56 protein-coding genes and 1 tRNA gene (2 of these 57 running past the window's edge) are annotated in these 55,378 nt (G+C 66.0%); 18 read left to right on the top strand and 39 right to left on the bottom strand.

What is annotated here, in order from left to right; genetic code table 11:
- A protein-coding gene (locus CEY08_RS07345; RefSeq protein ID WP_076817099.1) for a sigma-54-dependent Fis family transcriptional regulator crosses the window boundary here: on the bottom strand, positions 1–463 show its start. It extends 1,400 nt beyond the left edge of the window; the window shows 463 of its 1,863 coding nt (coding positions 1–463); the start codon lies at positions 461–463; its stop codon lies beyond the left edge, outside the window.
- A gap of 270 nt (positions 464–733) precedes the next feature.
- On the opposite strand from CEY08_RS07345, the gene adh reads away from it, so the two are divergent.
- Positions 734–2,263 (top strand): aldehyde dehydrogenase, encoded by a 1,530-nt coding sequence (gene adh, locus CEY08_RS07340; RefSeq protein WP_063961399.1) that lies wholly within the window; start codon positions 734–736, stop codon positions 2,261–2,263.
- A gap of 57 nt (positions 2,264–2,320) precedes the next feature.
- Positions 2,321–2,698: a DUF779 domain-containing protein gene (locus CEY08_RS07335; RefSeq protein WP_042795603.1), complete on the top strand. Its 378-nt coding sequence runs from the start codon at positions 2,321–2,323 to the stop codon at positions 2,696–2,698.
- 246 nt (positions 2,699–2,944) lie between these two features.
- Here the strand turns inward: CEY08_RS07335 and CEY08_RS07330 are convergent, their stop codons facing one another.
- Complete coding sequence (locus CEY08_RS07330) at positions 2,945–3,598, bottom strand: 2-hydroxychromene-2-carboxylate isomerase (RefSeq protein WP_076817097.1); 654 nt, start codon at positions 3,596–3,598, stop codon at positions 2,945–2,947.
- A 36-nt stretch (positions 3,599–3,634) separates the two neighbouring features.
- Positions 3,635–3,844 (bottom strand): DUF2917 domain-containing protein, encoded by a 210-nt coding sequence (locus tag CEY08_RS07325; RefSeq protein WP_082884471.1) that lies wholly within the window; start codon positions 3,842–3,844, stop codon positions 3,635–3,637.
- Positions 3,845–4,014: 170 nt separating this feature from the next.
- On the opposite strand from CEY08_RS07325, the gene CEY08_RS07320 reads away from it, so the two are divergent.
- Complete coding sequence (locus tag CEY08_RS07320; RefSeq protein WP_042795606.1) at positions 4,015–4,932, top strand: LysR substrate-binding domain-containing protein; 918 nt, start codon at positions 4,015–4,017, stop codon at positions 4,930–4,932.
- A gap of 50 nt (positions 4,933–4,982) precedes the next feature.
- On the opposite strand, the gene selD is transcribed toward CEY08_RS07320, so the two are convergent.
- A complete protein-coding gene (selD, locus tag CEY08_RS07315; RefSeq protein ID WP_042795607.1) occupies positions 4,983–6,044 on the bottom strand; it encodes a selenide, water dikinase SelD in 1,062 nt (353 codons plus the stop codon).
- A gap of 139 nt (positions 6,045–6,183) precedes the next feature.
- Between selD and CEY08_RS07310 the strand changes: the two genes are divergently transcribed.
- Together CEY08_RS07310 and CEY08_RS07305 are read left to right on the top strand one after the other, a co-directional pair.
- Entirely contained in the window at positions 6,184–7,284 is a 1,101-nt protein-coding gene (locus CEY08_RS07310) for a transglutaminase-like domain-containing protein (RefSeq protein WP_076817095.1), read from the top strand.
- Between the two features lie 20 nt (positions 7,285–7,304).
- Positions 7,305–7,844: a TlpA family protein disulfide reductase gene (locus tag CEY08_RS07305; RefSeq protein WP_076817093.1), complete on the top strand. Its 540-nt coding sequence runs from the start codon at positions 7,305–7,307 to the stop codon at positions 7,842–7,844.
- 16 nt (positions 7,845–7,860) lie between these two features.
- Here the strand turns inward: CEY08_RS07305 and CEY08_RS07300 are convergent.
- From CEY08_RS07300 to fdnG, 7 genes are all read right to left on the bottom strand, one after another.
- Positions 7,861–7,956, bottom strand: a tRNA-Sec gene (locus tag CEY08_RS07300).
- Between the two features lie 23 nt (positions 7,957–7,979).
- Positions 7,980–9,917, bottom strand: coding sequence for a selenocysteine-specific translation elongation factor (gene selB, locus CEY08_RS07295; protein ID WP_076817091.1), 1,938 nt, complete (start codon positions 9,915–9,917; stop codon positions 7,980–7,982).
- A complete protein-coding gene (gene selA / locus CEY08_RS07290) occupies positions 9,914–11,350 on the bottom strand; it encodes an L-seryl-tRNA(Sec) selenium transferase (RefSeq protein WP_076817089.1) in 1,437 nt (478 codons plus the stop codon). Before selA ends, selB begins: the two co-directional genes overlap by 4 nt.
- Positions 11,350–12,282, bottom strand: a complete 933-nt coding sequence (gene fdhE / locus CEY08_RS07285; RefSeq protein WP_063961414.1) for a formate dehydrogenase accessory protein FdhE — start codon at positions 12,280–12,282, stop codon at positions 11,350–11,352. Before fdhE ends, selA begins: the two co-directional genes overlap by 1 nt.
- A 119-nt stretch (positions 12,283–12,401) precedes the next feature.
- Entirely contained in the window at positions 12,402–13,034 is a 633-nt protein-coding gene (locus CEY08_RS07280) for a formate dehydrogenase subunit gamma (RefSeq protein ID WP_042795612.1), read from the bottom strand.
- On the bottom strand, positions 13,027–13,926 hold the full coding sequence (gene fdxH / locus CEY08_RS07275) for a formate dehydrogenase subunit beta (protein WP_042795613.1): 900 nt from the start codon (positions 13,924–13,926) through the stop codon (positions 13,027–13,029). Before fdxH ends, CEY08_RS07280 begins: the two co-directional genes overlap by 8 nt.
- Positions 13,927–13,936: 10 nt before the next feature.
- On the bottom strand, positions 13,937–17,005 hold the full coding sequence (gene fdnG / locus CEY08_RS07270) for a formate dehydrogenase-N subunit alpha (RefSeq protein WP_141099891.1): 3,069 nt from the start codon (positions 17,003–17,005) through the stop codon (positions 13,937–13,939).
- A gap of 305 nt (positions 17,006–17,310) precedes the next feature.
- Between fdnG and CEY08_RS07260 the strand changes: the two genes are divergently transcribed.
- Together CEY08_RS07260 and CEY08_RS07255 are read left to right on the top strand one after the other, a co-directional pair.
- Positions 17,311–18,771: a DUF1254 domain-containing protein gene (locus CEY08_RS07260; protein ID WP_076817085.1), complete on the top strand. Its 1,461-nt coding sequence runs from the start codon at positions 17,311–17,313 to the stop codon at positions 18,769–18,771.
- A 50-nt stretch (positions 18,772–18,821) separates the two neighbouring features.
- Complete coding sequence (locus CEY08_RS07255) at positions 18,822–19,325, top strand: acyl-CoA thioesterase (RefSeq protein ID WP_042795616.1); 504 nt, start codon at positions 18,822–18,824, stop codon at positions 19,323–19,325.
- 71 nt (positions 19,326–19,396) lie between these two features.
- Here CEY08_RS07255 and CEY08_RS07250 read toward each other — a convergent pair whose 3' ends face one another.
- The 9 genes from CEY08_RS07250 to ssuE form a co-directional block, all read right to left on the bottom strand.
- Positions 19,397–20,404, bottom strand: a complete 1,008-nt coding sequence (locus tag CEY08_RS07250) for a sterol desaturase family protein (protein WP_042795617.1) — start codon at positions 20,402–20,404, stop codon at positions 19,397–19,399.
- Positions 20,405–20,406: 2 nt separating this feature from the next.
- Complete coding sequence (locus CEY08_RS07245) at positions 20,407–21,141, bottom strand: polysaccharide deacetylase family protein (protein ID WP_088607649.1); 735 nt, start codon at positions 21,139–21,141, stop codon at positions 20,407–20,409.
- Positions 21,142–21,322: 181 nt separating this feature from the next.
- Entirely contained in the window at positions 21,323–22,303 is a 981-nt protein-coding gene (locus CEY08_RS07240) for a YVTN family beta-propeller repeat protein (protein WP_042795618.1), read from the bottom strand.
- A gap of 173 nt (positions 22,304–22,476) precedes the next feature.
- Entirely contained in the window at positions 22,477–23,325 is an 849-nt protein-coding gene (locus CEY08_RS07235; protein WP_223306399.1) for a DUF2950 family protein, read from the bottom strand.
- 23 nt (positions 23,326–23,348) lie between these two features.
- Entirely contained in the window at positions 23,349–24,782 is a 1,434-nt protein-coding gene (locus CEY08_RS07230) for a DUF3300 domain-containing protein (protein ID WP_076817081.1), read from the bottom strand.
- Between the two features lie 123 nt (positions 24,783–24,905).
- Complete coding sequence (locus CEY08_RS07225; protein WP_006227327.1) at positions 24,906–25,121, bottom strand: TOBE domain-containing protein; 216 nt, start codon at positions 25,119–25,121, stop codon at positions 24,906–24,908.
- 63 nt (positions 25,122–25,184) lie between these two features.
- On the bottom strand, positions 25,185–26,081 hold the full coding sequence (locus tag CEY08_RS07220) for an ATP-binding cassette domain-containing protein (RefSeq protein WP_082900742.1): 897 nt from the start codon (positions 26,079–26,081) through the stop codon (positions 25,185–25,187).
- A complete protein-coding gene (locus tag CEY08_RS07215) occupies positions 26,078–26,563 on the bottom strand; it encodes an ABC transporter permease (protein WP_076817078.1) in 486 nt (161 codons plus the stop codon). Before CEY08_RS07215 ends, CEY08_RS07220 begins: the two co-directional genes overlap by 4 nt.
- Before the next feature lie 3 nt (positions 26,564–26,566).
- A complete protein-coding gene (gene ssuE / locus CEY08_RS07210) occupies positions 26,567–27,187 on the bottom strand; it encodes an NADPH-dependent FMN reductase (protein WP_076817076.1) in 621 nt (206 codons plus the stop codon).
- Between the two features lie 244 nt (positions 27,188–27,431).
- Here ssuE and CEY08_RS07205 point away from each other — a divergent pair, with 244 nt between their 5' ends.
- Positions 27,432–27,869: a universal stress protein gene (locus tag CEY08_RS07205; RefSeq protein WP_042795621.1), complete on the top strand. Its 438-nt coding sequence runs from the start codon at positions 27,432–27,434 to the stop codon at positions 27,867–27,869.
- A gap of 15 nt (positions 27,870–27,884) precedes the next feature.
- Here the strand turns inward: CEY08_RS07205 and CEY08_RS07200 are convergent, their stop codons facing one another.
- The 4 genes from CEY08_RS07200 to CEY08_RS07185 all read right to left on the bottom strand — a co-directional run bounded on the left by CEY08_RS07200 (position 27,885) and on the right by CEY08_RS07185 (position 32,590).
- Positions 27,885–28,892, bottom strand: a complete 1,008-nt coding sequence (locus CEY08_RS07200) for a 2Fe-2S iron-sulfur cluster-binding protein (RefSeq protein WP_042795622.1) — start codon at positions 28,890–28,892, stop codon at positions 27,885–27,887.
- Positions 28,893–28,904: 12 nt separating this feature from the next.
- The gene (locus CEY08_RS07195) at positions 28,905–29,384 is read right to left on the bottom strand and encodes a GlcG/HbpS family heme-binding protein (protein ID WP_042795623.1); all 480 of its coding nucleotides are present in this window, start codon (positions 29,382–29,384) and stop codon (positions 28,905–28,907) included.
- A gap of 42 nt (positions 29,385–29,426) precedes the next feature.
- The gene (locus CEY08_RS07190) at positions 29,427–30,887 is read right to left on the bottom strand and encodes an aldehyde dehydrogenase family protein (protein WP_042795624.1); all 1,461 of its coding nucleotides are present in this window, start codon (positions 30,885–30,887) and stop codon (positions 29,427–29,429) included.
- Positions 30,888–31,057: 170 nt separating this feature from the next.
- Positions 31,058–32,590: a hypothetical protein gene (locus CEY08_RS07185; protein WP_042795625.1), complete on the bottom strand. Its 1,533-nt coding sequence runs from the start codon at positions 32,588–32,590 to the stop codon at positions 31,058–31,060.
- 228 nt (positions 32,591–32,818) lie between these two features.
- On the opposite strand from CEY08_RS07185, the gene CEY08_RS07180 reads away from it, so the two are divergent.
- Positions 32,819–33,562, top strand: a complete 744-nt coding sequence (locus CEY08_RS07180; protein ID WP_082884469.1) for a sulfite exporter TauE/SafE family protein — start codon at positions 32,819–32,821, stop codon at positions 33,560–33,562.
- 79 nt (positions 33,563–33,641) lie between these two features.
- A complete protein-coding gene (locus tag CEY08_RS07175; protein WP_042795626.1) occupies positions 33,642–34,361 on the top strand; it encodes a GntR family transcriptional regulator in 720 nt (239 codons plus the stop codon).
- A 10-nt stretch (positions 34,362–34,371) separates the two neighbouring features.
- Here the strand turns inward: CEY08_RS07175 and CEY08_RS07170 are convergent, their stop codons facing one another.
- The 4 genes from CEY08_RS07170 to CEY08_RS07155 form a co-directional block, all read right to left on the bottom strand.
- The gene (locus CEY08_RS07170; RefSeq protein WP_063639267.1) at positions 34,372–34,722 is read right to left on the bottom strand and encodes a 2Fe-2S iron-sulfur cluster-binding protein; all 351 of its coding nucleotides are present in this window, start codon (positions 34,720–34,722) and stop codon (positions 34,372–34,374) included.
- Positions 34,719–35,048, bottom strand: coding sequence for a hypothetical protein (locus CEY08_RS07165; protein WP_042795628.1), 330 nt, complete (start codon positions 35,046–35,048; stop codon positions 34,719–34,721). The genes CEY08_RS07170 and CEY08_RS07165 overlap by 4 nt, the downstream gene beginning before the upstream one ends.
- Positions 35,049–35,053: 5 nt before the next feature.
- A complete protein-coding gene (locus CEY08_RS07160) occupies positions 35,054–35,353 on the bottom strand; it encodes a 2Fe-2S iron-sulfur cluster-binding protein (protein WP_042795629.1) in 300 nt (99 codons plus the stop codon).
- A 71-nt stretch (positions 35,354–35,424) separates the two neighbouring features.
- Positions 35,425–36,156, bottom strand: coding sequence for an iron-containing redox enzyme family protein (locus tag CEY08_RS07155; protein WP_042795630.1), 732 nt, complete (start codon positions 36,154–36,156; stop codon positions 35,425–35,427).
- 237 nt (positions 36,157–36,393) lie between these two features.
- Here CEY08_RS07155 and CEY08_RS07150 point away from each other — a divergent pair, with 237 nt between their 5' ends.
- Positions 36,394–36,609: a hypothetical protein gene (locus CEY08_RS07150; protein WP_063639264.1), complete on the top strand. Its 216-nt coding sequence runs from the start codon at positions 36,394–36,396 to the stop codon at positions 36,607–36,609.
- 51 nt (positions 36,610–36,660) lie between these two features.
- Here the strand turns inward: CEY08_RS07150 and CEY08_RS07145 are convergent, their stop codons facing one another.
- On the bottom strand, positions 36,661–37,053 hold the full coding sequence (locus CEY08_RS07145; RefSeq protein ID WP_076817073.1) for a ribosomal maturation YjgA family protein: 393 nt from the start codon (positions 37,051–37,053) through the stop codon (positions 36,661–36,663).
- 125 nt (positions 37,054–37,178) lie between these two features.
- Between CEY08_RS07145 and sorA the strand changes: the two genes are divergently transcribed.
- From sorA to CEY08_RS07130, 3 genes are all read left to right on the top strand, one after another.
- Positions 37,179–38,414 carry a SorA family sulfite dehydrogenase catalytic subunit gene (gene sorA, locus CEY08_RS07140; RefSeq protein ID WP_063961320.1) on the top strand — a complete coding sequence of 412 codons (1,236 nt, stop codon included), beginning with the start codon at positions 37,179–37,181 and terminating at the stop codon, positions 38,412–38,414.
- A gap of 10 nt (positions 38,415–38,424) precedes the next feature.
- Complete coding sequence (sorB, locus tag CEY08_RS07135; protein ID WP_042795634.1) at positions 38,425–38,769, top strand: SorB family sulfite dehydrogenase c-type cytochrome subunit; 345 nt, start codon at positions 38,425–38,427, stop codon at positions 38,767–38,769.
- Between the two features lie 138 nt (positions 38,770–38,907).
- Positions 38,908–40,593, top strand: a complete 1,686-nt coding sequence (locus tag CEY08_RS07130; protein WP_076817072.1) for an MFS transporter — start codon at positions 38,908–38,910, stop codon at positions 40,591–40,593.
- A gap of 34 nt (positions 40,594–40,627) precedes the next feature.
- Here the strand turns inward: CEY08_RS07130 and CEY08_RS07125 are convergent, their stop codons facing one another.
- The 3 genes from CEY08_RS07125 to CEY08_RS07115 are packed head-to-tail and all read right to left on the bottom strand — an operon-like array spanning position 40,628 to position 43,592.
- A complete protein-coding gene (locus CEY08_RS07125) occupies positions 40,628–41,365 on the bottom strand; it encodes a phosphoribosyltransferase (RefSeq protein ID WP_063961318.1) in 738 nt (245 codons plus the stop codon).
- Positions 41,366–41,391: 26 nt separating this feature from the next.
- On the bottom strand, positions 41,392–42,585 hold the full coding sequence (locus CEY08_RS07120) for a M20 aminoacylase family protein (protein WP_063639260.1): 1,194 nt from the start codon (positions 42,583–42,585) through the stop codon (positions 41,392–41,394).
- A 26-nt stretch (positions 42,586–42,611) separates the two neighbouring features.
- Complete coding sequence (locus CEY08_RS07115) at positions 42,612–43,592, bottom strand: Bug family tripartite tricarboxylate transporter substrate binding protein (protein WP_076817070.1); 981 nt, start codon at positions 43,590–43,592, stop codon at positions 42,612–42,614.
- Positions 43,593–43,720: 128 nt separating this feature from the next.
- Here CEY08_RS07115 and CEY08_RS07110 point away from each other — a divergent pair, with 128 nt between their 5' ends.
- Positions 43,721–44,671: a LysR family transcriptional regulator gene (locus tag CEY08_RS07110; RefSeq protein WP_076817068.1), complete on the top strand. Its 951-nt coding sequence runs from the start codon at positions 43,721–43,723 to the stop codon at positions 44,669–44,671.
- Here CEY08_RS07110 and CEY08_RS07105 read toward each other — a convergent pair.
- Positions 44,668–45,678, bottom strand: coding sequence for a tripartite tricarboxylate transporter substrate-binding protein (locus CEY08_RS07105; protein WP_076817065.1), 1,011 nt, complete (start codon positions 45,676–45,678; stop codon positions 44,668–44,670). The two genes, CEY08_RS07110 and CEY08_RS07105, sit on opposite strands and share 4 nt — an antisense overlap.
- A gap of 184 nt (positions 45,679–45,862) precedes the next feature.
- On the opposite strand from CEY08_RS07105, the gene CEY08_RS07100 reads away from it, so the two are divergent.
- On the top strand, positions 45,863–47,293 hold the full coding sequence (locus CEY08_RS07100; protein ID WP_063961330.1) for an MFS transporter: 1,431 nt from the start codon (positions 45,863–45,865) through the stop codon (positions 47,291–47,293).
- A 14-nt stretch (positions 47,294–47,307) separates the two neighbouring features.
- On the opposite strand, the gene hutI is transcribed toward CEY08_RS07100, so the two are convergent.
- The 6 genes from hutI to hutC all read right to left on the bottom strand — a co-directional run bounded on the left by hutI (position 47,308) and on the right by hutC (position 54,843).
- Entirely contained in the window at positions 47,308–48,531 is a 1,224-nt protein-coding gene (hutI, locus tag CEY08_RS07095) for an imidazolonepropionase (RefSeq protein WP_076817063.1), read from the bottom strand.
- A 31-nt stretch (positions 48,532–48,562) separates the two neighbouring features.
- On the bottom strand, positions 48,563–50,092 hold the full coding sequence (gene hutH, locus CEY08_RS07090; RefSeq protein ID WP_076817060.1) for a histidine ammonia-lyase: 1,530 nt from the start codon (positions 50,090–50,092) through the stop codon (positions 48,563–48,565).
- A 26-nt stretch (positions 50,093–50,118) separates the two neighbouring features.
- Entirely contained in the window at positions 50,119–51,546 is a 1,428-nt protein-coding gene (locus tag CEY08_RS07085) for a purine-cytosine permease family protein (RefSeq protein WP_063639255.1), read from the bottom strand.
- A gap of 72 nt (positions 51,547–51,618) precedes the next feature.
- Entirely contained in the window at positions 51,619–53,349 is a 1,731-nt protein-coding gene (gene hutU, locus CEY08_RS07080; RefSeq protein ID WP_372341480.1) for a urocanate hydratase, read from the bottom strand.
- 151 nt (positions 53,350–53,500) lie between these two features.
- On the bottom strand, positions 53,501–54,103 hold the full coding sequence (locus CEY08_RS07075; RefSeq protein WP_063639253.1) for a HutD/Ves family protein: 603 nt from the start codon (positions 54,101–54,103) through the stop codon (positions 53,501–53,503).
- Positions 54,100–54,843 carry a histidine utilization transcriptional repressor HutC gene (hutC, locus tag CEY08_RS07070; protein WP_170946313.1) on the bottom strand — a complete coding sequence of 248 codons (744 nt, stop codon included), beginning with the start codon at positions 54,841–54,843 and terminating at the stop codon, positions 54,100–54,102. The genes CEY08_RS07075 and hutC overlap by 4 nt, the downstream gene beginning before the upstream one ends.
- Before the next feature lie 148 nt (positions 54,844–54,991).
- On the opposite strand from hutC, the gene CEY08_RS07065 reads away from it, so the two are divergent.
- The gene (locus CEY08_RS07065; protein ID WP_076818082.1) at positions 54,992–55,282 is read left to right on the top strand and encodes a metal-sensing transcriptional repressor; all 291 of its coding nucleotides are present in this window, start codon (positions 54,992–54,994) and stop codon (positions 55,280–55,282) included.
- Positions 55,283–55,310: 28 nt separating this feature from the next.
- Positions 55,311–55,378, top strand: partial view of an S-(hydroxymethyl)glutathione dehydrogenase/class III alcohol dehydrogenase gene (locus CEY08_RS07060; RefSeq protein WP_042795643.1) — the 5' portion only. Its footprint extends 1,042 nt past the window's final position; 68 of the gene's 1,110 nt are visible here — the first part of the coding sequence; the start codon lies at positions 55,311–55,313; the stop codon falls past the right edge of the window.

Raw genomic sequence — 55,378 nt, 5'->3', positions numbered from 1 at the left:
CGAAATAGTGCTCCGCGCCATGCACCGCGATGGGCCGGCCCTCCACCAATGCGGTACCGATGGCATTGGTGCCTGCGGCGGCCTCGTCCCATGGCGCGCCGGGCATCAGCGCGACGCGGGACGCGCGTTGGGCGAATCCGGTGTCGCCGTCGGAGTCCAGCACCAAGCCCTGGGCGTCGGACAAGATGACCAAACCGCCATTGCCGCCGGCCTGGCGGCGCAGCAGAGACATGGCGGGTTCGGACAGCCGACGCAGCGCTTCGTTGCGCTGCTGGGCCTCGCGCAGTTCGCCCTGCGTCATGAGTTCAGCGCGGCGCACGCCGCGCATGTCAAAGCCCAGGTCGGCGCAACGCCGCCACGATCGCAGGATGGGCTCGGCAACCAAGCCGCCTGGCACCGCGCCTTGCTGGTTGAACAGCAGGCGCGCTTGCGTCAGCGCGTGCTGACGGGAATGAGTGGCCATGCATGTCTCCTGGATAGGCGTTCTGCGACACCTGTTCCCGACAATGTCGCAAAAAGCGACAAAAGTATGTTGCCCCCACGCTGCACCCGCTGCGCGGGCTTGCTGCCCCCCGAGGGGGCTTCTTTGCCTTGGGGCGGCCCGGCCCCTACTGAAACCTACTTTCGCATGCAAGCCGCGGGCTGTCCAGCGGGGAAGCCCCGACTGGCACGCTCCTTGCTTGATACAGGACAGGCAGCCGACTGCCGCAACCCCACAATACCGGAGACAAGCATGGACATCGCGACCCGCATCACCCCCGACTCGTACGGCACGCGCCTGGACCTGAAGACCCAGTACGACAACTTCATCGACGGCAAATGGCAAAAGCCCGCCGATGGCGAGTACTTCGACAACGTCACGCCGGTCACGGGCCAGGTGCTGACGCGCAACGCGCGCTCGAAAGAGCGCGACATCGAGTTGGCCCTGGACGCCGCGCATCGCGCCGCGCCCAAGTGGGGCGCCACGCCTGCCGCCCAGCGCGCCCGCATGCTGATGCAGATCGCCGACGTGATGGAGGCCAACCTGGAGCGCCTGGCCACGGCCGAGACCTGGGACAACGGCAAGCCCATCCGCGAAGCGCGCGCCGCGGACATTCCGCTGGCGATCGATCACTTCCGCTATTTCGCCTCTTGCATCCGCAGCCAGGAAGGCTCGCTATCCGAAATCGACCACGACACCGTGGCCTATCACTTCAATGAACCGCTGGGCGTGGTGGGCCAGATCATTCCGTGGAACTTCCCCATACTGATGGCCGCGTGGAAACTGGCACCGGCGCTCGCCGCGGGCAACTGCGTGGTGCTCAAGCCCGCCGAACAGACGCCGTTGGGCATCCTGCTGCTAATGGAATTGATCGGCGACATCCTGCCGCCGGGCGTGGTCAACGTGGTCACGGGCTTCGGCCTGGAAGCCGGCAAGCCGCTGGCCTCCAACAAGCGCATCGCCAAGATCGCCTTCACCGGCGAGACCACCACCGGCCGGCTTATCATGCAATATGCGTCGCAGAACATCATTCCTGTCACGCTGGAGCTGGGCGGCAAGTCGCCCAACATCTTCTTCGCGGACGTGGCGGCGCAGGACGACGATTTCCTCGACAAGGCGGTCGAGGGTTTCGTCATGTTCGCTTTGAACCAGGGCGAGGTCTGCACTTGCCCCAGCCGCGCGCTGATACAGGAATCCCTGTACGACAAATTCATGGAACGTGCGTTGAAGCGCGTGGCCGAGATCAAACAGGGCAATCCGCTGGATGCGGACACCATGCTGGGCGCGCAGGCATCCACCGAACAGCTCGAAAAGATCCTGTCGTACCTGGACATCGGCAAGCAGGAAGGCGCCGACGTGCTGGCTGGCGGCTCGCGTGCGCAGATGCAGGGCGCGTTGGAAGGCGGCTACTACGTGCAGCCCACCGTATTCAAGGGCCACAACAAGATGCGCGTGTTCCAGGAGGAAATCTTCGGACCGGTGGTGGCCGTGACGACCTTCAAGGACGCCGACGATGCGCTGGCCCTGGCCAACGATACGCTCTACGGCCTGGGCGCGGGCGTATGGTCGCGCGACGCCAACACGTGCTATCGCATGGGACGCTCCATCAAGGCAGGCCGCGTGTGGACCAACTGCTATCACGCGTATCCGGCGCATGCGGCATTTGGCGGCTATAAGCAATCCGGCATCGGGCGCGAGAACCACAAGATGATGCTCAACCACTACCAGCAGACGAAGAACCTGCTGGTGAGCTACTCGCCGAAGAAGCTGGGTTTCTTCTGACCCGACGGTGGCCGGGCTGGCAAATGCCACGCCCGGCCCGCCTCAAAGGAGTCTGACATGGCAGAGCAAACGCCGCGCGTGGTCGCCACCGACGAGGCGCGCAGCCTGATCGAGACCTTGCGGGCCAAGCACGGTCCGCTGATGTTCCACCAGTCTGGCGGCTGCTGCGACGGCAGTTCACCCATGTGCTACGCGCAGGGAGAATTCATGGTGGGCGGCTCGGACGTGCTGCTGGGCGAGCTGGAGGGATGCCCGTTCTACATGGGCGAGGACCAGTTCGCCTACTGGGAACATACCCAGCTCATCATCGACGCTGTTCCCGGACGGGGCGGCGCCTTCTCGCTGGACAGCGCGGAAGGCAAGCGCTTTCTTCTGCGTTCGCGGCTGTACTCCGACGAGGAATGGGCGCGGGTGGCGCCGGTCAGCAGGGGCTAGCCGCCGCCCCTGCCAAGGATTGCGCGCGGGGTCCTAGCGGTCCCGCGAGCTGCCTTGCGGGCTTTCTTTGTCCGGCATTCCGGACCCCGCGGCCTGCTTCCACTGGAACGACACGCGCCGGATGCGCGCAGCCCTGAATTGCGTGAACGAACGGCCGCCCGGCATGGGCGCGCCGCGATAGGCACTGCTGGCGTTTTTCATTGCTGAAGGTGGGTTGAGGAAAAAACTGACACGAGGCGGCGGCCATCAGGGACGCGCGGCGGACGAGGGCCAGGCGCTGGCGGGCGCCTCTCGGCGAGTCCATTCCAGCGCATCTTCCAGCCGGTCGTTGCCCCAGAACATCTCGCCGTCCACAAAGAACGTGGGCGCGCCGAACAGGCCCAGGTTGCGCGCGCGGTCGACTTGGCGGCGCAACGCCTCCTTGGCGGCTTCGGACTTGCCGCGAGCGATCAATGCGTCGGCGTCCAGGCCCAGGTCCGTCAACAGTTCATGCACGACGTCCTCGGACTGAATGTCCAGGTCGCGCTGGAAATTGGCCCGGAAGACCGCCACGCAGAAATCGCGGCCCCAGGGCTCATCCTGGCCCAGGAGCGCAATGCGCGCAGGCAATACGCTCATGCGAGGAAACAGGCGCGGGCGGTTGTAGACCAGGCCATACTTGTCGGCCAGGCGGACGATGTCGCGCATCATGTACGCCCCCTTGCCCGGGAACAGCCGGAAAGGCGAGTCGTTCCAGCCCTGGGCCTGGAAGATCGGACCCAGCAGGAAGGGACGCAGTTCGACGCGGACCCCCGCTTGCCGCGCCAGCGCGTCTATGCGCTCTATCGCCAGATAGCTGTACGGGCTGGCGAAATCGAACCACATTTCAATGCGGGGCGTATCGGGCAGGGGCGCTGTCATGACAAGGGCTCCGGGGCGGGCTGGGAACTGTCGGCACTAGGAAATTAGCGCGACCTGCGCATCCGGCAGGCCGCTGAGAACGACATCGCGATCGCTGCCGACGGTGATGGATTCACCGGCTTGAAGCACGCTGTCGTCGAAGCGCTGGTACTCGGACAACCACAAGGTGCCGGCGTGACACACGATGCGGACGCCCGAGGCGCGCTTGAGCAGCATAGTCGAGCCGCCGGCCAAACGAAATGACATTCCCGCAGTGCAACAAACCTGGATCATGGCGTACCCCTGGGCCGCGGCGGCGGCGATCGCGGCGGATCAGTGGGTTCTACACCCCTCACCCGTCGTCTGAATGCTATTGAACGCCCTGGAGGTACTATTGCTCAAGCGACATTTCCGTCCGACACGCATGAGTTTTGTGAATGTCATACCCGCTGGCCAAACTCCCCCCGCTTGATCTCGTCCGAGGCTTTGTCGCCGTGGGCCGCCGTATGAGCATCACGCTGGCCGCGCAGGACCTGCACGTGACGCAGTCGGCCGTAAGCCGCCAGATCCGGGCGCTGGAGGCCCACCTGGGCGTGCCCCTGCTGGTGCGAGGCTTCCGCAGCGTGTCATTCACCTCCGAAGGCGCGCAGCTGTTCCGCATGGCCGACGTATGGTTGAGCCAGTTGGGCGACCTGACCGAGCAATTGCGCGCGCCCGAGCGCCGCACACCCGTCACCGTCACCACGACCATAGGCGTGGCTTCGCTCTGGCTGCTGCCCCGGTTGGGAGACTTCCAGGCGGCGCATCCACATATCGACGTGCGCGTGGCCGCCGACAACAGGCTGATCGACATCGACCGCGAAAGCGTGGACATCGCCATACGCTACAGCCTGCGCGATGGCGTGCCGGACAACGCGGCCTGGCTGTTCGGAGAAGCAGTGGTGCCGGTGGCTCACCCGTCGCTCAAGGCCCGCCTGCTGGACGCCAAGGAACTGCAACGCCACGTGCTGCTGGAGTTCGACGACCCGACGCGCCCCTGGCTGCAATGGTCGGAATGGCTGAATGCGCGCGGGCTCGGGCGCGTGCCCGCCAAGGGCATGCTGCGCTTCAACCAGTATGACCAGATCGTGCACGCCGCGCTGGCCGGGCACGGTATCGCGCTGGGACGGCTGGCGCTGATCGCGCCCATGCTGGCGGACAAGCGCCTGGAGGCCGTCGGCGGCCAGGCTGCCAGCGCGACCGAACACGCCTACTGGCTGGTGCGCAACGCCCGCCGGGCTACGCCGGACGCGGAGGTCGTCGCGCGCTGGCTGATCGAACAGGCGCAAGCCACCGCGCGCGACCTGACGGCCTAGGGGCCTGCGGCAACAATACCGCCGTCCCCCTTTAACCGCGCCAGGAAGACTCAGTCGACCCGCACCTCCGGCTCGCCGGCGCGCATATCGCCGATGACGGCCGCCTGCTCGAAGCCATGTTGCCGGAACAGGTCCAGCACTGCCTGCGCCGCGTCCGGCGAGCAGGCCACCAGCAGTCCGCCCGCAGTCTGCGGATCGGTCAGCAAGGCACGCTCCGTGTCGCTCACGCCCTCGCCCAGGCGCACGGAAGCGCCATAAGACGCCCAATTGCGGCCAGACGCGCCGGTGATGACGCCATCCGCGGCAAATGCTTGCACCCCCGGCAGCCAGGGCAGCGCATCACGGCGCACGTGGGCCGTCAGTTGCGCGCCGCGCGCCATTTCCAGCGTATGCCCCAGCAGGCCGAAGCCGGTCACGTCGGTAATGGCGTGCACGCCCTCCATGGCGGCCAACGCCGGCCCCGGCCGGTTCAGGCGCGTGGTCTCGGTGATCATGGCGCGGTAACCGGCATCGTCGAGCCGGTTCTTCTTCAGCGCGGCCGACAAGATACCCACGCCCAGCGCCTTGCCCAGGATCAGGACGTCGCCGGCGCGCGCATCGGCATTGCGCTTGATGCGGCCGGGATGCACCAGGCCCATCGCGGCCAGGCCGTAGATCGGTTCGACGGAGTCGATGCTATGGCCGCCCGCCACCGGAATGCCGGCGTCCTTGCAGACGGATTCTCCGCCGCGCAGGATGTCGGCGATGACGCTGTGCGGCAGTACGTTGATCGGCATGCCCACGATGGCCAGCGCCATGATGGGCGTGCCGCCCATCGCATAGACGTCCGACAGCGCGTTGGTCGCGGCGATGCGGCCGAAGTCGTAGGGATCATCCACGATGGGCATGAAAAAGTCGGTCGTTGCAATGAGCGCCTGCTCGTCGTTCAAGCGGTAGACCGCCGCATCGTCGGCCGTCTCGGTGCCCACCAGCAGATCGGGATAGCTGACCGCGGGGCCGAAGCGCTTGAGCAGTTCGGACAATACGCCCGGCGCGATCTTGCAGCCGCAGCCGCCGCCATGCGAAAGCGAAGTCAATCGCGGCACTGCCGCGCTAGCAACATCCTGGGTCATCGGAATCTCCATAGGTCAGCGGAAAAGGATAGCACCGCGCCCGGGATTGGCCCTATGATGATCCGTCAGCACGCAGCAACGGACGGCCGCCCGGCCCCGGGCGCACCGATAGCCAATCTTCACCGTGAGTGAGGGCTTCATGGATCGCCGACATTTTCTCCGTGTCTCGGGTGCCTTGTGCGCCGCCAGCGCGACACTGCCCTGGGTAGCGGGCGCGGGGCTCGCCCCAATCAGCACAGGGTGGCGCGCATTCGAATTGACCACCGACATTACCGTGCAGGATCCGGGCGCTCACGCCCGCATCTGGATTCCGGTTCCCTATGCGGTGGACACCGCCTACCAGCGTGGCGCGCAAAGCGCCTGGCAGGTCAGCGGCGGCGGCACCGCGCAACTGGCGCAGACGCCCGGATACGGCGTGCAGATGCTGGCCGTGCAATGGCCGGATGCGCAAGGGCCGCGCACGGTCACGGTCACCAGCCGTTTTCAGACCCGGAACCGGCGCGTGGACCTGAGCCAGCCGCCTGCGGCCGACGCCCCTCGGGAAAGCGCGGCGGCGCTGCGCGAATTCCTCCAGCCCACCTCGCTCCTGCCCACCGACGGCATCGTCAAGCAGACCGCTGACCGCATTACACGCGGCCACCGCGGCGATCTGGCACAGGCACGCGCCATCTATGAATGGGTGGTCGAAAACACCTGCCGAACCGCTACCACCCGCGGCTGCGGCGTGGGCGACGTGCGCTACATGCTCACGGCCAACGACCTCAACGGCAAGTGCGCGGACATCAATTCCTTGTTCGTGGCGCTGGCCCGCGCCGCCGGCATTCCCGCCCGTGATGCCTACGGCTTGCGCGTGGCGGATTCCGAGTTCGGCTACAAGAGCCTGGGCAAGGCGGGCGACGTCACCAAAGCGCAGCACTGCCGCGCCGAGTTCTATGCCGCCGGTTACGGTTGGGTGCCCGTGGATCCGGCCGACGTGCGCAAGGTCATGCTGGAAGAGCCGCCCGGCGAACTGCCGCTGAGCGACGCCAAAGTGCGCGCCGCGCGCGTCATGCTGTTCGGCGCCTGGGAGATGAACTGGGTGGCCTACAACCATGGCAACGACGTGGTCCTGCCGGGCGCCGCCCACGGCCCGGTTCCCTTCCTCATGTATCCCAATGGCGAGACCTCGGCCGGCCGCATCGACAGTCTCGACCCCGACAGCTTCAGCTACAAGATCAGCGCCCGGCCCCTTTCCATTTGAGGCCACGCATTGAGATCGCCATGATCAGCCGCCGCCTACTCCTGCAGTCAGGCCTGTCGCTGGCGGCCCTGCCTTGGTACGTCCGGGCCGCCAGCGACAGCGCCCTCAAGACCGCTACCGGGCCGGATTGGGCCGCCTGGAACGCGCCCACGCCACCCCTGGCCCTGCCCGACCTCTCCGGCCGCGAGAAAAAACTGTCGGCCTGGCGCGGCAATGTGGTCATCGTGAGTTTCTGGGCGACTTCATGCGAGCCTTGCCGCGACGAAATTCCCATCATGTCCACCATGGCAAAACGCCATCGCGAAGAAGGCTTGCGGCTGGTGGCAGTCAACGTGGGCGACTCGCCGGCGAAGATCAGCGCCTTTCTTGCAAAGTGGCCGGTCGCGGGCACTGTGCTGCATGACAGGAACAGCACGGTCTCCAAGCAATGGGACGCGGTCGGACTGCCCGCGAACTATCTGGTGGACCGCGGCGGATCCGTCCGCTATTGGCACCTGGGGCAGCTGGACTGGAAATCGGACCGCGTGGGCGGCGTGGTGACGGGGATGCTGCGAGCCTAGGGGCTTATAAGCGCAATGGCGGAAGGCAGCAGGAGTCGAACCTACCTGGGAACGTCTGACGTCCCCAACTGGGTTTGAAGCCCAGCCGTGCCACCGGACACGAATGCCTTCCACAGTGGCCGCCCATGATACCGGTTACTGAGCCTGACGCGCACTTCCGTAGGCGCTTTCGTGGCGCAACACATGCGCATCGCGCACCCGCCGCGTGTATCCCACGCGGTCGAAGAACTCCAGGATCTGGATGGCGCGCTTTCTGCCCAGCCCCGTGGCATCGCGAAATGCCGCGGCATTCAGGCCGCCCTCCGGCCGCGAAGCGAGATCTCCCGCCAGCGCCGCCAATCCGGCCACCTGATCCCGGTGATAGAACAGATCCTTCACCACCTGGGCCACCTCGCCGCGCCGCAACAGCTTGCGCAGCAGTTGCCGCACACGGTCCTCGGGCTCGCTCAGGGTGCGGGCCAGATCCCGCACCCAAGGCGGATCGAACGCGCCTGCCGCCAGCAGGGGCAGCAGGCGTCCCGCCAGCGCCGACTCATCTGGCGCCAGCGTCGCAGTGTGGCCAGGAAGGTGCAGCCAGGGGCCGTTGCGCACGACGCGGCCATCGCGTTGCAGGTCGTCCAGCACCGCCAACCACAGCGCCTGCGGACCGACCGGCATGGCCATGCGGCGCAAGCGCGGGCCGTCCGGTCCCGGCTCGTCCGGGGCCCCCTGGTGGAATGCCGCCAACGCCTGTTCGACGCGCGCGCGCAGCGCGTCCCAATGAGACGACAGGATCAACGTGCGCGGCGCTTGAGTTGTGCGCGCCTCCAGCCACAGCGCGCCATGCGGCGCGGAGATCTCGCGCACGGGCTTGCCCGTCAGGCGCTGCAAAGCGTCTTCGTCCAGCCCGAGAGCCGCATGTTCCAGCACCGGGCGCAGGCCCGCTCCGTCGAGCATCGCGGCCATCGCCTGCAGCCAATGCATGCGTGCGGCGGAGCGGCGCTTGCGATCGGGCGCGTTCGGGTCCAAGACCCGCCCACCGCCGACGGTGCGCGTGGCCTGTGCATTGCGCACGATGTAGCGGTCGCCCGGCATGGCGCAGACTGGTTCGTCGAATACCAGCTGCACCCAGCCTGACTGCCCGGGCGCCAGCGACTCAGCGCTCAGCGGCACGGCGTGCGCCACGTGGCGCGCCGCGCCAATGTGCACATGGAGTGGAGCCCAGGCGCGCACGGGCGCATCCGCGGACGCCAGCAGCGTCAGCGCCACGTCCACATGGCGCGACGGCAGGAAACAGCGCGCGTCCGCGATCCAGTCGCCGCGCGCGATGGCGTTCTTGTCGATGCCGGCAAGGTTCAAGGCGCAGCGCTGGCCAGCCACGCCGGTCTCGCTAGCCTGGTTCTGGGCATGGATGCTGCGCACACGCACGCGCGTGCCGACGGGCATCAGCCGCAAGTCGGACGCTTCGTCGCCTGCGCGCACCTGTCCGGCATGGGCCGTGCCGGTCACCACGGTGCCGTGGCCGGCCAGCGTGAAGACCCGGTCCACGGCCAGCCTGAAAAGACCGGCGTTGTCGCGGCCGAGCAAGCTCTGCGCCTGGGCATGCAGATGGGCTTTCAGATCCGCCACGCCCGCATCGCCTGCCTGCGAGGCACACACGGCGTACACCGGCGCATCCTGTAAAAAAGTACCGGCCGCCAATTCGGCAATTTCCGCGCGCACCGCCTGCAACTGCCCGGCATCAGCGCGGTCGGTCTTGGTCAGCGCCACCGCGCCGCGCTCCACGCCCAGCAGGGCCAGGATGGCCAGATGTTCGCGTGTCTGCGGCATGACGCCGTCGTCCGCCGCCACCACCAGCAGGCCGAAGTCGATACCGCTGGCGCCCGCCGCCATGGTGTGCACGAGTTTCTCGTGACCGGGCACGTCGATGAAGCCCAGCACGTCGCCGTTAGCCAGCGGCGTGTAGGCGTAGCCCAGCTCGATGGAAATCCCGCGCGCCTTCTCTTCCTTGAGCCTGTCGGTATCGACGCCGGTCAGCGCCCGTACCAGCGTGGTCTTGCCGTGATCGATATGCCCCGCGGTGCCGATGATCATGCCGGCTCCGCCAACTGCGCCAGTTGGGCGGTGAAGGCGGCCTCATCGCGCGCTTCCAGGCAGCGCAGGTCCAGCCACAGGGCGTCGTCGGCGATGCGGCCGATCACAGGCACGGGCAAGTGGCGCAACCGCGTCTCCAGCTTATCCAGGTGCCGGCCGGCGCGGCCGCTGCCGCTGTAGCGCACCGCCAGGCCATAGCTGGGCAACTGGTCCACCGGCAAGGCGCCGCTGCCGATCTGACTGAACATGGGCACGGCTTCGACAGCGTAAAGCTCGCCCGCCGCATGCGCGAAAGCGCCGCGCAGGCGTTCGGCCTGCGGCTGGATATCGCGTTGCGGCCGGGTCAACAAGCGCAATGTGGTCAGTCGCTGCGCCAGGAATTCGGGCGCACGGTACAGCCCCAGCACCGGCTCCAGGGCCGCCAGGGTCAGTTTGCTGACGCGCAAGGCGCGCTTGAGCGGATTCTTCTTGATCTTGCGGATCAGGTCCGCGCGGCCCACCAGCAGCCCGGCCTGCGGGCCGCCCAGCAGCTTGTCGCCGCTGAAGGTGACCAGATCCGCGCCAGCCGCGATGGTTTCGCGCACGGTGTCTTCCTTGGGCAGGCCAAACTGAGTCAGGTCGACCAGCGTGCCACTGCCCAGGTCGACGGTGGCCGGCAGGCCGCGCGCATGCGCCAGCGCCGACACCTCGGCCACGCTTACGCTCTTGGTGAAGCCGGTGACCGCGTAGTTGCTGCAATGCACCTTCATCAGCATGGCCGTGCGCGGGCCGATGGCGTTCTCGTAGTCGGCGGCGTGGGTGCGGTTGGTGGTACCGATTTCGACCAGCTTTGCACCGGCGCGCTTCATGATGTCCGGGATACGGAACGCGCCGCCGATCTCGACCAGCTCGCCGCGCGACACCACGACTTCGCGCCGGTCCGCCAGGGCGTTCAGCATCAGCAGCACGGCGGCGGCGTTGTTGTTGACGACGGTGGCGGCCTCGGCGCCCGTCAGTTCGCACAACAGGTCGTCGATCAGGTCGTCGCGGTCACCGCGTCCGCCGGTGTCCAGATCGAATTCCAGGTTGGCCGGGGTCGTAAGCGCGCGCAAGACCGAGGCCACTGCCTCGTCGGGCAGCAGCGCCCGGCCCAGATTGGTGTGCAGCACCGTGCCGGTCAGGTTGTACACAGCCCGCAACTTCGGTTCGGCCGCCTTGGCCAAGGCGGCAGCCACGCGCGCCGCCACGGCGCCGGTATCGAGTTCCTGCCGAAGAAGCCCGCCGGCCAGCGCGCGCTCGCGCATGGTGTCCAGGTCGCGCCGCAGGGCGGCGACCACCTGGGTCCGGCCATGTTCTTGCAGTGCGGCGCTCAGCGCCGGCGCGTTCAGGAGCCGGTCCAGCGAGGGAATGTCGGATACCGCGGCCAGGTCGCCCTCGGGCGGTTGCGCGTCCATTACTGCTCCGCTCCATGCCACAGCAACGGATTGCCGCTGGCCCGGGAATAGCCCGCCTCGCCCACCAGCACGTCCAGCATCAGGCTGGCCAGGTCGTCGGCCACGGGCTCCACCTGCAGGTCCTTATCCTGATAGAAGATTTTGCGGTAGGTATGGCAGTGGTCGCAGGTTTCCGCCTTGATGGCGGGCGTGCGGCCCTCGATGGCTTGGTAGGCCACCGATTCCACGTCTTCGCAGTGCGAACATTTCACGCGCACCATGTGCCATTGGGTCGAGCAGAGGCTGCAACACAGGTAGCGGTAGCCTTCGAATTGCCCGCCCACGCGTACCACGCTGGCCACCGGCAGGCTGGCGCACACCGGACAGACGCCGAAAGGGCTGGCCACCGGGAGCTGCTTTTCGTCGAAGCGGCTGGCCAAGTCGGTCCAATAGACTTGCAGGGCCGCCATCACAAAGGGCGCCGCGGCACCGTCGACGCCCTGGTCCTGTTCGGACAGCACCGCCTCGGCCAGATCTTCCAACGACTCCGGATCCTCTGCCAAGGCGCGGCGCAGACCATTGCAGACCTCGATGGCCTCGGCCGGCACGTCCTTCGCGCTGGCTACGTGGTCAAGCAATTGACCCAGGATGCCGCGCCACAGGGGATCGCGCGACCAGCCCACCGCCTGCAGCGGGGGCATGCCATGCGCCTGCGCCAGCGAAATACGGTCCTCGGAAGCCTCGGGCGCCGCACAGTCCTGCAAGGCACGGTGTTGGGCGTCGACCAGATGCGCCATCAACAGCAGGTAATCGGCCACGGGGCTGTCCGCCGCCAGCTGCCGCAGACGCGCCGCGCGCACCGCGAAGACGGACCCGCGCTCCGGCAGGCTGACTCGGGGAATGCTGTTGTGGTCTAGCGCTTCGATCTCGCCGCGCGGAAGAATTCGCTGCACTTGCGTCTCCAGATAAAAAAACACGGCTGCCAGCCTTCAGAGAGAAGGATAGCAGCCGTTGGGCGGATGGGTGAGGGGCAGGAAGCGCACGCAGTGCGCGCGCCGTGGTGGCCTTTCCCCTATTTTCGGATTTGCTCCCGGAACCAGGCACGGTGATGCTTCCACGCCCATCCCGCCGTGACATAACCGCGCAGCATTGCGGTCAGCGATCCCTTGACCCAGATCGCCGCGTAGATGTGCACGATGATGGCGCAGATCAGCACCAGTGCGCTGACGGCATGCACCACCGAGGCGGCGCGGATAACCCAGATCGGGAAGTAGAACGCGAAGTACTCGCGCCAGATCACGATGCCGCTGACGAACAGGCCCAGCATGCAGAGGATCAGCACATAGAACAGCAGCTTCTGGCCGGCGTTGTACTTGCCGACTTCAGGCAGCTTTTCCTCGCGGTTCTCAACCACGTCGTTCAGTTGCCGCATCCACTGGCGATCGGCCTTCGTCATGAGGTTGTGGCGCCACATGTGGCCGGCGAACACGACGAAGCAGACGAACATCACCAGCCCGATGAAGGGATGCAGGATGCGCGTCCACGGACCGCCCCCGAACAGGTTGGTCAGCCAATACATGGACGGATGGAACAGCGCCAGCCCGGACAGCGCCAACAGGATGAACGTAAACGCAATGATCCAGTGGTTCGTGCGTTCACCCGGCGTGTAGCGCTTGATCCGGCGGTAATGGCGATCTTCACTCATGGCGCACCTCCTCTTCGGCACGGCGTTCGTCTTCCTCGGACACCTCGTTGCGGCCAACGCGGGCGTAGTGGAAGAAGCCCGCCAGCGCGGTCAGTGCCATGGCGGCCACGCCCAGCGGCTTGGCCAGCCCCTTCCACAGCGACACCATGGGGCTGATCTGCGGGTCCTTGGGCAGTCCGTGGTACAGCCCGGGCTGGTCGGCGTGATGCAGCACATACATGACGTGGGTACCTCCCACGCCCTGCGGGTCGTACAGGCCGGCCTTGTCGAAGCCGCGCGACTTGAGGTCGACGATCCGCTCCTCGGCGTGCTGCGTCATGTCTTCCTTGGTCCCGAAGACGATGGCGCCGGTGGGACAGGCCTTGACGCAGGCGGGTTCCTGGCCGACGGCCACGCGGTCGGAACACAAGGTGCACTTGTACGCCTTGTGGTCCTTCTTGGAGATGCGCGGCACGTTGAACGGACAGCCGGTGATGCAATAGCCGCAACCGATGCAGTTCTCTTCGTGGAAATCCACGATGCCGTTGTTGTACTGGATGATCGCGCCCGGCGAGGGACAGGCCTTCAGGCAGCCCGGATCCTCGCAGTGCATGCAGCCGTCCTTGCGGATCAGCCATTCCAGGTCGCCTTGCGGATTCTCGTATTCGGAGAAGCGCATGACCGTCCAGGAATGCTCGGTCAGGTCGGCCGGATTGTCGTAGACGCCCACGTTGGTGCCGATCTCGTCGCGCAGATCGTTCCATTCCATACAGGCGCTTTGGCAAGCCTTGCAGCCGATGCACTTGGAGACGTCGATCAGCTTGGCCACCGAGCCCGTGATGGGTTCACGGATGCCCGGCGGCGGCGTGGTGGTGGCGGAGCGCCGCTTGATGTCTAGGGATTGCATGGACATGTCGGTCTCCTTAGGCCTTCTCGACCTGCACCAGGAACGACTTGAATTCCGGCGTCTGGGAATTCCCGTCGCCCACGAACGGCGTCAGGGTGTTGGTGAGGAAGCCGGGCTTGGCCAGGCCCACGAAACCCCAATGGATGGGGATGCCCACGTGGTGCACGGTCTTGCCCTCGATGGTCAGCGCGCGCAGGCGCTTGGTGACCAGCGCCACCGCCTTGATGTAGCCGCGGTTGGACGACACCTTCACGCGCGAACCATTGGCGATGCCCAATTCCTTGGCCAGCGCTTCGCCGATCTCCACGAACTGCTCCGGCTGGAGGATCGAGTTGATGCGGACGTGCTTGGTCCAGTAGTGGAAGTGCTCTGTCAGGCGGTAGGTCGTGGCCACGTAGGGGAACTTGTCCACCGTGCCCATCGCGGCCAGGTCGTCCTTGAAGACCCGCGCAGCCGGATTGCTGGTGACCCCCTTTGCCTTCGGATACAGCGGGTTGTAGCCCAGCGGCGTCTCGAAGGGTTCGTAGTGCTCGGGGAACGGCCCTTCGGCCATGCCCGCCCGCGCGAAAAAGCGCGCCACGCCCTCGGGGTTCATGATGAACGGCCCCATGCCGCCATCGGGATTCTCGTCGCCCTTGAAGTCAGGGATGTCGGCGCCGGTCCAGAACTTGCCGTTCCACGAAATCAGGCTGCGGCGCGGATCGAACGGCTTGCCCGCCACGTCGCAGGATGCGCGGTTGTACAGGATGCGGCGATTGGCCGGCCACGCCCAGGCCCAGTTCAAGGTCTGGCCGATGCCGGTCGGGTCGCTGTTGTCGCGCCGCGCCATCAGGTTGCCGCCGGGGCCCCAGGCGCCGGCAAAGATCCAACAGCCGCTGATGGTGGAACCGTCGTCGCGCAGTTCCGCGAAACCGGCCAGTTGCTCGCCGGCCTTGCGGGTGACCTTGGAAGGATCCTTGGGGTCGGTCAATTCCACCAGTGCGCGGCCCGTGTATTCCTTGGCCAACTCTTCCGCGGTGGGATTCTGCGGGTTGGCGTAAGGCCAGGACAGGTTGACGATGGGGTCCGGATACTTGCCGCCCTCGTCCTGGTACATCTTGCGCAGGCGCGTGAAGATCAGCGCCATGATCTCGATGTCGCTCTTGGCTTCGCCCGGAGGCTCGGCGCCCTTCCAGTGCCATTGCAGCCAGCGGCCGGAATTCACCAGCGTGCCGTCTTCCTCGGCGAAACAGGTGGTCGGCAGGCGGAAGACTTCGGTCTGGATCTTGGACGGATCCACATCGTTGGCTTCGCCCGCGTTGCGCCAGAACTCGGAAGTCTCGGTGACCAGGGGGTCCATGATGACCAGGAATTTCAGCTTGGCGAAACCGGCGTTCAGCTTGGCCTTGTTGGGCGCGGCCGCCAGCGGGTTGAAGCCCTGGGCAATGTAGCCGTTCATCTTGCCCTGGTTCATGAGCTCGTAGACCTGCAGCATGTCGTAGAGCTTGTCCAGCTTGGGCAGGTAGTCGAACGCCCAGTTGTTCTCGGCCGTGGCGGACTGGCCCCACCAGGCCTTCATCAGGCTCACGTGGAACTTGCTGTAGTTCTGCCAGTAGCTCAGCTGGTTGGGCCGCAAGGGCTTCAGCGTGCGCGACTCGATGTACTTGCCGTAGTCCTGTTCAGGCTCGTTGGGCAGGGTCATGTAGCCGGGCAGCAGGTTCGACATCAGGCCCAGGTCGGTCAGGCCCTGGATGTTCGAGTGGCCCCGCAGCGCGTTCATGCCGCCGCCGGCGATGCCGATATTGCCCAGCAGCAGCTGCACCATCGCGCCCGTGCGGATGATCTGCGAACCGATGGAGTGCTGCGTCCAGCCCAGCGCGTAGAGTATGGTCGCGGCGCGGTTGGTCGTGGCCGTGGAGGCCAGCATTTCGCACACCTTCAGGAACTTGTCCTTGGGCGTGCCGCAGACGCGCTCGACCATGTCCTCGGTGTAGCGCGAGTAGTGCTTCTTCAGCAGTTGGTAGACGGTGCGCGGATGGGCAAGCGTCGGGTCCGTCTTGACGTAGCCGTCGTCGCCGCGCTCGTAATCCCAGCTCGCCTTGTTGTAGGTGCGCTTTTCGGCGTCGTAGCCTGAATACAGGCCGGCGTCGAACGCGAAGTCCTCGCGCACGATGAAGGAAAAGTCCGTGTAGTTGCGTACGTACTCGTGCTGGATCTTGTCCTTATCCAGCAGGTATTTGATGACGCCACCCAGGAAAATGATGTCGGTGCCGGTACGTATGGGCGCGTAGAAGTCCGCCACGGATGCCGAGCGCGTGAAGCGCGGATCCACGACGATCAGCTTCGCCTTGTTGTGGGCTTTTGCTTCCGTGACCCATTTGAACCCGCAAGGGTGGGCCTCGGCGGCATTGCCACCCATGATCAGCACTACGTCCGCGTTCTTGATGTCGACCCAATGGTTCGTCATCGCTCCACGGCCAAACGTCGGGGCAAGACCTGCCACCGTCGGGCCATGTCAGACACGGGCTTGATTATCGAATGCCAATATCCCCATGCTGCGCACAGTCTTGTGCGTGATGTAGCCGACCTCGTTGCTGCTCGCCGAGGCTGCCAGCATGCCGGTGGTCAGCCACCGGTTGACGGTCTTGCCGTCCGCGGTCTTCTCGACGAAGTTCGCGTCGCGGTCGGCCTTCATGAGCTTGGTGATGCGGGTCAGAGCGTCGTCCCACGACATCCGTACCCACTTGTCCGAACCCGGCGCCCGGTATTCCGGGTACTTGAGGCGGTTGGGACTGTGGATGAAGTCGATCAGGGCCGCGCCCTTCGGACAGAGGGTGCCGCGGTTGACGGGGTGGTCCGGGTCGCCTTCGATGTGCATGATGCTGGCACGGGCGTTCTTGGAGCCGTCGCCCAAGCCGTACATCAGCAGTCCACAGGCGACCGAACAGTAGGGACAGGTGTTGCGCGTTTCAGTCATGCGCGCAAGCTTGTACTGGCGGACTTCAGCCATGGCCGTGCCGGGGGCAGCCCCCAGCAAAGCCAGGCTGGAGCCTGCCAGCGTCGCACCGGTCACCTTGAAGAACTGGCGGCGATTCATGTTGACCATGAAACACTCCTCTCCTGGTGAAATGAAGAAAGCCATTGGCTCGCCGCGAGCGAAAAAGCCCTACGGTTCCCAAGGACATTTTCCCGAGTATAGGCTTTGCGCGGCGGGCGCGCCATGGCATCCGGCCCCAAAGAGATCGTCCTTATGCCGGAAAATTGGCTGCTAAATCGGGTTTTTTCACAGATTTTGGATGATCTGGCGGCTGCTACCATTCCCGGCTGCCTGGACTTGCCGGCGCCCTCCCGATCCGGGGACGCCCCGCCGCCAGCTTTCCACCCACTCTCCGCATGACCGTAGGAGCGCCGATGCGCCGCCTTGTTGCCCTGGCCCTGTCTTTCGCCGCCGTCGCAGCGGTGGCGCCGACGGTGCCCGCCCACGCAACGCCCCCCGTCCCGACCCCGGCCGCTGCCGCCACCGAAGCGGCCTCCCAGGCGGCGATGGAAGGCTATCTGTATTTCTATCCGCTGGTCACGATGGACCTGACCCGCCGCCAGTTCATCCATCCAGCGCGAGGCGCCGAAGGCGCGCCGGCCAATGCCTTTCTGCACGGACGCGCGCTGCCGCAGCCTCAGGCCGCCACCCCCTGGGCCAATCCCGACATGCTGCGCAGCGTCGGCTGGCTGGACCTGACGTCCGGGCCGGTGGTGCTGTCGGTCCCGGACACCCAGGGCCGGCTATACACGCTGACGCTGTTGGACATGTGGACCGATGTGTTCGCCACGCTGGGCAAACGCAGTACCGGCACCGCCAAGGGCAATACGGTGATCGTGCCGCCGGGCTGGAGCGGCGTGCTGCCATCGGGCATGGCCCGTATCGATGCCCCAACCGCCTATGTCTGGGCAAAGAACCTGATCCAGGTCGACGGTCCCGCCGACTATCCGGCCGTCCACGCCTTGCAGGATGGCTTCGTCCTCACGCCGCTGGCGCAATGGAACCTGCCCGCGCAGTCGCAGCGGGTCAAGGCCGACCCTTCCCTGAATCTGCAGATTCCAGTTCGCGAACAGGTCGAATCCATGCCGACCGACGCCTTTTTCGAGTACGCCGCCGAACTGCTGCGCAAGAATCCGCCGCATCCCACCGATCAGCCGGTGCTCGCGAAGCTGCGCAACGCCGGGCTGATCGCTGGCCAACCGCTAGACTTCGACAAGCTGGGCCACCCCGTCAAGCAGGGCTTGCGCCGCGGCCTGCGCGCGGCGCGCGAGCGGATGACCACGGCTGCCGGCGGCACGGTGCGCAGCGTGAACGGCTGGCACCAGGAAACCGCCAGCATCGGCGTTTACGGCAACTCTTACCTGCGGCGCGCGCTGGCCGCGCAGGCGCAGCCGGGTTCGGGCCTGCCCGAGGATCTGAGCGTGCTGCTGCTGGCTGCGGACAGCCAGGGCGCGCCATTGGATGCCGCCCACGGCTACACGCTGCGTTTCGAAAGCGACCAGTTGCCGCCCGCCGCGGCGCTGTGGTCGCTGGCGGCCTATGACGCGCAGGGCATGCCGTTTGCCAACGCCCTCAACCGGTACGCGCTCGGCGATCGCGACCCCTTGCAATACAACGCCGACGGTTCGCTCGACCTGCGCATCAGCCACGCCCCGCCCGCCCCCGAGCAACAGTCCAACTGGCTGCCCCTGCCCGCCACGGGGCCCATTAGCGTGCTGCTGCGCGTCTATGCGCCCAAGCCCGCGTTGCTGGACGGCCTATGGACGCCGCCTGCGCTGCAGCGCGACGCTCCACCCGAAGAAATCCCCGAAGACGCCGAAAAGACGCAACCATGACGGGCGCCTCCCGCTACCATAGGTGTTTTATCCAAGATTGAACGCCCGCCATGGACGAAGCCTTTAGCCACCAATTGTCGATGACCATCCTGATGACGCCAGACATGGCGAATTTTTCGGGAAACGTACACGGCGGAACCATCCTCAAGTACCTGGACCAGGTGGCATATGCCTGTGCCAGCCGATATGCCGGCCAGTATGTGGTCACCTTGTCGGTCGACCAGGTGGTGTTCCGTGAGCCCATCCATGTCGGCGAGCTGGTGACCTTCCTTGCGGCCGTCAATTACACCGGCCGCACGTCGATGGAAATCGGCATCAAGGTCGTCACCGAGGACATCCGCAAGAAGCTCGTGCGCCATACCAACAGCTGCTACTTCACGATGGTGGCGGTGGATGACCAGGGTGCGCCAACCGCCGTGCCGCCGCTGGAACCGCGCAACCTGGAAGAAAAGCAACGCATGGAAGCCGCCCGGCTACGCCGGGAACTGCGCCAGGAAATGGAACGCCGGCATGGCGAGATCAAGCGGGAAACCACGCACGATACCCAGCCCTGAAGCCGGGTTTACGGACCATTCCAAGCAGAACGAGCCCTTGCGGGCTCGTTTTTTATGTGTGGCAGCGGACTTCAGGCGCGTTCCGCGGACGCCGGAGGCGCCGGGGACACGGCGGCCGGCTCGCGGTCGCGCCCCACCATGCGCTTGAGCCCGAGCCACTGCTGGGCCCAGAAGCCCCGCCCATAGTCGCGCCCGCCGAGCTCCGCTTGCTGATCATGGATACCCGTGGGCCCATAGCCGACGCCAAACCGGGCGGTGCGAAAAAGCACGTCCCAGATGGGGAAAAGCGCACCGAAGTTGTAGCCGCCCACAGGCCCCGGCGAGGAAGCATCGTAGGCGATGGAATGGTGGTGCCGGTGAAAGCGCGGGCTGACCAGCAGGCGCTCGCCAATGGCGCCGAAATGCAGGCGCAGGTTGGCGTGCGAGAAACTCTGCGCCAACTGGGTGATGGCCACCACCATGACAAACTGCGCTGGCGGCACGCCCACCAGTTGCGACACGAACACCACCAGCACGTCGCGCAGCATGTCATCCAGCAGATGATTGCGGTCGTCGCTCCAGATGGTCATCTGGCGCTGGCTGTGGTGCACGGCATGCAGCGCCCAGAGCCAGCCGAAACGATGCTGGGCTCGATGGTAGAAGTAATCCACCGCATCGAAGAGCAGCAGGTAGATGATGAGGCTGACCCACGCCTTGTCCGTCACGCCCGGCCAGTACTGGTCCAGCTGGAAGGGCGCAAATCCCCAAACGTGCAATTGTCCGAATACGCTGTCCCACAGCGGGTCGATGGTGAAGAACAGCAGCAGACGGAAAGCGCCAAGCCGATGGATCAGCGTGTACAGCACGTCGATGCCGATCTGCCGACGGTCGGTGACGGGTTCCACGGGGCGCAGGCGCTGCAAGGGGCCGAACACCAGGACCAGCACCGCAATCTGCAGCAGGCCGACCAGCAGCCACATGGTGGCGTCGTAGCCGTCTTCGATGAAATTGCTCATGCCCAGGTGGAACAGCGCGGGCTGAATCGCCGTTTCGAAGAGCCATTGCTGGCACTCTCCGAACAATTGACTAAGCGTATCCATGATCAGTGATGAGTAGCGATCCAATCGCGGTAGGACGGGTGCGTGTCCAAGGTAGCAAAACAATAGCCCTTGCGCTGCAAACCTTCAATCAGCGGTTCCAGCACGGCCGGCGCCCAGGGATCCTGGCGCGACCAGATGCCCAGGTGGGCCAGCAGGATGTCGCCGGGCTTGATGGTGCGCAGGGCTTGGTCCAGCAGGCGGGCGTTCGGGTACTTGTCGCTGGGCAGCTCGTCGCCCAGAAAGCCGGCAGGCGCCCAGCCCACGTGCTCGAAACCGCAGGCTTTGGCGGCCTTGAGCAGGGCGGGCGAGGTCTTGCCGCCCGGAGCGCGGTAGATAGGCAGGATATTCTTGCCCGTCATCTGGTGGAAACGGGTGGCGGAGCGCTTGATTTCGGCGCAATACTGCTCGGGCGTCCACTCGGCGCGCTTGCCCGCATCCGGGCCGGCGCTGGGCTTGACGCGGAATTTGCCGCCGGGCAGATCGGCCTGCCAATACACGTGGTCGTAGGTATGCGAGCCGAAGACATGGCCCTCGGCCGCGCGCGCCTTCCACCACGGCGCCCACACGTCGTCCAGGCTGGATCCATCGGTCAGGGTGCGTTCGTTGGCCAGGAAAAAAGTGACCTTGACCTGACGGCGGGCCAACACCTCGGCAACCAGCGGCGCCACGCCCATGTGGCCGGTATCGAAAGTCAGGTAAACCGGCTTATCGCAAACCGCCGGCGCTGCCATGCCCATCGCGGGCAAAACCAGCGCGACCACGACCGCTGCGCGGAGGCGTTTTGCCCTGCCGGGCAGCAAGCCCGCAAAGCATGCGCCGCGTGGGGGCCGTTTTGCCGCCGGGCCGCCCCAAGGCAAAACAGCCCCCTTGGGGGGCAGCAAGCCCGCGAAGCGTGCGCCGCGTGGGGGCCCTTTCTCTTTACCTTGTAGGAGCATGGTTCAGGGTCCAGACGCCGTGGGGAGACTTGCCCACCGGCACCTGATTGACCACCTTCTTCTGCTCCAGGTCCACCACGGTGAGCTTGCGGGCCCAGCGCGAGGTGACCAGCAGCGTCTTGCCGTCGGCCAGCACGTCCATGCAGTCCGGGCCGCCCGGCACCGCGAAGGTGTCGGTCACGGCCAGGGTTTGCAGATCGATGCGGCTGATAGAGTTGGCGGTACGGTTGCTGACGAACAGGTGGCGGTGGTCGCCCTGCGCGCGGAAGGCATGGGCGCCCGCCGCGGTCTTGATGCGCGTCACCAGCTTGGCCGGGCCGTTGCTGACGTCGTAGGCCTCGACGTAGGAATCGCCGGTCAGCGCCACCAGCAGAGTCTTCTGATCGGGCGTCAGGAATACGTCGGCCGGGGTCTTGCCCACCGACACGGTCCACTTCGGCGTCTGCGTCGCCAGGTCAATGGCGATGAGCTGATCGCTATCCTGCAGCGTGACGTAGGCCGTGGTGCTGGTTTTGTCGATCATGATGTGGCTGGGCGTCTTGCCGGCCGGAATGCGCTTGACCAGCTTCAGGTCAAAGCCCTTTTCCAGCGGCTGCCAGGCATAAATGTCGATGTGGTCCAGGCGGTTGGCCGCGGTCACGAACCACTTCATGTCCGGCGAAAACTGCAGCTGGTAGGGATCGACGATGCCGGTCAGCGTGCGTTGCACTTCGCCGGTCTTGGGGTCCATCAGGGTGATCGAATCGCTGGTGGCGTTGGCCACCATGAGCGACTTCTCGTCCGGCGTGAGATACAGGTGATGCGGTTCCTTGCCCGTAGGCACGCGCCGCAATTCCTTGTACGAGCTCGGATCAACGATGCTGACGTTGGCGTCCAGGGAGTTCAGGACGAAAATCGGGGCCGAAGCCGCCGCGGCGCTCAGCGCCATCCCTACGCCGAACAAGGCGTAGCGGACAAAATGCATGGGATTCAATTTCTAGGTCCGGCAAAGGGGTATCGGGCAGGGTCCCGGTGCTCGCCATTTTAGGCACACCAGGCTGACAAAAGCGCGTCGCGCCATGCTCGGCCGACAAACGGACACGCCTGTTGCGACCCAGCAACAGGCGTGCACGGCTTGCACCTCAGAAACCAGAAAAATCATTTACTGCCAACGGGTTGCGCGTCGGCGTCAGTCCAGGTTCCGGCACTGATATCGCGTTCCCGCAGCGCCGCTGCGCGCGCTGCGGACGAGGGTCCGAGGTCGGCTTCCAGCACGCCCCCTTCAGGCCCCACGACAAAAGAATCAATGCCGGTCTGCCCATACCGGGCCGGCCAGGCGACGATGCGGTAAGAGTCGCCCGCGGGGCCGGGTATTACCTTGTACCGATAGCCGTAGTAGGCGTCGTCCACCGGCACTTCCGGCCCCATGCTCAGCGCATCCAGGCCGAAGGCCTGCTGCGGCGCGCCGGGCACCTCTGGCCAATACAGGCCGTCCCGGTGTCCGGGACGGCTGACAAGGCGGCTCGCATAGCGCCCCTGGCCCACCCCGTCCTTGTAGCGGGCCTGGGCAGCCTGCAACTGTCGCAATGTATCGATGGCCGTCAGTTCGTTGCGCCCGATTGCGCGGCGACGGATTTCCGCCTTGCCCGCCATCGGATCGAAGCGCCATCCCTGGCCAGCGCGCACGATCGGCACCGGCAGCGTCCATCCGGAATCGCCGACCGCCACCCAGGAGCGGCCGCCGTCGGCCACGATCTCGTGCTTGCGCACCCAGGCCGCGAGATACCGGTAGATATCCTCCTGGTCCACGCCGCCCGGCACGATCTGCCGGTGGTTCGGGCCCAGCACCTTGGCCAGGGCATCGACGTCATTTGTGGCCAGCGCGTCGGTGAATGCCTGCGCGGCCGCCTGGGCGCTGGGATACAGGCTCTGCGCCATGGAGGGGGCCGCGAAGCCTAGCGCAAGCACCGACGCGGCGCAAAGCGCGCGCAAACGAGCAATCGTCATAAGACCTCCGTTGTTCATGGTGCTTACCTCCGGCCACCGCCGCCCCGGCCGCCGCCACCGCCGCCGCGATGGGGAGCGCCCCCGCCGCCGCGGTGCGGCGCACTCGCGCCGGGGCTGCGATGCCCCCCTCCGCCGCGGCTCATTTCGCCTCGCTGGTTCTGCTGCCGCATGCGGTCGCCGTCGCCCGCACCGCTCAACGCGGTGTGGCTGTTGGACGCACGCGCGCGGTCGCGCGCGGCGGATTCGTCGGCGCGCTGGCGCTGGGCCGCGGCCTGCCGGTCTTGCGTGGACACGCTGGACGCACCGGCCGACCGCCCTTGCGCCCTGTCCTGCGTGGACACACTGGAGGAACGGTCCCGGCCGCCCTGCGGCCCCTGACCCTGTCCACGGCCGGCGGCGCCTTCGCCCCGGCCCGCGCCCTGTCCGCGCGCCCCGTCCGGGCCGGAATGACCGGCAATGGGTTGCCCGGTGCGACCTTCAAACGACTGGGCCGCCCGCTGGCGGGCGGCGTCGCGGGAACCGGCCGCGGGCGCCGCGGCGGCGGCTCGGCCGCCCTGACCCGCCCCCTGCGCACGGTTCTGCAGGCCCGCCTGCCGCTGACTATCGAAGCGCTGGCGGCTGGCCTGGTCGGCATAGGGCGTACTGCCGCGATTGGCGGCATTGTGCTGCCAGGTGGACCGGTTATTGGTGACGTTATTGCGGTCTATGCGATTGTTGACGTTGATGTTGTTGTAGCGGTCGACGTCGATGTCGATGTCGCCATGCCCCCAGTTGGCATCGCCCCACATGGAGTTGATGGCCGCGACCCCCAGCCCGAACCCGATGCCGGCGACCAGCGACGTCGCAAACATCGATCCCGGCGGCGGGGGATAGTAGTAAGGCGGATAGGAGGGGTACGCCCACGTCCCGTACACCACGGTCGGGTTGTAGCTGGGCACGTACACCACCTGCGGGTCCGCCGGTTCGATCACCACGACGGTCTTTTCGTTTTCAGTCGTGGTCTTCACGGTCTGCTGTGGCGTGCTCTTCAGGTTGCCCGCCTTTTGAGCCTGCTTGCGCAGCCGCTGGACCGAGTCCATGACGGCCTCGGGTTGCGCCAGGAAGGCGTCGCCGACGGATTTCACCCAATCCGGCTGGCGACCCATCATATCCATGACCGAGGGAAACGCCACCAGGGATTTGACGCTGGGATCCCAGGACTCGCCCTCGACCGCCTGGACCGCCTTGTCGCCGGATTCCGACGTGTGCGCCGCCGACCATTTGGCAGCCGCCGCGACATCGTCGGGGTAGGTCGCTCCCATGAGTATTTGCGAAAGCAGCGAATCCGGATACAGCGCCACGGGCGCCATCAGCTGATCCAGTTGCGCGTTGTCCAGCTTGGTCTGCGCCGTGGCGGGGAAGCAGACAGCCAGCCCCAGGCATAACCAGCCGATGAACCACCGTTGCAGTCGACGCATTTTCCGTTCTCCGTGAATCGCAAAGCATGAAGCCACAAGCCAGGAGGAAACTGCCGGATATCGCGCTGACAATATATGCCTAACACCGGCGCAGGGGAAGCGCCGGCGCACATCTATTCCCGGTCACAGTTTGGCGACGGAAACCTCGGTCGCCTTGACGAAGGCCAGCACCTCGGTGCCGACCTGCAGATCCAGTTCTTTGACCGACCGGGTCGTGATCACCGAGGTCACAATGCCGGCCGGCGTATCCACGTCCACCTCGGACACCACCGGCCCCAGGATGATCTCCTTGATCTTGCCGCGGAACTGGTTGCGGGCGTTGATGGATTGAATGCTCATGGTCTTGCTCCTGGAGTAATGGGCGGCGCCATGCCACCCGGGCGTGAATCACGAAGCGCGGCCTCAGACCGCCAGCTTCAGATGGCGAATCTGGATGACGGGCGCCAAGGGTCTTTCGGTATCCGGCGTGTCTGGTTGCCGCAGCGCAGCGCGCAGCACCCGCGCTTGCAGCGCGGCAAACGCGGCCGAGCCGCGCGCGCGCGGACGCGCCAGGCCGACACGCTCGTCCAGCGCCACGCCGCCTTCGTCCAGCACCAGGATGCGATCCGCCACCGTCACGGCCTCGGCCGCGTCGTGAGTTGCCAGCACAGCGGTAAAACCCTGCTGGCGCCAGCAATCTTCCAGCAAGCGTTGCATCTCGATCCGGGCCAGCGCGTCCAGCCCCGCGTAGGGCTCGTCCAGCAGTAGCAGCCCCGGGCGGCGCGCCAATGCGCGCGCCAGCGCCACGCGTTGGCGTTGCGGTTCGGAAACCTGAGCCGGCCAATCGCCTCCGTGGCCGTCGAGGCCTACCTGCCGCAAGGCGTCGGCCGCCTGTGCCGTTCCGGCCAGACCCAGGGCCACGTTTTGCAGCACGGTCTTCCAGGGCAGCAGACGCGCGTCCGGCAGCAGCAGGCGCACGCGGCTATCGGGCGCCCAGCTGGGAAAGTTGTCGAACAACAGGGGCGACCGGCTGGGCTCGCCGCCGCGCTCGTCGGTGGGCGCCAATTGGCCCGCCAACAGCCGCAACAGGGTGCTCTTGCCGCTGCCGACGCTCCCGACCACGGCCACGAACTCGCCTGGCGCGATTTCCAGATCCAGCGCCTGCAGCGCGACGCGCCCGTCAAAACGCCTGGCCAGCTTGCGCAGGGTCACGCGCAGCGCGGGTTGCGCGCCAGCGTCGGGCTCCGCATCCGGTTCGATCTGGCCGTGCGACTCCAGGTATTGCAGCAGCTCGAACTCATTGGGGTTGGTGAACATCATCGCGGCCTCCAGCGCAGCAGCCAGCGCTCCAGAACACCAATCAGCGCCCCCGACGCCGCGCAGAGGGCCGCGTAAAGCGCGATGCCCAGCAACAATGCCGCGGCGCCCGACGGTTTGCCGGCCGGCAGCGGCAGCAGGCCCGAGGGCGTCACGAAGAGTTCCAGCGCGATCAAGGTCAGCCATAAAAGTCCCAATCCCTGCCTCAGCCCCGTCAGGATGAACGGCAACGCGCCGGGCAGGAGCACATGCAGAAAAAGAGACCAACCACGCAAATCATGAGAGCGGCCGGTCTCGACCAGCGCCGGATCCACCGCGCGCAGCCCGCGCGCCGTCTGGACCAGGACCGGCAGGAACAAGCTCAGCGCACACAGCAGCGGCCTGGGCGCAACGTCGCTGCCCAGCCATAACGCCACCAGCAGCGCCGGCCCCAGCCCGCGCAGGATCCAGGTATCGACAGCAGGGATGGGACGGGCGCGCAACATAGGTCAGACGCTGAATCCGCCCGCCAGGGCTAGCCGACCCAGATCGTAGGATTCATGGGCGATGGCGCCGCGTGGCAGCGTTTGTTCGGACAGGCGTTCCACCGAATCCTCCAGGCGCCGGCGCACCTCGGCGTCTATCTCGCCCACGCCGAACTCGTCCACCTGTACCTGCGCGTCGGTGGCGTAGACGCCCGCCAGGATGTGCCGCGCACCCAGCGCCGACAGCACGGGCTTCAACCCGTACTCCAGCGCCAGCAGATGCGCCGGGCTGCCGCCCGTGGCGATGGGCAGCACCACCTTGCCCGCCAGCGCCTTGGGGTCCAGCAAGTCCAGCACCGCTTTCAAGCCGCCGGAAAAGGATGCCTGGTATACGGGTGTCGAGATCAGCACGGCATCGACCGCCGCCACCCGCGCGCGCAACGCGTTGGCCGCGGCGCCGGCGTAATGGCCTTCGATCAGTTCTTCGGCGGGGATATCGCGCAGGCCCAGTTCACCGACCGCCAGGCCTCGCGATTGCAGGATCCCGGCGGCGTGCCGGAGCAACAGCGAGGAACGGGAGCGCTGCGACGGACTGCCCGCAATGGCGAGCACTCGGGCGAAGACCTGGCGACGTAGCGATGACATGGGAATTCGATTCCGGGAGGGGGGTTCATGGAGACGAACCGATTCTGTCATCGCTGCGAGGCGGCGAAAAATACTTAGTCGATATGAGGTTATGTGGATCGCCGGGTTCGGCTTCTTTTGGAAATATGCGGGATTACCGCAAGCCGCCAGCCTCGTCCTTCTGCAGGACTGGATTGCAGGGAACGGCAAGCCTATACTGGATTGGCGAGTTGCTCCCTATTCCTTTTCCTAAAGGAGAGGCAACATGTATAAGCACTTGCTCGTCGCCGTGGACGGCTCCCTGTTGTCCGAATCGGCCTTCAAGCGCGCTCTTGTTTTCGCCAAGGAAATGGGCGCCACCATCACGCTCATCCGCGCCATCCCGGAGGACCATCTGCTGGTCTATCAGGCCGAGATGCTGGGCACCACGCAGGCGCACCACACTGACCAGGCTCGCAAGAACGCGCAAACCTATCTGGACAACCTGGAAATGGAAGCGCGCCATGCACTGGTGCCGTGCAACGCGGTTGTCACTGTCAACGACCATCCCCACGAGGCCATCGTCGAGGCGGCGCAGAACCAGGGGTGCGACCTGATCGTAATGGGTTCGCATGGCCGGCACGGCATGACGGGCTTCTTGCTGGGCAGCGAAACGCAACGCGTGCTGGCTCGCACCCGCCTGCCGGTGCTGGTATACCGTTAGGGCCGCGCTGGCCTCTCAGGCGGCGGCCAGCGCGTGCTGGAAGGTAAAGCTGTCGGAATACATATGTTCCAGGCTCGCGCCGCGCGCGGCCAGGAGGCTCTTGGCCTCGTGGATCATGTCCGGGGCGCCGCACAGGTAGAAGGCGTGTTCGGACAGGTCTTCGTGGTCTTCCATGACCGCCTGCTGCACGTAACCACGGCGCCCTTGCCAGTCCGCGCCCGCCCGCGACAGCACCGGCACGAAGGTAAATTCGTACAGCCGCCCTGCCCAGCTTTCGATCTCGTCGCGCAGGTACAGGTCCGCCTCGGTGCGCATGCCCCAGTAAAGCGTGACGGGCGGGCAATCCTCGTTGTCCAGCAGCGATTCCAGGATGGCCTTGATCGGCGCGATGCCGGTGCCCGTGGCCATCATGATGAGCGGCCGCCAGTCTTCCTCGTGATAGCTGAATACGCCCAGCGGCGCTTCGATCTCTACGTCGGCTCCTGCTTGCGCCTGGCCCAGCCAGTGGTCGGTATAGCGGCCGCCGGGGATGCGGCGCACGTGAAAATCCACCAGATTCCCGGCAGGCGCGGATGCCATGGAAAAGCTGCGTGTCTCGCCGTCGGGCAGCACCACATTCATGTATTGGCCCGGCACATAGTCCAGGCCCTCCTCGGGCAGCGCCAGCGTCAGGTGGATGACGTCCTCGCAATACCGTTCGATGCGGTGAATGGTGGCGGGCAAGCGACGCGGTTCCGGAAACGATTGCCGGCTGCTCGCCACACTGATGCATAGATCGCCCAATGGCCGCGCCTGGCAAGCCAGCGCGTAGCCTTCGGCGGCTTCTTCGGGTGTCAGGGCCATGGGAAATTCCTCGTACTCCACGGCGCCGGACTCCAGTTTGATGCGGCAAGTGCCGCAGCCGCCGAAGGTGCACTCGTGCGGCAGCTTCACCGCCGCACGATCCGCGGCCTGCAGCACGGATTCGCCTTCTTCAACCTGGAATGACTCGTCGGTTTGCAGGATATGCACGCGGTATGCCATGGCCGGCCTCGCTTATTTCTTGATGTCCGCCTCGACCAGCACTTTCATGCCGCGCGGCTCCAGCAGTGCCGCCAACGCCGCCAGCGCGGCCAGGCCAGCCTTGGTGTCCTGTTCGCCGTTGCCGCCGCTCAGGCCGACGCCGCCGATCACCTCATCGTTCACCACGATGGGAAAACCGCCGACAAACACGGCGAACTTGCCGTCAAAACTCCACTGGATGCCGAAGGCCTCGTTGCCGGGCAGCGCCGGGCCGTTGGGCGGCGTATTGAAAAGGTGCGTGGAACGCTTGTGCCCCGCCGCCGTGAAGGCCTTGTTCCAGGCGATCTGCGGGCCGGTGATGCGGGCGCCGTCCATGCGCTCCAGTGCTATCGGATAGCCGCCGTCGTCGACGATGCATATCGACTCCAGCACGCCGATCTCTTCCGATTTCGCGATGGCCGCGCGCACCATTGCGCGCGCTTCTTCCAGTTCCAGACGATAGACCTGCTTCATGGGAATGACCTCTCCTGAGTGCCGTTATGGGATCGCGCGGAATCAGCCGGCGCGGTAGACAGTTTTGATCTGTGTGTAGAACTCCAGCCCCACGCGGCCCGATTCGCGAAACGTGGACGTACTGGAATGCTTGAGGCCGCCGAACGGCGCGTTGATCAGGTTGCCGGTGGTGGTCCGGTTTATCTTCACTGTGCCGGCCTGGATATCCCGAGCGAAGCGGTGCGCATAGCGCGCGTCGGTGGTCGCAATGGCCGCCGACAACCCGTACTCGGTGTCGTTGGCCTTGGCAATGGCGTCCTCGTAGCCGTCCACCTCGATCAGCGCGATCACGGGACCGAATATTTCTTCGCGGGCAATGCGCATTTGCTGGGAGACGTCGGTGAACAGCGCTGGCGTTACGTAATAGCCGCGTTCGAACCCGGCGCCGGTCAGGCGGTCGCCGCCATACAGATGGGTGGCCTCCTGCTTGCCGACCGCCACGTAACCCAGCACGTTGTCCAGTTGCTTGGCCGTGGCCAGCGGGCCCAGGTCGAAGTTGCCGTCCAGGCCATTGCCGATGGTCAGCGTCTTGATGCGGGCCAGCAGCTTGTCCGTGTAGGCTTGGCGCACCCGTTTGTCCACCAGTACGCGGCTCGTGCCGGTGCAGGCCTGGCCGCTCAGCGAAAAGCCGCCCTTCACGGCCAGGTCCACGGCACGGTCCAGGTCGGCGTCCGCCAGCACGATCAGCGGATTTTTGCCCCCCAGCTCCATCTGCGTGCGGGTGGTCAGCCCCGCGGTGCGGTGGATCTGTTCGCCGGCGGCAGTGGAGCCGGTAAAGGAAATTGCCCGCACCGCCCGTGCCGCCGTGATGGCTTCGCCGACGGCGCCGGCCGGACCGGTCAGGAAGTTCAGCACCCCGGCCGGCAGGCCTGCCTGCACGAAGGCCTCGGTCAGGCGGTAGCCCGACATGGGCGCATCGGAAGACGGCTTGAATACCACCGTGTTGCCGGTGATCAGCGCCGGAGCGATCTTGCGCGCGGGGATGGAAATCGGAAAGTTCCAGGGGGAGATCACCGTCACCACGCCCAGCGGCTCGCGCTGGCTGTAGACCACCATGTCGGGATCGTCGTTGGGATAGGTTTCGCCCGTGTAGGACTGCCCCTCCACCGCATAGAAGCGGATCGTCTGCGCCGAGCGCAACACCTCGTCCTTGGCCAGGTTCAGGCTCTTGCCCTCTTCGCGCGTCAGTTCGCGCGCGATGTCGCTGGCATGGTCTTCCAGGTACTGGGCCGCGCGGAACAGAATGGCGGCGCGCTTGGAGATCGGCGTATCACGCCAGCCCGCGAAGGCAGCCTCGGCCGCGGCCACCGCCTGGCGGGCGTCTTCCGCATCAGACACCTGGAAGCGGCCGACGATGTCGTCGGTATCGGCAGGATTGATATTGGGCGCCGTCTTGCCGGTACCGCAGGGCACCCAGGCGCCGCCGATGTGGTTCAGGAACGTTTGCTGCGAAAGATCGTCCACGGGAGCTATTCCTCAGTCTGCGCCCGGCTTACCGCAATGCCGGGGCGGGTTGGCTTATGAACATTGTATACTTTAATCAATATGGTTCGATACGTGTAAACCCCTGCTTCGCCAGGCCAGATCCAGAAAAAAAGGGCCCCGCAGGGCCCCAAAGCAGCCCACAAGCAGGATCAGCTCCAGATCAGCACCGCGCAGATCGTCGAAACAAACAGCGCCAGCAGCACGGGCAATAGCAGGGCGCGCACCAGCGACAGCACGTTCACCCGCGCAAAGCCCGCCACGGCGATCAATGAGGACCAGGCGATCAGCGTGCCGCCTCCGGTCCAGACCGCGCCCATCTGCCCGACTGCCGCCAACGTCGCAGGGTCCACGCCCACGACCGGCCCCAGCGCACCGGACAAGGTGCCGGTCAGGGGCAGGCCCGCGAAGCCGGAACCGTCGATCCCCGTGATCATGCCGACCAGCAGCACCCCAAATGCCACCAGGAAATGATTTTCGGGAATCAGGTGCTGGCCGGCGGAAATCACCTCGAACAACAGGCCGGGCGCCTGCGCTTGCGGCACACCCAGGATCTGCGCGGCGGTCTCATTGGCGCCCACGAAGAAGAAGCCCGCAATCGGCAGCACCGAACCCATGGCCTTGAAAGCAAACACAAAGCCGTCGGTGACGTGTTCCGGACAGACGTCCAGCATCTTGCGCGGGCCTTCCGCGGCCAGCGTTACCAGCATCATCACGACAAAGGCCACGCCGCCCACCAACGCCGCCGCGTCGCCGCCGCGCAACGCGGGCAGCGACGGAAACAGGCGCGGCAGCACCATGACGGCGATCACCGCCAGAAAAGCCAAGGGCGTCACGACGGCGAAGGTCTTGGACCAGCGCACGCGGCGGCGCTCTTCTTCGCTGAGGGCCGGGCCGCTGGGCAGCGCGGGATCCGCGCCCATGGTGCCGCGAGCGAGCTCGGCCTTGTCGAAGGATCCCGACTGCTCGATGCGCGCCAGGCTGCCATCCTGGGCCCGGGCCTGCCAGGCAGACAGAAGCGCCGCATCGGCGGGCACGATGTGCTTGCGGATCAACAGGTAGGCCGCAACCAGCGCGACCCCGCCGGTAATCAGCGACAGCACCAGCGCGCGGTCGGCGACCACGGCGGCGCTGACCGCCGCGCCCGCCGCCTTGGCGCTGATGCTGGGCGCTACGCCGATCACATAGTCCGAGGACAACGCCATGCCTTGGCCTGCGATGGCGATGGCCATGGCGCCGGCCAAGGGCGGCAGGCCGGCCGCGATGGCCGCGGGCAGCAGGATGGCGGACACCAGCGGCACCGCTGGCGTGGGCCAGAAAAAGAGCGAGATCACATAAGTACAGAGGGCGATGATCAGAAAGGAGGAATGCCCGCCCCGCATGACCCGGCGAAACGGCTGCACCATCCGCACGTCCGCCTGCAGGGTCTTCAGCGCGTTGAGCAGCGCGGTCATGAAGGTGATTACGAGAAAGATATTGAACAGCTCCTTGGCCGCCACGAAGCTGGCCGAGAAGATGCCTATCAGGGCGCTGATCGGATTGCCCGTGATGGCAAGCACCACCAGAAAGGTGCCGATCACCGACGGCACCACCACGTTGGCCCGCAAAATCATCGTCAGGATGATGGCGGCGACGCTGATCAGGTACATCCAGTGAGCAGCGTTGAGCACTACGTCCGCTTGCATGTGCTATTCCCCTTGTATGCGTGGCTGTCGTAGCGCCACGTTCGGTATACTATATTTCGTTTGCGGCTATACCAATCAAAATATGCACCGCCTAGGGAAAGCGATAATTCTGAAAAATCCATGAATAGCGCCAATAAATCAGGGGATTACCCTAGGTTTTGAAGCAGTTTTTGGAATTCGTAAAAATCCTGGATAGACTATCGTATACATAGTAGACACGTTCCAGGCATGACATCCTCCCTGCCGTACCCCGATCTCCTGCAGTACGCCACCATGGCCGCCGTCGTATTCGGCGCCGCGATCGCGCAGGGCGTGGGCGGCGTGGGTTTCGCCATGTTCGCCGCGCCGGTGGCGGCCATGTTCTTCCCCCAGTTGGCGCCGGGGCCGCTGCTGACGCTGGGCGGCTTCATTTCGCTCTTGACCGCGCTGCGCGAGCGCACCGCCATCCATTGGCCTTCGGTGTCCTACGCTCTTGCAGGACGCGCCGTCGGCACACTGATCGCCATCTACGCCATGACGCGCTTTGCGCCGCAGGCGCTCGGCGTACTGTTCGCGGTCCTGATCCTGATCGCCGTGGCGCTGAGCGCGGCGGGCCTGCATTTTTCAGCCACGCCCGGACGCGTCTCGGGCGCGGGCGTGGCCTCGGGCATCATGGGAACCATGACCTCGGTGGGCGCGCCGCCCATCGCCATCGTGATGCAGCACGCCGCGCCCCCGCGCCTGCGCGCCACCCTCGGCATGGTCCTGTTCCTGGGATCGATCTTCTCGCTTGCCATGCTGGCGTGGGCCAAGCGGTACACGGGCTATCACGCCGGGCTGGCGCTCAGCCTGGCGCCTTTCCTGCTGGCCGGTTTTGCAGTCTCCAACCGGCTGCGCCACCGCCTGCCTCCGCGCGCCGTGCGAGGCGTGCTGCTGGCGGTGTGCGCCTTGGGCGCGCTGGGCGTACTGGGCAAGGCTTTTTGGGGACACTGATGCAGTTCGACCCTCAAGCCGCGCAGCTACACCCGGTAATACAATGGAGACTGTATCCATTAAGCCAAACCTGCTCGCCATGACCACCTCACCCGTCAGCCCGCAAGCCGCAGAAACGCAGCACTCCGCCTCGCTGAAAATCGGCGAGCAGCATCCGCAGTTGTTCGCCGTCATCCGCGACAAGCTGCGCGAGCGCATTCTCAGTGGCGAGTTCACGCCCGGCGACCGCCTGGTCGAGGGCCGTTTGTCCGAAGAAATGGGCGTGTCGCGCATCCCGGTGCGCGAGGCGTTGCGAGCCCTGGCCGCCGAAGGCCTGGTGACTATCGAACCGCGGCGCGGCGCCTCAGTGTCGGTGCTGTCCGACGCGGTCGCCTATGACATGGTGGAGGTCCGCGCCACCCTGGAAGGCCTGAATGCGAAGCTTGCGGCGCAACGCCGCGACGATAAAACGGTGGAACGGCTGCAGGCTTTCCTGCGCGAAGGCACGGAAGCCGCCCGCGGTGAACAACTGGACAAGTTCCTGGCTTTGAATTCCCAGTTCCACGAAATGCTGGCCACGATCGGCGGCAATGTGGTGCTGACTGACTTGATGCGTTCGCTGCGCGACCGCACGGCGCTGTTGTTCGCGCCCAGCAACATGCTGCGCGCCAAACAGAACTGGGACGAACACTCCCAGATCCTCAATGCCGTCATCGCCGGCAACGGCGACCTGGCCGCGCTGCTGGCCAGCCAGCACGTGCACAACGCCGCCAAAGCCTACACCGAGGCGCAGCAGCAGCCGCACGCATCGGTGGCCTAGGCGGCGGGCTTCAGGGCGCGGCTTCGACAGGATCGGACGCCGCGCCGACCACCACGCCCTTGCCGTTCTGGATCACCCACGAGACCTTCACGTCGCCATTGACAAAGGTCTGGCAAGCCATGCGATAGCCGGCCTCGAAATCCTCCGGGCGCAGGTGCTTGCGCTCTTTTGGCTTGATGGCGTCGGTGTTTTCCAACCCTTCTTCGATACGGCATTTGCAGGTGCCGCACAGGCCGCCGCCGCACTTGAAGGGTATGCCGCCCTTTTCCTTCAACGACACGCGCAGCAGGTTGCTGTTCTCCGGCGCCGTGGCGACTTTGCCGCCATTGGAGAGGAATGTAATCTGAACCATATTGCTCAATGCTCCGCGGCGACGGCGCCAGGGCGCAGCGTCAAAGTCGATTCCATGCTGCCAAAGCGCGTCAGGTGGGCCAGCTCCTTGCGGGCCGCCTCCACCGACGCAAACTTTTCGAGGAATTTGGATGGCACGCGGTTGACCACGTAGGGCGGCGTTTCCTCGGTGACGATCAGCTTGGTATCCCCGCGCAGGCGCCCGATGCGGTAGACCGCCAGGGCGCGGCCGTAGAACGCGTAATCGTAGGTTTCCAGGATATCCACCGCAGCTTCGTCCGCTTCCGTGCGGAACACACCGGGCTTGCTGGTCAATATGACGTATACCGGGTCCATCGCCGCTATGCCTCCACGTCCTGGACCAGTTCGATGTCGTTGCTCACCCAGAGCTGGCACGCCAGCCGGTAGCCCTGCTCGATACGGTCGCCCAACTGCTTCTTTTCCTTCCAGTTCACCGGAGGCAGATGCTCGCCCCCGGCCAACACGCGGCAGGCGCACTTGGCGCACTTGCCCATGCCGCATTCGTAACGCAGATGCGGATACGGAAACTGCTTGATGCCGGCCCGCACCACCAGGTTGGTGTTGTCCTTCACCACATCGGTGTAGGTCTGGCCGCCTTTATGAAACACAATGGTAGGCATGGGTTTTCTAGTCCAGGAGCTGCGGGACCGGAGCCGCCCCGCGCATGGCGCAGGACGGCTCCGCGCGCTGATCAGGCAGCAAGACCCAGTTCGGGCAGCGTGATTTCCTGCTGCACGTAGTCGGTATAGAGCGCGGTCGTGTACAGCAGCCGCATCTGCGCGCCGATCTCGCAGATCTTCAGGCAGCGCTGCTGCAGGTCCACCGTGTTGGCGTGCTCCAGCACGATCTGATAGCCGCGTTCGCCGTGGATTTCGTCAGACACGATGTGCAGATCGAAAAACTCCACTTCCTCGTCGGTGAAGCCGTACTTTTCACGCAGGGTGGGAGTTTGCTTACGGTAGATGGACGGAACCTGCGATTCCAGGCCCACCACCAAGCCGGCCACCGCCACGATCGGATCCTCTCGCATCGCCACGGCGTAACACCAGCTTTGCAGCGCACGCGTGGTGGGCGACATGTTGTCGGGATTGGTCACCCGTTCGCGCGTGGTGCCGCAGGCCTCGGCAAAGCGGATCAGCAGGTCCGTGTGGCGGTCGCCGCCGATTTCCTCTTCATACATATTGGCCAGCAGGAAATCCTTGGCCTCGGTATAGGAGTCCGGCGTGCGGGCGTACAGGTAACCCAGGTAATCGGCGAATGGGCCGACGTAGTGGTAGTGGTTCTCTGCCCAGCGTTGCAGATGCTCGCGGGTGAGCTTGCCTTCTGCCCAGGCAATGGAAAACGGCGAGGCGTTGGCGCTCTTGCCCTTGATCGCGTTTTCCAACGCGGTACGGAATTCATCTCGGTTCATCAGTTCAGCCATGACGCGCTCCAGGTCCAGTGGTGAGGATTCCAGGCTGGTCTTAGCCCGGGCATGCTGAACATTGTATACCGTCTACTATTTTGGACTGCTAGGGCAATCCCGAAGATCCTCCTAGATTCGATTGAATAAACAGGGACAGTCTTTCCAGATCAATGACTTGGGATCGCTTCCAGGGACTGGCAGGCGGGCGGATAGGCTGGTACAATGAATACACTTTCAATGCAATACGGAAATACCATGACTACCCGCCATCCCCTGGGAGACGCCCCGATCGGCCAACAACTACTGACGCATTACGCCCGCCGCGACGCGGTGCGTCACGCCACCCCGCTGTTTCCTTCGTCCTGGGCCGAGTGCTTTGCGCCGTTTCGCAACGCCAAGTTGCAACCGCTGCGCACGGCCAAGCCAGCCGCGCGCGCGCACGACGACGCGCCGGTCTGCCAGGCAGGCTGAATCTCCGGTAAGGCCTGGCGCTCGTGGCCAGGCAGCAATATTGAAAAGCGCCTAGGCGCCGCGCAACGCGGCGCCGCGCCGGTTCCAGGCGGCCAGCGCCAACACCAGCGCGAACCCCACCGTATAGGCCAGCATGTCCCACCAGTCGGGCACGCTGCCCAGGATCACGCGCAATAGCGGCTGTTCCAGCCGCCAACCGAATTGACGAGCCAAGTACTGGCCCAACTCCACGGCATAGCCGGTGAAGAGTGCGGCCAGCGCCAGCGTCAAGACTTCCGCGCGGATGAAGCTGCGGTACACCAGATAGGCCCAACCCACCGCCACCACGTCGCCCACGAACCCCCGCAGGAAGGGATAGGGCGCGCCCAGAGTGGCGATGAGTGCTTCCAGCGCGGTTACGGCCAGCAGCGCGGCAAAGGCGCGCTTATTGAATGCCAGGATCATCGAAACGAAAAACGCGGAAAGTGGAACGGGCAGCGCGGACGTTAACGCATTTGTCAGGCCACGGCGCGTAGTCTCGTCTGAATGCGCCGGGGGCAGGGCGCTGACAAGAACGAGGAGACACCAAGATGAGCACATTCGACCCCAATGGGCGCCGACGCTTCCTGCGCCAGGCCTGTACCCTGGGCGCCACCGGCACACTGGCTGGCCATGCGCTGACCAGCCTCGCGGCCCCGGCCACCGTCACACTGCCCTTCGCCAATGGCGAGCGCGACCTGATCGCCTATCCGCAAAAACGGCCCCTGATCCGCCAGACTTCGCGCCCGCCGCAACTGGAAACGCCGTTCTCCGTCTTCAACGAAAACATCATCACGCCCAACGACGCCTTCTTCGTGCGCTATCACCTGGGCAATATCCCCACCAATATCGACCTGAACACCTACCGCATCAAAGTGAGCGGACTGGTGGACAAGCCCCTGGAGCTGTCTCTGGCCGACCTGAAGCAGCAGTTCGGCAAACCGGTGGAACTGGTGGCGGTCACCCAGTGCTCGGGCAACAGTCGCGGCTTTTTCGCGCCGCGCGTGGGCGGCGGGCAACTGGGCAACGGCGCCATGGGCAATGCCCGCTGGCTGGGCATTCCGCTCAAGCGCGTACTGGAAAAGGCCGGCATCCGCGCCAACGCGCGCCAAGTCACTTTCGAAGGCCTGGACCGCCCGGTGCTGCCCGGCACACCGGAGTTCGTCAAGGCGCTGGATGCCGCCCATGCCCTGGACGGCGAAGTCATGCTTGCCTATGCCATGAACGGCGCCGACCTGCCCATGCTCAATGGCTATCCTGTACGGCTGGTGGTGCCGGGGTACTACGGCACCTACTGGGTCAAACATCTGGCCGACATCAAGGTGCTGGACAAGGAATTCGACGGCTTCTGGATGCAGAAGGCCTACCGCATTCCTGACAACGATTGCGCCTGCACGCCGCCGGGCAAGGCGCCGGAAAAGACGCGCCCGATCGGCCGCTACAACGTGCGCAGTTTCATCACCAGCCTGAACGAAGGCGCGCGCGTCGCCCGCGGCAAGACGGTGCAGGTGCGCGGCATCGCCTTCGACGGCGGAAAGGGCATACGCGAGGTGCAGTTTTCGTCCGACGACGGGAAGACCTGGCACGCTGCCAAGCTGGGCAAGGATCTGGGCCGCTACTCCTTCCGCGAATGGCACGCCGAATTCACGCCCAAGGCCGCCGGCGACTACATGCTGAAAGTCCGCGCCACCAACACGGCTGGCGACACGCAGCCCCTGGATCCGCTGTGGAACCCGGCTGGCTATATGCGCAACGTGGTCGAAGCCGTCCGTGTCACCGCCGCCTGAGGAGAGCGCCATGAACCGCCATTTCCGTCGCTGCCTGCCCGCGCTCTCGCTGGCCCTCGCCTGCCTGGCTCCCGCCGCGCAGGCGTTGGAAATCAAGCTGCCCCAGGAGACCGCCACGCTGCACCCCGGCACCGGCGCGGGCGCCCAGCACGCGGCCCTGTGCCTGATGTGCCATTCGGTGGACTATGTATCGTCCCAACCGCCCATGCCAGCGGGCTTCTGGGACGCCGAGGTCAAGAAGATGGTGGGCACCTACGGGGCGCCGATACCCGCCGACCAGGTCCCGCTGATCGTCGAATATCTCAACCAGGCCTATCCGCCCGCCCCGGCGCCGGCCGCGCCCGCCAAGCAGTAGGTTCCGGCCGGCAAAAGCCCCTGGCGGCGCGGCGGCCAGGGGCTTACGCGCTCCCATCGATCGGCGGCTTAGGCGTACCATTACCCGACCCAGACTACGCCCGACAGGAGCGCCCACCCGGCGCGCCGGAAGAATTCCATGCTGCAACCCGTCTCGGCCAACAACGATCTGCCCGCCGACGCGCCGGCCGCCCCCGTGCTGCAAGTAAGCACGCTCTCTCCCTTCGCGTTTCCCGCCTTCCGCATCATCTGGATCGCGAACCTGTTCGCCAACCTGGGCACGTGGGCGCAATCCGTCGCCGCCGCCTGGATCATCACCACCGAACAAAGCAGCCCCCTGATGGTTGCCATGATCCAGGTGGCTGCCGCCTTTCCGCTGGTGGCGTTGTCCATCCTGACCGGCGTCCTGGCTGACAATTACGATCGCCGCAAGGTCATGCTGACCGGGATGCTGCTGGAGCTTTCAGGCGGCGTATTCATTACCATCCTCGCCTTCGCCGGACTGCTGCATCCCATTACGCTCATTGCATCCGTCTTCTGCATCGCCATCGGCAGCGCCATCGTCACCCCGGCCTGGCAGGCCGCGGTGGGCGAGCAGGTGCCGCGCGCCCACGTCGGCAGCGCGGTGCTGCTGAACAGCGTCAACTTCAACGTGGCGCGCGCGGTCGGTCCGGCCATCGGCGGCCTGCTGCTGGGCGCCATGGGCGCGCCCTGGGTGTTCCTGCTTAACTGCTTCTGCTACGGCGGCCTCATATGGGCGATCTGGCGCTGGAAGCGCGACCTGCCCGTGCGTCGCCTGCCTCCCGAGGGCATTCTTGAGGGCGTGGTGGCGGCGCTGCGCTATACCCAGCACTCCACCGTTACCCGCGTCGTCATGCTGCGCTCTTTCGCCTTCGGGCTGTCGGCCAGCGCGCTGTGGGCACTGTTGCCCTTGCTGGCGCACGAGCATGAAGGCGGCAGCGCCCTGCTGTATGGCTACATGCTGGGCGCGCTTGGGCTGGGCGCCATCCTGGGCAGCGCCGTCGTGCGCCGGGTGCAAACCACCTTGGGCGCGGGCGGCCTGATCAGTGTCGCGGCCGGCCTCCTGGCCGCGTGCCTGCTGGCCCTGGGACTGACCGACACCCTGTGGCTGGCGTTCCCGGCGCTGCTGATTTCCGGCAGCTGCTGGATCGGCGTGCTGGCCACCTACAACACCACCGTCCAGATGCTGGTGCCGGACTGGGTCAAGGCGCGCGCGCTGGCGCTGTACCAGACGGCCATCTTCGGCGGCCTGGCCGCCGGCTCCTTCATGTGGGGCCATTTCGCGAGCACCATGGGGGTGTCCGGCGCCCTGGCCGCCGCCGGAATCACCCTGGGCATAACGGTCGCGCTCATGTATCGCTCGCGCCTGCCCGAACATTTGGACACTTCCTCGCTTGCGCGCGCCGACGCCACCGAACCGGCGATGGCGGCAGTAGGTTTCAACACCCAGCACGGCGCCGTGCTGGTCGCGGTGGAATACCTGATCGAAAAGGAAAAGCTGTCCGCGCTGATCGGGGCGGCGCGTCCGCTGCGCCTCATGCGGCTGCGCAACGGCGCGCAGCAATGGCAGCTGTTCCGCGACCTGGAGCGCGAGGGTATCTGGCGCGAGGTGTTCCTGGTGGAAAGCTGGATGCAGTACCTGCGCATGATCGACCGCATGACGCTGGAGGACAAGATGGTGCTGGACAAGGTGCGCGCGCTGCATGCTGGCGACAAGCCGCCGGTCGTGTCGCGCAACGTCAGTTACCTGGCCATGAACGAAGCACAGGGCTTTTCGCTGCGCCGCGATCCGGAGTCCCTCTAGCAGGCAAGCACCCGTGCCGCCGGACGCGACCGCTTCAGGCCGCCGCCTCCGGCACCCAGCCCCCAGGCGTGCGGCGCATGCGCGGCGACTCGAACGCGCAAGCCACCGGTATCGGCGTGCCGTCCGCGCGCATCAGCCGCTCGCGCCACCGCGTGCCCTGGCACATGGCCACGACAATGCCCGCCACCTCGGCGCCGCAGCGCGCCAGCAACTCCAGCGCGGACAGCATCGTCTGCCCCGTGCTGACGGCATCGTCCACCACCAGCACGCGGCGCCCTGCCAGGCTTTGCGCGAGGTTGGGATCCACATACAGCAGTTTGCCGGTATCCGGCGTGGTGAGCGACTTCACCGGCACGGCCAGGCGTTCGTCGTACCAGTATTTGCGCGAATAACCGAAGGGCACGTAGCGCGTAAAGCCCAGGCCCCGCGCGACCATGGGCGCGAAAGCCAGCCCCAGGGTGGGCAGGCCCACGACAACCTCTGCCTGGAAGGCGCGCGCCCGCTCGGCCATAAAGCCCGCCAGCGCATCGACCACCTCCAGGCTCGCATGGTTGGCGATCAATGAGGCGACGCAGCGCTGCGGATCGCCCGGCACGGCGCGCAATGGAAGCACCAGGTAGCGGCCGTCCGGCAGCCGTGCCGGATAGCCGCGGGAATAGGGCGGATCGACCGGGAGCGCCAGCGTCTCGGCGCTGACGATCTCCTGCCAGTAATCGGTGGTGGCGTCGAAAGCCGGCGCGCCGGCGGCGGTCAGGTCGTGTGAGGCAGTCATGCGTCGCGGAAAAAAGCGGCAGCCGGTCAGCGCGCGCCGGAAGCCAGATAGGCTTCCGCCAGCGTCACCCAATAGCTTGCCGTGACCGGCAGGATGTCGTCGTTGAAATCGTAGTCGGGGTTGTGCACCATGCAGCCGCCTTCGCCCTCGCCATTGCCGACGATGAAGTAGCTGCCCGGCACTTCCTCCAGCATGAAGGCGAAATCGTCGCTGGCCTGCAGCGGTTCCAGCTCAGGGATCAACAGGTGCTCGCCAAGCCAGCCGCGCGCGACCTCGGCCGCGAATTGCGTGGCGTCGCGGTCGTTGACGACCGGCGGATAGCGCCAGCGGTAGTCCACGTTGACGCTGGCGCGATGCACCGCGGCCTGCGCGGTGGCGATCGCGGTGATGCGCTCGCGCAGCAGCGCGCGCGTCTCGGGGCGGCGCGCCCGCACCGTCAAGCGCAATTCAACCGTCTTCGGAATCACGTTGGGCGCGTCGCCGCCGTGGATGGCGCCGATGGTCACCACCGCCATGTCATTGGGATCGATCTCGCGCGACACAATGGTCTGCAGGGCCAGCACGATGCTGGCCGCGGCCACGATGGGATCCACCGCCACATGCGGCATGGCGCCATGGCCGCCGACGCCGCTGACGGTCAGGATGACCGTGTCGGACGAGCTGTACATCACGCCGGAGCGAAAGCCGAAGTGACCCGCCGGATAACCCGGCTCATTGTGAAAGCTATAGACCGCGTCACACGGAAAACGCTCGAACAAACCATCGGCGATCATCCGCTGCGCGCCGCCCTGGCCTTCTTCGGCCGGCTGGAAGATCAGGTGCACGGTACCGTCGAAACGGCCGCGTTCGGCCAGCGCGCGCGCCGCGGCAAGCAGGGTGGCCGTGTGGCCATCGTGGCCGCAGGCGTGCATCTTGCCGGGATTCTGGCTGGCGTAGGGCAGGCCGGTGGTCTCATGGATGGGCAAGGCGTCCATATCGGCGCGCAGGCCCAGCCGGCGCGCGCCGCTGCCGCGGCGCAAGGTGCCCACCACGCCGGTCACGCCCAGGCCACGATGCACCTCGTAGCCCCAGGCAGCCAGTCTTTCGGCGACCAGCTCGGCCGTGGCGACCTCCTGATAGGCCAGCTCGGGGTTGGCGTGGATGCGGTGGCGCAACGCCACCATCTCGTCCTGGATGGCCTGGATCTCTGGCAGCACGGGGCCGCGGGCGGATGTATTCATGGCATGGCTTCCTGCAATCGGCAGGCCTATTCCTGCTGAATGTTGGCGCTTTTCACGATGTGCGCGTACAAGGCTTTTTCCTTCTTCAGGAAAGCGGCGAAATCCTGCGGCGAGCCCTGCCCGGGAATGGCGCCGCCTTCGGCCAGGCGCTTTTGCACCTCGTCCATCCGCAGCACCGCGTTCAGCTCCTGGTTCAGCCGCTGGACCACGGCGGGATCGGTGCCTGTAGGCACGAACACGCCGGTCCAGGTGTTCAATTCAAAGCCCTTGAGCGCCGGCGTCTCGCCGAACGCCTGCACCTGCGGCAACGTGTCGACGCGCGCGGCCGAGGTCACGCCCAGCGCATGCAGTTTCTTCTGCTGCACCAAAGGCGTGGCGCTGGTGGTAACCAGCAGGCCCAGGTCGACCTGCCCGCCCATGACGTCATTGGTGATCTGCGCACCGCCACGGTAGGGTACGTGCACCAGTTTCACCTTGGCCTGATCCTGCATCACTTCCATCGCCAGATGCAGCACGGTGCCCACGCCGGACGAGGCGTAGGTCAGCGTATCGGGCTTGTCGCGGGCCAGCGCAATCAGCTCGTCCATGTTCTGCACCGGCAGGCCCGGACGCGCCAGCAGCACCACGGGCGCGGTAGTCACCAGGGCCACTGGCGCCAGGTCGGTCTCGGCGTCGTACTTCACGGCAGAGTTGATCAGCCGCGCCACGCTGATCGGACCGTCGAAACCCATGACCAGCGTGTAGCCGTCCGGCTTGGCGTGCACGGCCTTGGCCACGCCCAACACGCCACCAGCGCCCGCCACGTTGTCGACGATGACGGACTGCTTGAGACGGTCCGACAGCTTCTGCGCCACCAGGCGCGCCGTCGTGTCCACGTTGCCGCCCGGGCTGAACGGCACGATCAGGGTCAGGGGCCGGGCTTCGGGCCAAGTGTCGGCGCTGGCCGCCGGGGCAAGGCAGAGCGCGGCCGCCAGCGCGGACACGGACAGGAACAGGCGTTTGAGCATGGAAGGAACGATCGGAACGAAATGCGCGCGCGCGAAGGGGCGACGCGGAGGAGGGCGACGGCGCCATCCTAACCAGATCCTGGTAATAACTGAAATGCTATATTTTTATAGATTCATCAGATAAATCTATGACCAAGCCCCCCATTACCGACGGCCGCGCCGCGCCGGCACGCCAGCCCACGCTGCGCCAGCTGCGCGGTTTCAAGGAAGTGGCCCGCCACGCCAGCTTCAGCCGCGCCGCCGAGGCCCTGTCGCTGAGCCAGCCCGCCCTGTCGGCAGCCATCCGCGAGCTGGAAACGCTGATGGGCGTGGCGCTGTTCGAACGCAGCACCCATCACGTGCGTTTGACCCCCGCCGGACATGCCGCGCGTGCCCAGATTGAATGGCTGCTCAATAGCTACACGCAGGGCGCTGAAGACCTGCAGCGCTTGCTGGACACGCAAGCCGCAACGGTACGGATCGGCTGCATCCCCTCCACCATGCACTTGCTTGCGCCCGTAGTGGCGCAGTGGCGTCTGCGCCATCCCGAAATCGTGCTGATCCTCAGCGACCATCTCAACGACGAGCTGATGGCCGCGCTGGGCAACGGCGAACTGGACATCGGCCTGGGCCTGGACTTCGGACTTACGCCCGGCGTGGCCGCGGCGTTCGTGGCCGAGGACCACCTGGTGGCCGTCCTGGCCGACACCCACCGGCTGGCGCGCCGCCAGACGGTGACGTGGCAGGACCTGAAGGCCGAACCGCTGGCCGTGCTGTCGCGCGGCAGCACCTATGAAATGATCGTGGCGACGCTGCGCCAGCAGGGCTCGGACCTCGCCGCGACGGACACCCTGAACTACACCGACACGCTATACAGCCTCGTGCGAGCCGGCTTGCGCGTCGGCCTGATCTCGCGCCTGTACACGCAAGGACAACGCCAGGACGGCCTGGCCATCGTGCCGCTGCAGCGCCCGCAACTCGCGCGGCGCATCTGCCTGATGACGCGCGCTCCCGAACAGCAAGCCCGCGCGGCGGTCCGTCTCTGCCATGCCGAATTGGCCGCGCTGCTGCGCGAGCGCGCAGCCCTCCAGGCGTTCTAACTGGCCGGCTGCGACCGGTCCTCAGGATCCCCCGCGTCCGATCGCGCGCGCCAAGCCTCGGCGCGCTCCGCCCAGGCGTCATGGATGGCATTCATATTGCGGGCCAGCGTGGCGGCATCACCGAAATTCACCCGCGAACCCTGCAGGCGCAACTGGCCCCGCACTTCTTCGGACTCCAGCGCCCGCGCCACCTGCTGCTGCAATTGCTCGACACGGGCCGGCGCCACGCCACGCGGCGCAAACAGGCCGGCCACGCCGCCCCGCTCCAGTCCCGCGAAGCCCTGTTCGGCGAAGGTAGGGACATCGGCCAGCTCCGGATGCCGAACGGGACCTGAAACAGCCAGCACGCGCAACCGTCCTGCGCGTGCCTGCTCCAGCAGTTCAGCCAGGGACGTCAGGCCCAGCGCCACGTAGCCGGCCTGCAAATCGGTTACCAACGGCGCGCCGCCGCGATACCGCACGGCGGTAACCGCCACCTCATAACGCTCGCGCAGCAGTTCAACGACCAATTCCGGCACACTGCCCGGCGCCGGCACGCCCACCGACAACGCGCCCGCATGCATGGAAAGATCGCGCAGGCTGTGCAACGGTGAGTCCGCCCTCACGGCCAGCGCGATGGAACTCTTGTCCGTCACCTGCGCCACCGCCGCAAAGTCATCCGGCGAGGCATAGCCGGCCCCCGCCATGATGTGCGGCACAATGGCCAGCGTATGTTCGTTGGAGAACAGCAGGGTATGGCCGTCCGGCCGCGCAGCCAGCAGTTCCCGCGCCGCCAGCAGACCGCCTGCGCCGGGCCGGTTCTCTACCACCACGACTTCTCCCAGGCTGGCCTCCAACTGGCGCGCCAGCAGGCGGGCGATGATATCCACGCCGCCCCCGGGAGGGAAACCAACCAGAATACGCGTCAAGGGCACGGCTCGCAGACGCCCTGCCGCCGTGGCTCCCAGGGCGCCCAGCGCGAGCGCCGGCAAAAGCCTGCGTCGGCCCAGGGATACGGCAAGTTTCATATTCCACAACTCCTCGCTGGCGCGGACCGGCTCCGCGCAGTGGCGGGAGGATAAGGAGAAACGCCCGGCAAGGAAAGCGGGTCCTCGGCATTGCCGGCGGGCCGGCTTTCTTAACACGTTCTAGAATCAGTGGTCACGGCGCCCGGCCCTCTGCCCGGGCGCCTCGTCCCTGTTGATCCTGCACATGCTCTCGTTCTCCCGTCATACCGTCTATCCGGCCGGCGTCGGCCTGCCGGCAGCCGAGCGCCCCGGCGCGCTTCTGGCCGTCATGTTGGCGCTATGCATGGCCAGCCTGGACACCGCCATCGCCAACACCGCGCTGCCCACGATCGCCCGCGATCTGCAGGCCAGCGATGCGGGATCCATCTGGATCGTCAGTGGCTATCAGCTGGCGATGGTGGCGGGGCTGCTGCCTGCCGCGGCGCTGGGTGAGATCCTGGGCCACCGGCGGGTCTATATCGTGGGACTGGCGATTTTCATCCTGTCCTCGCTGGCCAGCGGTCTCGCGCCGTCACTGCCCGCGCTGGTAACGGCACGCGTGCTGCAAGGCCTGGGCGCGGCCGGCGTCATGAGCGTCAATGGCGCGCTGCTGCGCTTTATCTATCCTTCACGGCTGTTGGGCCGCGGCCTGGGGCTGAATGCCATGGTGGTCGGCATCTCTTTCGCAGCGGGCCCAACCGTGGCCTCGGCCATTCTGCTGTTGGGCTCCTGGCACTGGCTTTTCCTGATCAATGTGCCCATCGGCCTGCTGGCTTTCGCGCTGGGGCTGCGCAAGCTGCCCGAGACCGTGCGCGCCCCACATCGCTTTGACGGCCTGGCGGCGGCGCTATGCGCCTTGACGCTGGGTCTGTTCGTGCTGGGCTCGAACGAGCTGGCGCACGCCGCCCCGCTGACCCGCGTGGCGCTGGAATGGGGTGTGGCCGCGGCCAGCCTCTGGCTGCTGATGCGTCGGCAGGCGGACCATCCCGCGCCCATCCTGGCCGTGGACCTGCTGCGCCGGCCCTTGTTCGCCCTGTCCGCCGCCACCGCCGTCTGTGCCTTCGCGGCACAGGCGCTGGCCTTCGTTTCGCTGCCTTTCCTGCTACAGACCATGCTGGGCTACAGCCAGGTGGAGACGGGCTTTCTGATCACGCCCTGGCCCGTGGTGGTGGCGATCATGGCGCCGATAGCGGGGCGGCTGTCCGACCGTTACGCGGCGGGCGCCCTGGGCGGCGTGGGCCTGGCGCTGCTGGCGCTGGGCCTGGCCTTGCTCGCGATCATGCCGGCTGCGCCCTCGGTCTGGGACATCTGCTGGCGCATGGCCATTTGCGGTGCCGGATTCGGCTTCTTCCAGTCGCCCAACCTGCGCGCCATCATGATGTCGGCGCCGGCATCGCGAGCCGGCGGCGCCAGCGGCATGATAGGAACGGTTCGGCTACTGGGCCAGGCGTCGGGCGCGGCCCTGGTGGCTGCCTGTTTCAACGTTTCCAGCACGCACGGAGCGATTGCGGCGTTGTGGCTGGGCTGCCTCTGCGCCGCGCTGGCCTGCGTCGCCAGCTTTTCGCGGCTGCGCTTTGACGCATCCGAGCCGGCGCAGGCGACTGCGAGCGCCCGCGCTCCGCACAACGTGGATTAGGCACTGCCCGGGCCCTAGCCCCGGAACAGCGACACGGCGTCGACCTCCACGCCGTGTCGGATCACGCGCTTGGGCAAATCTCCGCCTATCCAATAGGCCAGCTCGGAGGGATGCTGCACATCCCATGCGACGAAGTCCGCGTACTTGCCCGCTTCAAGCACGCCATGGGTGGCCTGCAGGCCCAACGCCTTCGCCGCGTGCGCGGTAGCGCCTGCCAACGCCTCTTCCGGCGTCAGCCGGAACAGCGTGCAGGCCATGCTGAGCATGAGCCGCAAGGACAACACGGGTGAAGTGCCGGGATTCATATCGCTGGAAATCGCGATCGGCACGCCATGGCGGCGCAACAGGTCTATCGGAGGGTACTGTGTCTCGCGCAAGGCATAGAACGCGCCGGGCAGCAAAACCGCCACGGTGCCGGCCTGCGCCATCGCCAGCACGTCGCTTTCGGTCAGGTGTTCGAGGTGATCCGCCGACCAGGCGCCATACCGTGCCGCCAGCGTGGCGCCGTGTAGCGGCGACAATTGTTCGGCGTGCAGCTTCACGGGCAGGCCCAGTTCACGCGCCGCGCGAAACACCCGCTCCACCTGCTCCGGCGAAAAGGCCAGATGCTCGCAAAATGCATCGACTGCATCGACCAGGCCCTCGGCCGCAAGCACCGGCAACATGTGGCGCGCGACTTCTTCGATGTAGTCATCCGCGCGCCCCGCGTATTCCGGCGGCAGCGCATGGGCGGCCAGACAGGTCGCGCTGACCGTCAGCGGCAGCGTCTGTCCCAGTCGCCGCGCCACCCTGAGCATCTTGCGTTCGTTCGGCAGGTCCAGCCCGTAGCCGGACTTCACTTCCAGTGTCGTCACGCCGTCGCGCATCAGATGCAGCGCCCTTACGCGCGCGCTGTCGTAAAGCTCGTCCTCGCTGGCGGCGCGAGTCGCTCGCACGGTGCTGGCGATGCCACCTCCTTGCGCGGCGATGGTGGCATAGTCCACGCCTTCCAGGCGCTGCTCGAACTCCTGGCTGCGGTTGCCGCCGAATACCAGATGGGTATGGCAGTCGATCAACCCCGGCGTGACCCAGGCACCGCCAAGATCGTGCGCGCGCGCCGTGTCCGCCGACGGCGTCTGCGCTTCAGGGCCGATCCACTCGATGCGATCCCCCCGCGTCACGATGGCCGCGTGTTCGATCACGGCATACTTGCCGTTTGTCATGGTGGCGACATGGCAATTGCGCCAGACCTGTCTCATGCGTTTGCTCCTGATGCGCGCCGCGGCGGATTCAAAGACTGGGCAACAGGCCCGCCGGCACCAGCGCCGTCAGTCCTTGCGCCGCAATGAGCTGGCTCGCGGCTTCGATATCGGGTGCGAAGAAGCGGTCCCGTTCATAATGCGCCACCTTCTCGCGCAGCAGGCTGCGGGCCCTTTCCAGCTTGGGCGCCGTTTTCAGGCCCTGGCGGAAGTCCAGGCCCTGGCAAGCGCCCAGCCACTCGATCGCAAGAATGTCGCGCACGTTCTCCGCCATGGGCCAGAGCCGCTTGCCGGCATTGGGAGCCATGGACACATGATCCTCCTGATTGGCCGACGTAGGCAGACTGTCCACGCTGGCGGGGTGTGCCAGCGCCTTGTTGTCGCTGGCCAGCGCCGCGGCCGTCACCTGGGCGATCATGAAGCCGGAATTCACGCCGCCATTGCTCACCAGGAACGGCGGCAGCTGCGACATATGCTTGTCCATCATCAGTGAAATTCGCCGTTCGGACAATGCTCCGATCTCGGCCAGCGCCAGCGCCAGGTTGTCGGCCACCATGGCCACTGGCTCGGCATGGAAGTTACCGCCCGAGACCACGTCGCCCTGTTCAGCGAACACCAGGGGATTGTCGGAGACGGCATTCGATTCGATTTCGAGTACCTGTGCCGCATGGCGTATCTGCGTCAGGCAGGCCCCCATCACCTGCGGCTGGCAACGCAGCGAATAGGGATCCTGGACCTTGTCGCAGTTTGCGTGTGAATGGCCGACCTCGCTGTCCTCGGTAAGCAGGTCGCGATACACGGCAGCCACATCGATCTGGCCCGGCTGGCCGCGCGCGGCATGGATGCGGGCGTCGAAAGGCGCGCGCGAACCCAGCATAGCTTCCACGCTGAGGCTGCCGCAGACCAGCGCGGCTGCCAGCAGGTCCTCGGCCTCGAACAGGCCCCGCAGCGCGTAGGCGGTCGAGACCTGCGTGCCGTTAAGCAGCGCCAGCCCCTCTTTGGCAGCCAGTGTCAGGGGCTCCAGCCCCGCGTGGGCGAGCGCCTCGCGAGCGGGCAGCCAGGCGCCGCGGTGGCGCGCCTTGCTCTCGCCCAACAACAGCAGGGACATGTGCGCCAATGGCGCAAGATCGCCCGACGCGCCCACCGATCCCTTCAGCGGAATATGCGGATAGACCTCGGCGTTCACCAAGGCGATCAAGGCATCGATGACTTTGCGGCGAATGCCGGAATATCCCCGGGCCAGGCTGTTTATCTTCAGCACCATGATGAGCCGCACCATCGCGTCGTCCAGCGCCTCGCCCACGCCGGCCGCATGCGACAGCACCAGCGAACTCTGCAGGGCTTCGAGGTCCTCGCGCGCGATCCGCGTGGTCGCCAGCAGACCGAATCCGGTATTGATGCCGTAGGCGGTGCGTCCTTCGGCAATGATGCGCTCGACGCAGGCCACGCTGGCCTCGATAGGACCGGCCGCGGCGGGATCCAGGGTGACGCACACGGGCTGCTGGTAAACGCGCCGCAGGTCGGCCAGCGTCATGCTGCCGGGTTTCAGATGCAATTCCATTCCGGGTCTCCTAGGCGGTTTGGGGGTCAACGCGTGCCGGCCGATACGGGCGTTCGCGACGCGCCACGGGCTTGCGGCCGGGTATTGCGACGCGCGAACAGGTAGTAAAGGATGCTGGGCACGACCAGGCCGATAATCCATGAGATATCCACACCGCCAAGCCGCTCGACCATCGGGCCAGTGTAGAGTTTGGTCGAGATGAAGGGCATCTGCACCAGCACCCCGAACAGGTAGATCAAAATTCCCGGCCAGTTCCAGCGGCCGTAGCGGCCGTTCGGATCCGACAGCGCCTGCACGTCGTATTGTTCGCGGCTCACGAAGTAGTAGTCCACCAGATTGACCGCGCTCCACGGCACGAAGAACGCCAGCAGGAACAGGATGAACGACTTGAAAGCGTTAAGGAAGGAATGCTGCCCGATCAGCGCCACGCAGGTCGCCGCCGCAACGATCACCAGCACCAGCAGCGCGCGTTGGCGGCGCGAAATCTCCACATGTCCGCGAAAGCCGCTGGCGATGGTCGCGATGCACATGAAGCTGCCGTAGGAGTTCAGCGTCGAAATCGTGACCTTGCCGAACGCGATAATGAAATACAGCAGCGCCGCCATGGTTCCCGTGCCGCCCAGTCCCACGATATAGGCGACCTCGCGCCCGGCGAACTGGCCCGCCGCCATTGCCGCGGCCAATACGCCCAGCACCATCGCGATCTGCGCGCCCAGCACCGAACCCAGACCGACTGCCAGGAAAGTCTTGAGGGAAGAAGTCCGGCTGGGGAGGTAGCGGGAATAATCCGCCACGTAAGGACCGTAGGCAATCTGCCAGGACGCCGACAAGGACACCGCCAGCAGGAAGGAACTCCAGGTGAAATGGCGGATCTGCAGCAGCTTGCCGACGTCGCCCACGGTGATCACGCGGCTGAACAGGTAGAAGAAGGCGATGATGCCCAGCACGGTCGCGATCCGGCCGATGATATGGATCATCCGGTAGCCAAACAGCGTCGCCGCCACGATCACCGCCGCGAAGATCAGGATGCCGGCGGTATCGCTCACGCCGAACAACTGGCCCAGGGCCTGGCCCGACAGCACCGTTCCCGTTGCCGTGAAGCCGAGGTACATCAGGCACACCAGCGCAATCGGGATGGCGGCGCCATAGACGCCGAACTGCACCCGGCTCGATATCATCTGCGGCAACCCCAGTTTGGGGCCTTGGGCTGCGTGCAGCGCCATGACGGCGCCGCCGAAGAGTTGCCCGACCAACAGGCCTATCAGCGACCAGAACACGTCTCCGCCCAGCACTACCGCCAGCGCTCCGGTAATGATGGCAGTGATCTGCAGATTGGCGCCCATCCACAGCGTGAACTGGCTGTAGAGCTTGCCGTGGCGTTCCTCTTCCGGAATGAAATCGATCGAGCGCCGCTCAATGAGCGGCCCCCGTACTGCGTCGCTGTCCTGGGTCATTGCATTGCCTCGATCATGGCGTGTGGACGGGCGCGGGCGCCGCCTGCGCCCGCTGGTTCTGGCAGCGCCGTCTCAACGCTTGCCGGCAAGCATGGGCAGATTCAGGCCCTGCTCCTTCGCGCATTCGATGGCGGCTTCGTATCCGGCATCGGCGTGGCGCATGACGCCCGTGCCCGGATCATTGGTCAGCACACGGGCGATGCGCTCCGCGGCCGCGTCCGTGCCGTCGCATACGATCACCATGCCGGCGTGCTGCGAGAAGCCCATGCCCACGCCGCCGCCATGGTGCAGCGACACCCAGGTGGCGCCGCTGGCGGTGTTCAGCAGCGCGTTCAACAGCGGCCAGTCGGACACGGCGTCCGAGCCGTCGCGCATGGATTCGGTTTCACGGTTGGGGCTGGCGACGGAGCCGGAATCCAGATGATCGCGGCCGATGACGATGGGCGCCGACAGTTCGCCCGTGCGGACCATTTCATTGAATGCCAGTCCCAGCTTGGCGCGCTGGCCCAGCCCCACCCAGCAAATGCGCGCCGGCAGGCCCTGGAAACTGATGCGCTCGCGCGCCATGTCCAGCCAGCGGTGCAGGTGGGCGTCGTCGGGGATCAGCTCCTTGACCTTGGCGTCCGTCTTGTAGATGTCTTGCGGGTCGCCCGACAGCGCGGCCCAGCGGAAGGGTCCCACGCCGCGGCAGAACAGCGGCCGGATGTAGGCGGGAACGAAGCCGGGGAAGTCGAACGCGTCCGCCACGCCTTCTTCCTTGGCCATCTGGCGGATGTTGTTGCCATAGTCGAAGGTGGGTATGCCCAGCCGCTGAAAGGCCAGCATGGCCTGCACGTGCACGGCCATCGACTGTTTGGCCGCCTTGATGACGGCGGCCGGTTCGCGCTTGGCGCGCGCGCGGTAGTCCTGCCAGGTCCAGCCGGCCGGCAGATAGCCGTTAAGCGGATCATGCGCGCTGGTCTGGTCCGTGACCATGTCGGGACGTACGCCGCGGCGCACCAGCTCGGGCAGGATCTCGGCAGCGTTGCCGCACAGGGCGATGGAGACGGCGCGGCCTTCCTTGGTGTACTTGGCGATGCGCGCCAGCGCGTCGTCCAGGTCTTGCGCCTGTTCATCCACATAACGCGTGCGCAGGCGGAAGTCGATGCTGGCCTGCTGGCATTCGATGTTCAGCGAGCACGCGCCCGCCAGCGTGGCGGCCAGCGGCTGCGCCCCGCCCATGCCGCCCAGGCCCGCCGTCAGCACCCAGCGGCCCTTAAGGTTGCCGTCATAGTGCTGTCGGCCTGCTTCGACAAAGGTTTCATAGGTGCCTTGCACAATGCCCTGGCTGCCGATGTAGATCCAGCTGCCGGCCGTCATCTGGCCATACATGGCCAGACCCTTGGCGTCCAATTCGTTGAAGTGCTCCCAGGTAGCCCAGTGCGGCACCAGGTTGGAGTTGGCGATCAGTACGCGCGGCGCGTTGGCGTGGGTCTTGAAGACACCCACGGGCTTGCCCGACTGCACCAGCAAGGTTTCGTCCTCGTTCAGGTTCTTGAGCGACTCGACGATCTTGTCGTAGCAGTCCCAGTCGCGGGCAGCGCGGCCGATACCGCCATAGACCACCAGTTCCCGGGGGTTCTCGGCCACATCCGGATCCAGGTTGTTCATCAGCATGCGCAAGGGGGCTTCGGTCAGCCAGCTCTTGGCGTTCAGTTGCGTGCCGCGCGGCGCGCGGATGACCACGTCGCGGTATCGGTTCGAATGTTCCAAGAGACTCTCCTTGATCGGTTCGGTTGCGCGCCCGATACGGGCGCGGCGCATGCCTGCATCATAGGATGCCTATGCTTGTATATACAAGCATGTATGAGTCAAATTTCCCTAGGGATTTCCCGTATAAAAAAAGCCGGGACGACTGGCGTTCCGGCTTTCTTGAGGGCAGGCGAAGACGGCCGTCCAGGGCGGCCAGGCAGGGTCAGGCGTTGCGGGGCAACAATTCGATCACGCAGGCGTCCAGCGCACCCTGGGCTTGCAGGCTGTATTCGGCCAAGCCGTCCGACGCCTCGATATGCAGGCAGTCGTAGCGCGAGGGCAGCGCATGCAGCGTGTCATTGATGCGCACCGCCAGCCCTTCGCCCGCCGTCAACACCAACACGCTGCGCGCGGCGCTATGAAAGGACCACGGCGCAGCGCCCGCCACCCATTGCAGCCGGGCATGGAAGCGCGCGGGCGCATAGATCAGGTTGAAGTCCCGGATCGGCCCATCCAGCAAGCGGCACTGCACTTGCGCATCGCCCGCAAAGGCATAGGCCTGGCGCGGCGCCAGCGGCGCTTGCGGGTTACCGTCCACGGTGAGCTGGATGCCTCGGCCCTCCAGCACGGTGATGATGCGCTGATACCCCGCGAAGGACGAAAAGCCGCCGTCCTGGGCGACGTCCGCGATGGACAGGCGCCAATCGAACGACGCGGTGCTGCCGCCGGGATTGCACGCGACTTCCTGCGTGGTGCCCCCGCCATTGCGCCAGGGCATGCGCGGGTAGTCGGCGGCGCGGTAATGATGAACGACTGGCTGCTTCATGAGGTGAACTTGCCTTCCAGGCGATGGCGGGAGCCCGGGTGGATCAACCGGGCCAAGGTAACGGCGCGATCGCCAGACCACGTGCGGCGGCTGATCAGCAGACAGGGCTCGTCGCGCTCGATCTGCAGCAGCTGGCATTCCCGTGGCTTGGCCAGAATGGCCTCGACCACGTGCTCGCCTTCGCTCAGCGGCGCCACCCGCGTCAGATACTCGTATGGCGTGCTATGCGTGAAGTCCTGCTTGAGATAATCGGGCGCCAGGCCCACATTGACGTACCGGTCTTCCAACTGGATCGGCACGTCGTCTTCGTAGTGCACGATGATCGAGTGGTACACCGGCTGCCCGGCGCGGATATCCAGCGCCAGCGCCTGTTCGGGCCCTGCGGGCTCCTCGGCCAGGCGGACCACGCGGCTGTGGTGGCGGTGGTTGCGCGCGGCGATCTCATCGGCGATGTTGTTGACGGCGAACAACGCCGACCGCGCCTTGGGCTGGGCAACAAAAGTACCTACGCCCTGCATGCGCACCAACAGCCCCTCAGCCGTCAGTTCGCGCAGGGCGCGATTGATGGTCATGCGGCTGAAGCCGAGTTCATCGACCAGTTCGCTTTCCGACGGCACCCGGTAATGTTCCGGCCACGCGCCGCTGCGGATCTGTTGCGCGATCATCTGCTTGACCTGCGCATAGAGCGGAGCAGGCGGCGCGTTGGCTTGAATGGGCAATTTGGGAGGATTGGAGGCCACGAGAGATCCTGTAGTGCGGCGCCAGGCGACGGATGGCGGTCAGCGCCTAGTATAGACAGGTACAGACGGCCTTCTGCATGGGAGTACCGTAGTGGACGTGGGAAGCCAGATTTTCTATACTCCCCCCCTGTATTTATCGGAGCCCGCCGTGCCGCACTCCCCGGAAGAGAAAAAACGCGTCGTCACGCGCTTGCGCCGCATCCAGGGCCAGGCGCTGGCGCTGGAGCGCGCCGTCAACGAGGGCACGGAATGCGGCGCGCTGCTGCAGCAGCTGGCCGCCCTGCGCGGCGCCGCCACCGGCCTGATGGCAGAGGTACTGGAAAGCCATCTCCGTGAAACCTTCCTCCAATCCGCCCAGGCCGGACGCCAGGACGCCAGGATCGAGCCCGAAGCGGAGATCGACCTCCTGATGCGCCTGGTCCGTTCCTATTTGAAATAACGCCACCTGACATTCGTGGAGCCTAGCTATGAAATCACGCGCAGCAGTCGCATTCGGACCCGGCAAGCCGCTGGAAATCGTTGAAATCGACGTCGC

Source organism: Achromobacter insolitus, from assembly GCF_002209555.1.
In the GTDB taxonomy this organism is placed as follows: Bacteria; Pseudomonadota; Gammaproteobacteria; order Burkholderiales; family Burkholderiaceae_B; genus Achromobacter; species Achromobacter insolitus.
This window is presented reverse-complemented; position numbering and strand designations above follow the sequence as displayed.

Bases quoted from the DNA above. Each gene is read 5' to 3' on its own strand.
- adh (WP_063961399.1), top strand. From the start codon at position 734: ATGGACATCGCGACCCGCATCACCCCCGACTCGTACGGCACGCGCCTG.
- CEY08_RS07335 (WP_042795603.1), top strand. From the start codon at position 2,321: ATGGCAGAGCAAACGCCGCGCGTGGTCGCCACCGACGAGGCGCGCAGC.
- CEY08_RS07330 (WP_076817097.1), bottom strand. From the start codon at position 3,598: ATGACAGCGCCCCTGCCCGATACGCCCCGCATTGAAATGTGGTTCGAT.
- CEY08_RS07325 (WP_082884471.1), bottom strand. From the start codon at position 3,844: ATGTCATTTCGTTTGGCCGGCGGCTCGACTATGCTGCTCAAGCGCGCC.
- CEY08_RS07320 (WP_042795606.1), top strand. From the start codon at position 4,015: ATGTCATACCCGCTGGCCAAACTCCCCCCGCTTGATCTCGTCCGAGGC.
- selD (WP_042795607.1), bottom strand. From the start codon at position 6,044: ATGACCCAGGATGTTGCTAGCGCGGCAGTGCCGCGATTGACTTCGCTT.
- CEY08_RS07310 (WP_076817095.1), top strand. From the start codon at position 6,184: ATGGATCGCCGACATTTTCTCCGTGTCTCGGGTGCCTTGTGCGCCGCC.
- CEY08_RS07305 (WP_076817093.1), top strand. From the start codon at position 7,305: ATGATCAGCCGCCGCCTACTCCTGCAGTCAGGCCTGTCGCTGGCGGCC.
- selB (WP_076817091.1), bottom strand. From the start codon at position 9,917: ATGATCATCGGCACCGCGGGGCATATCGATCACGGCAAGACCACGCTG.
- selA (WP_076817089.1), bottom strand. From the start codon at position 11,350: ATGGACGCGCAACCGCCCGAGGGCGACCTGGCCGCGGTATCCGACATT.
- CEY08_RS07280 (WP_042795612.1), bottom strand. From the start codon at position 13,034: ATGAGTGAAGATCGCCATTACCGCCGGATCAAGCGCTACACGCCGGGT.
- fdxH (WP_042795613.1), bottom strand. From the start codon at position 13,926: ATGTCCATGCAATCCCTAGACATCAAGCGGCGCTCCGCCACCACCACG.
- CEY08_RS07260 (WP_076817085.1), top strand. From the start codon at position 17,311: ATGCGCCGCCTTGTTGCCCTGGCCCTGTCTTTCGCCGCCGTCGCAGCG.
- CEY08_RS07255 (WP_042795616.1), top strand. From the start codon at position 18,822: ATGGACGAAGCCTTTAGCCACCAATTGTCGATGACCATCCTGATGACG.
- CEY08_RS07250 (WP_042795617.1), bottom strand. From the start codon at position 20,404: ATGGATACGCTTAGTCAATTGTTCGGAGAGTGCCAGCAATGGCTCTTC.
- CEY08_RS07245 (WP_088607649.1), bottom strand. From the start codon at position 21,141: ATGGGCATGGCAGCGCCGGCGGTTTGCGATAAGCCGGTTTACCTGACT.
- CEY08_RS07240 (WP_042795618.1), bottom strand. From the start codon at position 22,303: ATGCATTTTGTCCGCTACGCCTTGTTCGGCGTAGGGATGGCGCTGAGC.
- CEY08_RS07235 (WP_223306399.1), bottom strand. From the start codon at position 23,325: ATGACGATTGCTCGTTTGCGCGCGCTTTGCGCCGCGTCGGTGCTTGCG.
- CEY08_RS07230 (WP_076817081.1), bottom strand. From the start codon at position 24,782: ATGCGTCGACTGCAACGGTGGTTCATCGGCTGGTTATGCCTGGGGCTG.
- CEY08_RS07225 (WP_006227327.1), bottom strand. From the start codon at position 25,121: ATGAGCATTCAATCCATCAACGCCCGCAACCAGTTCCGCGGCAAGATC.
- CEY08_RS07220 (WP_082900742.1), bottom strand. From the start codon at position 26,081: ATGATGTTCACCAACCCCAATGAGTTCGAGCTGCTGCAATACCTGGAG.
- CEY08_RS07215 (WP_076817078.1), bottom strand. From the start codon at position 26,563: ATGTTGCGCGCCCGTCCCATCCCTGCTGTCGATACCTGGATCCTGCGC.
- ssuE (WP_076817076.1), bottom strand. From the start codon at position 27,187: ATGTCATCGCTACGTCGCCAGGTCTTCGCCCGAGTGCTCGCCATTGCG.
- CEY08_RS07205 (WP_042795621.1), top strand. From the start codon at position 27,432: ATGTATAAGCACTTGCTCGTCGCCGTGGACGGCTCCCTGTTGTCCGAA.
- CEY08_RS07200 (WP_042795622.1), bottom strand. From the start codon at position 28,892: ATGGCATACCGCGTGCATATCCTGCAAACCGACGAGTCATTCCAGGTT.
- CEY08_RS07195 (WP_042795623.1), bottom strand. From the start codon at position 29,384: ATGAAGCAGGTCTATCGTCTGGAACTGGAAGAAGCGCGCGCAATGGTG.
- CEY08_RS07185 (WP_042795625.1), bottom strand. From the start codon at position 32,590: ATGCAAGCGGACGTAGTGCTCAACGCTGCTCACTGGATGTACCTGATC.
- CEY08_RS07180 (WP_082884469.1), top strand. From the start codon at position 32,819: ATGACATCCTCCCTGCCGTACCCCGATCTCCTGCAGTACGCCACCATG.
- CEY08_RS07175 (WP_042795626.1), top strand. From the start codon at position 33,642: ATGACCACCTCACCCGTCAGCCCGCAAGCCGCAGAAACGCAGCACTCC.
- CEY08_RS07165 (WP_042795628.1), bottom strand. From the start codon at position 35,048: ATGGACCCGGTATACGTCATATTGACCAGCAAGCCCGGTGTGTTCCGC.
- CEY08_RS07160 (WP_042795629.1), bottom strand. From the start codon at position 35,353: ATGCCTACCATTGTGTTTCATAAAGGCGGCCAGACCTACACCGATGTG.
- CEY08_RS07155 (WP_042795630.1), bottom strand. From the start codon at position 36,156: ATGGCTGAACTGATGAACCGAGATGAATTCCGTACCGCGTTGGAAAAC.
- CEY08_RS07150 (WP_063639264.1), top strand. From the start codon at position 36,394: ATGACTACCCGCCATCCCCTGGGAGACGCCCCGATCGGCCAACAACTA.
- CEY08_RS07145 (WP_076817073.1), bottom strand. From the start codon at position 37,053: ATGATCCTGGCATTCAATAAGCGCGCCTTTGCCGCGCTGCTGGCCGTA.
- sorA (WP_063961320.1), top strand. From the start codon at position 37,179: ATGAGCACATTCGACCCCAATGGGCGCCGACGCTTCCTGCGCCAGGCC.
- sorB (WP_042795634.1), top strand. From the start codon at position 38,425: ATGAACCGCCATTTCCGTCGCTGCCTGCCCGCGCTCTCGCTGGCCCTC.
- CEY08_RS07130 (WP_076817072.1), top strand. From the start codon at position 38,908: ATGCTGCAACCCGTCTCGGCCAACAACGATCTGCCCGCCGACGCGCCG.
- CEY08_RS07125 (WP_063961318.1), bottom strand. From the start codon at position 41,365: ATGACTGCCTCACACGACCTGACCGCCGCCGGCGCGCCGGCTTTCGAC.
- CEY08_RS07120 (WP_063639260.1), bottom strand. From the start codon at position 42,585: ATGAATACATCCGCCCGCGGCCCCGTGCTGCCAGAGATCCAGGCCATC.
- CEY08_RS07115 (WP_076817070.1), bottom strand. From the start codon at position 43,592: ATGCTCAAACGCCTGTTCCTGTCCGTGTCCGCGCTGGCGGCCGCGCTC.
- CEY08_RS07110 (WP_076817068.1), top strand. From the start codon at position 43,721: ATGACCAAGCCCCCCATTACCGACGGCCGCGCCGCGCCGGCACGCCAG.
- CEY08_RS07105 (WP_076817065.1), bottom strand. From the start codon at position 45,678: ATGAAACTTGCCGTATCCCTGGGCCGACGCAGGCTTTTGCCGGCGCTC.
- CEY08_RS07100 (WP_063961330.1), top strand. From the start codon at position 45,863: ATGCTCTCGTTCTCCCGTCATACCGTCTATCCGGCCGGCGTCGGCCTG.
- hutI (WP_076817063.1), bottom strand. From the start codon at position 48,531: ATGAGACAGGTCTGGCGCAATTGCCATGTCGCCACCATGACAAACGGC.
- hutH (WP_076817060.1), bottom strand. From the start codon at position 50,092: ATGGAATTGCATCTGAAACCCGGCAGCATGACGCTGGCCGACCTGCGG.
- CEY08_RS07085 (WP_063639255.1), bottom strand. From the start codon at position 51,546: ATGACCCAGGACAGCGACGCAGTACGGGGGCCGCTCATTGAGCGGCGC.
- hutU (WP_372341480.1), bottom strand. From the start codon at position 53,349: ATGCGCCGCGCCCGTATCGGGCGCGCAACCGAACCGATCAAGGAGAGT.
- CEY08_RS07075 (WP_063639253.1), bottom strand. From the start codon at position 54,103: ATGAAGCAGCCAGTCGTTCATCATTACCGCGCCGCCGACTACCCGCGC.